This is a genomic window from Nocardioides panacisoli, from assembly GCF_039537325.1.
Lineage (GTDB): Bacteria > Actinomycetota > Actinomycetes > Propionibacteriales > Nocardioidaceae > Nocardioides > Nocardioides panacisoli.
In genome coordinates this window covers 113,239-164,214 of sequence record NZ_BAABAH010000009.1, presented here as the reverse complement: position 1 = coordinate 164,214, position 50,976 = coordinate 113,239, and the positions used below count along the sequence as shown (strand labels likewise).

Annotated in this window: 41 protein-coding genes and 1 riboswitch (1 of these 42 only partly in view); of the genes, 8 read left to right on the top strand and 33 right to left on the bottom strand. The window is 73.3% G+C overall.

The features are described from left to right. Nucleotides 1-123 precede the first annotated feature (123 nt). Nucleotides 124-2,040, bottom strand: a complete 1,917-nt coding sequence (locus ABD709_RS13730; RefSeq protein ID WP_344776312.1) for an aminotransferase class V-fold PLP-dependent enzyme — start codon at nt 2,038-2,040, stop codon at nt 124-126. Beyond that, complete coding sequence (locus ABD709_RS13725) at nt 2,037-3,656, bottom strand: cyclic nucleotide-binding domain-containing protein (protein WP_344776310.1); 1,620 nt, start codon at nt 3,654-3,656, stop codon at nt 2,037-2,039. The genes ABD709_RS13730 and ABD709_RS13725 overlap by 4 nt, the downstream gene beginning before the upstream one ends. A gap of 97 nt (nt 3,657-3,753) precedes the next feature. Beyond that, a riboswitch (glycine riboswitch) is annotated at nt 3,754-3,840 on the top strand. Nucleotides 3,841-3,910: 70 nt separating this feature from the next. On the opposite strand from ABD709_RS13725, the gene gcvP reads away from it, so the two are divergent. Further along, nucleotides 3,911-6,730, top strand: a complete 2,820-nt coding sequence (gcvP, locus tag ABD709_RS13720) for an aminomethyl-transferring glycine dehydrogenase (protein WP_344776308.1) — start codon at nt 3,911-3,913, stop codon at nt 6,728-6,730. Between the two features lie 12 nt (nt 6,731-6,742). Beyond that, nucleotides 6,743-8,023: a serine hydrolase domain-containing protein gene (locus ABD709_RS13715; RefSeq protein ID WP_344776306.1), complete on the top strand. Its 1,281-nt coding sequence runs from the start codon at nt 6,743-6,745 to the stop codon at nt 8,021-8,023. On the opposite strand, the gene ABD709_RS13710 is transcribed toward ABD709_RS13715, so the two are convergent. Then, nucleotides 7,977-9,311: a DNA recombination protein RmuC gene (locus ABD709_RS13710; RefSeq protein WP_344776304.1), complete on the bottom strand. Its 1,335-nt coding sequence runs from the start codon at nt 9,309-9,311 to the stop codon at nt 7,977-7,979. The genes ABD709_RS13715 and ABD709_RS13710 overlap by 47 nt on opposite strands. A 151-nt stretch (nt 9,312-9,462) precedes the next feature. Between ABD709_RS13710 and ABD709_RS13705 the strand changes: the two genes are divergently transcribed. After that, on the top strand, nt 9,463-11,280 hold the full coding sequence (locus ABD709_RS13705; protein WP_344776302.1) for a SpoIVB peptidase S55 domain-containing protein: 1,818 nt from the start codon (nt 9,463-9,465) through the stop codon (nt 11,278-11,280). Nucleotides 11,281-11,309: 29 nt separating this feature from the next. Further along, on the top strand, nt 11,310-12,200 hold the full coding sequence (locus ABD709_RS13700; RefSeq protein ID WP_344776300.1) for an oxidoreductase: 891 nt from the start codon (nt 11,310-11,312) through the stop codon (nt 12,198-12,200). Nucleotides 12,201-12,207: 7 nt separating this feature from the next. On the opposite strand, the gene ABD709_RS13695 is transcribed toward ABD709_RS13700, so the two are convergent. From ABD709_RS13695 to ABD709_RS13685, 3 genes are read right to left on the bottom strand one after another with little or no spacing between them, the layout of a single operon-like run. After that, the gene (locus tag ABD709_RS13695; RefSeq protein WP_344776298.1) at nt 12,208-12,927 is read right to left on the bottom strand and encodes a peptidylprolyl isomerase; all 720 of its coding nucleotides are present in this window, start codon (nt 12,925-12,927) and stop codon (nt 12,208-12,210) included. A gap of 37 nt (nt 12,928-12,964) precedes the next feature. Then, nucleotides 12,965-13,183, bottom strand: a complete 219-nt coding sequence (locus ABD709_RS13690) for a hypothetical protein (protein WP_344776296.1) — start codon at nt 13,181-13,183, stop codon at nt 12,965-12,967. Nucleotides 13,184-13,237: 54 nt separating this feature from the next. Further along, nucleotides 13,238-13,513, bottom strand: coding sequence for a Fe-S cluster assembly protein HesB (locus ABD709_RS13685; RefSeq protein WP_344776294.1), 276 nt, complete (start codon nt 13,511-13,513; stop codon nt 13,238-13,240). 155 nt (nt 13,514-13,668) lie between these two features. Between ABD709_RS13685 and ABD709_RS13680 the strand changes: the two genes are divergently transcribed. After that, nucleotides 13,669-14,301 carry a LysE family translocator gene (locus tag ABD709_RS13680; protein WP_344776292.1) on the top strand — a complete coding sequence of 211 codons (633 nt, stop codon included), beginning with the start codon at nt 13,669-13,671 and terminating at the stop codon, nt 14,299-14,301. Between the two features lie 15 nt (nt 14,302-14,316). Here ABD709_RS13680 and ABD709_RS13675 read toward each other — a convergent pair whose 3' ends face one another. Next, nucleotides 14,317-14,805, bottom strand: a complete 489-nt coding sequence (locus tag ABD709_RS13675) for a cupin domain-containing protein (protein WP_344776290.1) — start codon at nt 14,803-14,805, stop codon at nt 14,317-14,319. 59 nt (nt 14,806-14,864) lie between these two features. On the opposite strand from ABD709_RS13675, the gene ABD709_RS13670 reads away from it, so the two are divergent. After that, nucleotides 14,865-15,506: a TetR/AcrR family transcriptional regulator gene (locus tag ABD709_RS13670; RefSeq protein ID WP_344776288.1), complete on the top strand. Its 642-nt coding sequence runs from the start codon at nt 14,865-14,867 to the stop codon at nt 15,504-15,506. A gap of 60 nt (nt 15,507-15,566) precedes the next feature. Further along, a complete protein-coding gene (locus ABD709_RS13665) occupies nt 15,567-17,330 on the top strand; it encodes a hypothetical protein (RefSeq protein WP_344776286.1) in 1,764 nt (587 codons plus the stop codon). 152 nt (nt 17,331-17,482) lie between these two features. Here the strand turns inward: ABD709_RS13665 and ABD709_RS13660 are convergent, their stop codons facing one another. Together ABD709_RS13660 and ABD709_RS13655 are read right to left on the bottom strand one after the other, a co-directional pair. Beyond that, nucleotides 17,483-18,292 carry an SGNH/GDSL hydrolase family protein gene (locus ABD709_RS13660; RefSeq protein ID WP_344776284.1) on the bottom strand — a complete coding sequence of 270 codons (810 nt, stop codon included), beginning with the start codon at nt 18,290-18,292 and terminating at the stop codon, nt 17,483-17,485. Between the two features lie 7 nt (nt 18,293-18,299). Beyond that, on the bottom strand, nt 18,300-19,196 hold the full coding sequence (locus ABD709_RS13655) for an alpha/beta fold hydrolase (protein ID WP_344776282.1): 897 nt from the start codon (nt 19,194-19,196) through the stop codon (nt 18,300-18,302). A 52-nt stretch (nt 19,197-19,248) separates the two neighbouring features. Between ABD709_RS13655 and ABD709_RS13650 the strand changes: the two genes are divergently transcribed. Further along, nucleotides 19,249-19,830 carry a TetR/AcrR family transcriptional regulator gene (locus ABD709_RS13650; RefSeq protein ID WP_344776280.1) on the top strand — a complete coding sequence of 194 codons (582 nt, stop codon included), beginning with the start codon at nt 19,249-19,251 and terminating at the stop codon, nt 19,828-19,830. Nucleotides 19,831-19,947: 117 nt separating this feature from the next. Here ABD709_RS13650 and ABD709_RS13645 read toward each other — a convergent pair whose 3' ends face one another. The 24 genes from ABD709_RS13645 to ABD709_RS13530 all read right to left on the bottom strand — a co-directional run. Further along, nucleotides 19,948-20,748, bottom strand: coding sequence for an FkbM family methyltransferase (locus tag ABD709_RS13645; protein ID WP_344776278.1), 801 nt, complete (start codon nt 20,746-20,748; stop codon nt 19,948-19,950). A gap of 9 nt (nt 20,749-20,757) precedes the next feature. Continuing rightward, on the bottom strand, nt 20,758-22,518 hold the full coding sequence (treZ, locus tag ABD709_RS13640) for a malto-oligosyltrehalose trehalohydrolase (RefSeq protein WP_344776276.1): 1,761 nt from the start codon (nt 22,516-22,518) through the stop codon (nt 20,758-20,760). Then, the gene (gene treY, locus ABD709_RS13635; protein ID WP_344776274.1) at nt 22,515-24,848 is read right to left on the bottom strand and encodes a malto-oligosyltrehalose synthase; all 2,334 of its coding nucleotides are present in this window, start codon (nt 24,846-24,848) and stop codon (nt 22,515-22,517) included. The genes treZ and treY overlap by 4 nt, the downstream gene beginning before the upstream one ends. After that, nucleotides 24,845-26,983, bottom strand: a complete 2,139-nt coding sequence (gene glgX, locus ABD709_RS13630) for a glycogen debranching protein GlgX (RefSeq protein ID WP_425575134.1) — start codon at nt 26,981-26,983, stop codon at nt 24,845-24,847. The genes treY and glgX overlap by 4 nt, the downstream gene beginning before the upstream one ends. A gap of 137 nt (nt 26,984-27,120) precedes the next feature. Then, nucleotides 27,121-27,855, bottom strand: a complete 735-nt coding sequence (locus ABD709_RS13625; RefSeq protein ID WP_344776270.1) for a class I SAM-dependent methyltransferase — start codon at nt 27,853-27,855, stop codon at nt 27,121-27,123. 40 nt (nt 27,856-27,895) lie between these two features. Next, nucleotides 27,896-29,335, bottom strand: coding sequence for an oligosaccharide flippase family protein (locus tag ABD709_RS13620; protein WP_344776268.1), 1,440 nt, complete (start codon nt 29,333-29,335; stop codon nt 27,896-27,898). Beyond that, nucleotides 29,332-30,411 (bottom strand): GNAT family N-acetyltransferase, encoded by a 1,080-nt coding sequence (locus tag ABD709_RS13615; protein WP_344776266.1) that lies wholly within the window; start codon nt 30,409-30,411, stop codon nt 29,332-29,334. The genes ABD709_RS13620 and ABD709_RS13615 overlap by 4 nt, the downstream gene beginning before the upstream one ends. Beyond that, complete coding sequence (locus tag ABD709_RS13610) at nt 30,408-31,178, bottom strand: aminoglycoside phosphotransferase family protein (protein WP_344776264.1); 771 nt, start codon at nt 31,176-31,178, stop codon at nt 30,408-30,410. Before ABD709_RS13610 ends, ABD709_RS13615 begins: the two co-directional genes overlap by 4 nt. After that, nucleotides 31,175-32,167: a UDP-glucose 4-epimerase GalE gene (gene galE / locus ABD709_RS13605; RefSeq protein ID WP_344776263.1), complete on the bottom strand. Its 993-nt coding sequence runs from the start codon at nt 32,165-32,167 to the stop codon at nt 31,175-31,177. Before galE ends, ABD709_RS13610 begins: the two co-directional genes overlap by 4 nt. Further along, nucleotides 32,167-32,973, bottom strand: coding sequence for a hypothetical protein (locus tag ABD709_RS13600; RefSeq protein WP_344776261.1), 807 nt, complete (start codon nt 32,971-32,973; stop codon nt 32,167-32,169). The genes galE and ABD709_RS13600 overlap by 1 nt, the downstream gene beginning before the upstream one ends. Next, nucleotides 32,970-34,058, bottom strand: coding sequence for a glycosyltransferase (locus ABD709_RS13595; protein WP_344776259.1), 1,089 nt, complete (start codon nt 34,056-34,058; stop codon nt 32,970-32,972). The genes ABD709_RS13600 and ABD709_RS13595 overlap by 4 nt, the downstream gene beginning before the upstream one ends. After that, nucleotides 34,055-35,161 (bottom strand): glycosyltransferase family 4 protein, encoded by a 1,107-nt coding sequence (locus ABD709_RS13590; RefSeq protein WP_344776257.1) that lies wholly within the window; start codon nt 35,159-35,161, stop codon nt 34,055-34,057. The genes ABD709_RS13595 and ABD709_RS13590 overlap by 4 nt, the downstream gene beginning before the upstream one ends. Before the next feature lie 2 nt (nt 35,162-35,163). Further along, complete coding sequence (locus tag ABD709_RS13585; RefSeq protein WP_344776255.1) at nt 35,164-38,025, bottom strand: oligosaccharide flippase family protein; 2,862 nt, start codon at nt 38,023-38,025, stop codon at nt 35,164-35,166. Nucleotides 38,026-38,077: 52 nt separating this feature from the next. Further along, nucleotides 38,078-39,244 (bottom strand): cellulase family glycosylhydrolase, encoded by a 1,167-nt coding sequence (locus ABD709_RS13580; RefSeq protein ID WP_344776253.1) that lies wholly within the window; start codon nt 39,242-39,244, stop codon nt 38,078-38,080. Beyond that, nucleotides 39,241-40,050: a polysaccharide deacetylase family protein gene (locus ABD709_RS13575; RefSeq protein WP_344776251.1), complete on the bottom strand. Its 810-nt coding sequence runs from the start codon at nt 40,048-40,050 to the stop codon at nt 39,241-39,243. Before ABD709_RS13575 ends, ABD709_RS13580 begins: the two co-directional genes overlap by 4 nt. Beyond that, the gene (locus ABD709_RS13570) at nt 40,047-40,607 is read right to left on the bottom strand and encodes a YveK family protein (protein WP_344776249.1); all 561 of its coding nucleotides are present in this window, start codon (nt 40,605-40,607) and stop codon (nt 40,047-40,049) included. The genes ABD709_RS13575 and ABD709_RS13570 overlap by 4 nt, the downstream gene beginning before the upstream one ends. Continuing rightward, complete coding sequence (locus ABD709_RS13565; protein ID WP_344776247.1) at nt 40,607-41,908, bottom strand: O-antigen ligase family protein; 1,302 nt, start codon at nt 41,906-41,908, stop codon at nt 40,607-40,609. Before ABD709_RS13565 ends, ABD709_RS13570 begins: the two co-directional genes overlap by 1 nt. After that, nucleotides 41,905-43,998, bottom strand: coding sequence for a glycosyltransferase (locus ABD709_RS13560; RefSeq protein WP_344776245.1), 2,094 nt, complete (start codon nt 43,996-43,998; stop codon nt 41,905-41,907). The genes ABD709_RS13565 and ABD709_RS13560 overlap by 4 nt, the downstream gene beginning before the upstream one ends. A gap of 11 nt (nt 43,999-44,009) precedes the next feature. Next, nucleotides 44,010-45,356 (bottom strand): tyrosine-protein kinase domain-containing protein, encoded by a 1,347-nt coding sequence (locus ABD709_RS13555; RefSeq protein ID WP_344776243.1) that lies wholly within the window; start codon nt 45,354-45,356, stop codon nt 44,010-44,012. 8 nt (nt 45,357-45,364) lie between these two features. Continuing rightward, entirely contained in the window at nt 45,365-46,408 is a 1,044-nt protein-coding gene (locus tag ABD709_RS13550) for a glycosyltransferase (RefSeq protein WP_344776241.1), read from the bottom strand. Between the two features lie 23 nt (nt 46,409-46,431). Then, nucleotides 46,432-47,121, bottom strand: coding sequence for a sugar transferase (locus ABD709_RS13545; RefSeq protein ID WP_344776239.1), 690 nt, complete (start codon nt 47,119-47,121; stop codon nt 46,432-46,434). 96 nt (nt 47,122-47,217) lie between these two features. Further along, nucleotides 47,218-48,738 carry a GTPase gene (locus ABD709_RS13540; protein WP_344776237.1) on the bottom strand — a complete coding sequence of 507 codons (1,521 nt, stop codon included), beginning with the start codon at nt 48,736-48,738 and terminating at the stop codon, nt 47,218-47,220. 48 nt (nt 48,739-48,786) lie between these two features. Beyond that, entirely contained in the window at nt 48,787-50,496 is a 1,710-nt protein-coding gene (locus ABD709_RS13535; protein WP_344776235.1) for a dynamin family protein, read from the bottom strand. After that, a protein-coding gene (locus tag ABD709_RS13530; protein WP_344776233.1) for a hypothetical protein crosses the window boundary here: on the bottom strand, nt 50,477-50,976 show its 3' portion. Its footprint extends 388 nt past the window's final position; the window shows 500 of its 888 coding nt (coding positions 389-888); its start codon lies beyond the right edge, outside the window — the gene reads right to left on this strand; the stop codon is at nt 50,477-50,479. Before ABD709_RS13530 ends, ABD709_RS13535 begins: the two co-directional genes overlap by 20 nt.

Here is a 50,976-nt window from a genome sequence, read left to right as displayed (position 1 = left end):
TGGAGCGTTAGCGTGAGTCATTGAGGACCTTCGGTGAAGAGGTTGGTGTGGTAACCCCTCCGTACCGGAGGTCCTCGCTATTCGTCTACGCCTCGCCGTTCACAACCTGCCGGGGAACTACAGCTAGGCGTCCGCCTCCGCGTCGGCGAGGCGTTCCCGCACCACCGACCGCAGGCGCCGGTCGAGTTCGGGGCGTGCACCGATCAGCTCGGCGAGCGCGCCCGGTGACAGCGCCAGCAGCCGGCTCGGTTCCTCAGCGGTGACCGTCGCCTGGCGCGCGTAGCCGTAGCCCGCTCCCCAGTCGAGGGCGGCGAACTCGCCGAAGTGCGTGCCGGGACCGAACCGGGCGACCGGGCGGTCGCCCCGGGTGGCGACGACGGCACCGGCGAGCACGACGTACAGGTCTCGCGACGTCTCCCACCTGCGCACGACCGTGCCGCCCTCGGGCACGAGGACCTGGCGACCGAGCTCGACGACCCGCTCGAGCGCGGTCGGCTCGAGGTCGGCGAACAGCGGAACGTCAGCGACTGCGGCAAGGTCCACCGACGACCGCTCCCGGAGCCACGCCTCGCGGTCGATCGTGGCGTCCCGCGACGGAACCTCGGCGGCGACCCGTTGGTCCGGCAGCGCGGCCGTGGCGAAGAAGTCGAGGACCTCCCGGACGTGCTCGGCGGCGCTGGTGTGGTTCATCGCGCACAGCCGGACGGCGTACCGCCCGTGCAGCCGGGTCGAGGAGACCAGCCCCCGCCCGGTCCGCTCGAACTCGGCGACCAGGCGGGCGTTGACGGCGGCCGCGGTCGGCTCGTCCTCGGCGCGGCGCCGGAAGGCGATGATCCCGAGCGACGCCGGCGACATCAGCTCGAGCTCGGGTCGGCTCCGGACGTGTTCCTCGGCGAGGAGGGCGAGGTCGAGGGACCGGTCGACGGCCTCGCGGAACGCCGTGGCGCCGAAGAACCGGAGCGACATCCAGACCTTCAGCGCGCGGGAGCCTCGCGAGAGCTGCAGACCGCGGTCGGCGAAGTTGACCTCGCCACCCTCGACGACGGAGTCCTTCAGGTAGTCCGGTGCGATCTCGAACGCCCGGCGCAGCAGGTGACCGTCCCGGACCAGCACCGAGCCGCACTCCATGGGCTGGTAGAGCCACTTGTGGGGATCCAGCGTGACCGAGTCGGCGAGCTCGATGCCCGCCAGGGCGCGGCGGCCGCGGTCGGTCAGCGCCGCGAACCCGCCGTACGCTCCGTCGACGTGGAGCCACGCACCCCGGTCGTGGCACACCTGCGCGAGCTCGGGAAGGGGGTCGACCGCGCCGGTGTTGGTGGACCCGCCGGCAGCGGCCACGAACAGCGGTCGGCGTCCCGCGGCGACATCGGCGTCGATCGCGGCCGCGAGGTGCGCCGGAGACAGCTTCTGCCGCTCGTCGGTGAGCAGGACGCGGACCTGCTCCGGCCGGAAGCCCAGCAACCGGGCAGCCCGGGCCAGCGACGAATGAGCCTGATCGCCGACGTAGAGGACGGCATCGTCCGACATCGACCCCATCAGGGACTCGCGGGCACAAGCGAGGGCGGTCATGTTCGCGGCGGAGCCGCCGCTGACCAGGATGCCCGCGGCGGACGGGGGATATCCGATCCACTCCTTGAACCAGTCCAGGACCACGAGCTCGAGCCGGGTGGGACCCGCGGCCTCCATCCAGCTGCCCACGTAGGGGTTGAGCACGGCGCCGATGAAGTCGCCGAGGGCCGACGGGAACGTTCCGCAGGCCGGGATGAAGGCGAAGTAGCCCGGGTGGTCCAGCCGGCTCATGAACGGGAAGACGTCCTGGCGCAGGATGCCGAGCAGGTCCTCGAGAGGTGCACCTGACTCCGGCAGGTCACCCGGCAGCCGCTCGGCCATCTCCTCCGGCGTCGCTCTGCGCAGGCAGGGCGTGCTCGGGTCGACCAGCATGTCGACGACCGCGTCGACGGTGGCGTGTCCGAGCGCGCGCATCGTCTCGCGGTCGAGCGCGAGCGGATCTCCCTCGGGGTTGAACGGCGAACCGGTCACGGAACGGGCCTTTCTCTGTTGGACCAGCGGTGGTCGGCGACCTGGTCGATCGCGGAGCGGGCGTAGGCGTGGGTGCCGGCCGCCGCCAGGAAGGCTGACCCGTCGAGAACGACGACACGGCTCGGCTCGCGGGCCGTCACGGTCGCGGTTCGGCGCACGTCGTGGACCAGCGCAAGCTCTCCGAAGAAGTCGCCGGTCTCGAGCGGAGCCACGGGACCGGGGCAGTCGGTGACGTCGAGCGCGCCGCTCGCAACGACGAACATCTCGGTCCCGAGGTCTCCGCGGCTGACCACGACCTCGCCAGGCACGAGGTCGAGGATCCTGGAGCGGACGGCGAGGTCCTCGGTCAGCAGCGGCGGCAACGGTGCCAGCGCCGGGACTGCACGCAGGGCGGCGTACGCCGCCTCCGGCACGGCCACGTCCCGCTCGAACCGGCTGAACGCGCGCCAGACCAGGACCGTGACCGCGGGGACCACGGCACCGACGACCGCGACCGTCGTCCTGGTCCCGAGAAGGGCGACGGCCGGCGGCGCCAGCGCTGCTCCCGCGGCGGTCGACAGCCAGTAGCCGGACTCGAGCAGCCCGAAGGCGCGGCCGACGAGGTCGTCGGGTGCGAGCCGCTGGAGGAGAGAGCGCCCCCCGATCTCGACGAGTGCGTAGCCCGCCCCGAGAACGGCGAGCAGCGCGCACGTGGTGGCCGGGAACGGGACCGCGGCGATCGCGAGCAGGCTGGCTCCGATCAGGACGCCGCCGAGTGCGAGGCCGCGCGCCAGGTGTCCCCGGGCGAGGAGCCGGAGACAGAGGATGCCGCCGAGGACACCTCCGAGCCCCCACCCGGCGTTCAGCCAGCCGACGCCGCTGTCGCCGATCGCGAGCAGGTCGAGGGCGACCACCACGACCAGCACGTCGACCGCACCCTCGACGAGGGTCGTCACGGTCAGGAACGCCAGGACTCGCGTGATGTCGGCGTGGGCGAGGACCCGGCGGACACCGGGAGCAGCTGGGCCGCCACGGGCCTCTCGATGCTCCGGGACCGGCCTGCGGGGCAACCCGAGGGCCGGCAGCGCGGCCGTCAGGTGGCTGAGGGCGACGGCCGCGAACGCGACGGTGGGCGAGGCGACGGCCATCAACGCGCCACCGGCGAGTGCCCCGAGCAGGAACGCGCCGTTGCTCCCGGTCGTCTCCACGACGTTGACCGCCGCGAGCTGTCCGGGGCCGTCGGCGATCTCGAGCACGAGTGCGGCGTTGCCCGCTCGGTAGAGCGCGGTCGCGACGGTCGCGGCGGCAGCGGCGACATAGACGGCGGCGAGCGGCGCGGAGACGCTGACGACGACCGCGGCCGCGGCGACCGACGTCGCCTGGGCGAGCACCGCCGCGACCACCACGTCCCGGCGGCGGAACCGGTCGACCACGTGGCCCGCGGCGGGCGCGACCGCCCCGGCGGGGAGCATGCGGGCCAGCGCAGCGAGCCCGACGGCGGTGGCTCCGCCCTCGTCGTAGGCATAGACGGCGAGGACGAGGAACCAGACCCAGGTCGCCAGCTCACCGACGACGAAGCACGCCAGCAGCCGGCGGACGGGAGTGCTACCGAGGCTCGCACGGAGTGTTCGGAGCACCCCCGAACGCTAGGTCTGCCGAGGGTGGGAGGACCACGGTGGCAGCACGTGTCGGCGGGGTGTGGGCAACACCGATGGGCTATCGTTGCAACGCTGCTGATCCCGCGCGGGAGAGCAGGAGAACCTGCGCCGAAGGGGCAATTCCTCCCCGGAACCTCTCAGGCACCCGGACCGCGCGGACCAGGCGACTCTGGAGGCGTGCCGACAGAGGGGGAGGCTTTCATCTCCCGGACCCCGAGGAAGCCACCCCGCACATGAGCGCACCGTTCGCTGCCCGCCACATCGGACCCGACGACGAGCAGGTCGGCCTCCTGCTCGAGCGGCTCGGCTACGCGTCGCTCGACGCCCTGATGGACGCGGCCGTGCCCAAGGCGATCCGCTCCGGCGGCGCTCTCGGCCTCCCCGAGGCGGTCGACGAGGAGACCGCGGCGACCGAGCTGCGGGCGCTGGCCGACGCGAACTTCCCCGGCGAGCCGATGATCGGGCTGGGCTACCACGGCACGCTCACGCCTGCCGTGGTCCGCCGCAACGTCCTCGAGGACCCGAGCTGGTACACCGCCTACACGCCCTACCAGCCGGAGATCTCGCAGGGCCGGCTCGAGGCGCTCCTCAACTTCCAGACCATGGTGGCCGACCTGACCGGCCTCCCGACCGCAGGCTCGTCACTGCTCGACGAGGGAACGGCCGCGGCCGAGGCCCTGGCGCTCGTCCACCGCGCGAACCGGAAGGCCGAAGGCCCGTTCGTCATCGACGCGGACGCGCTGCCCCAGACCATCGACGTCGTCCGCACCCGGGCCGAGGCGCTGGGTCTGGCCGTGGTCGTGGCCAGCCCGCACGAGCTTCCGGAGGGCCCTGTCGCGGGCGTGCTCCTCCAGTACCCGGGCGCCTCCGGGCGGGTGCTCGACCCGCGGCCGGTGATCGACGAGGTGCACGAGCGGGGTGGCCTCGCCGTCGTCGCCGCCGACCTGCTCGCGCTGACCCTGCTCGAGGCGCCGGGCGCTCTCGGCGCCGACGTCGTCGTCGGGTCCGCCCAGCGGTTCGGCGTGCCCCTGTTCTACGGCGGCCCGCACGCCGGGTTCATGAGCGTGCGCGAGGGCCTCGAGCGGCAGCTGCCCGGCCGGCTGGTCGGAGTCTCGGTCGACGCCGAAGGTCGCCCCGCCTACCGGCTCGCCCTGCAGACCCGTGAGCAGCACATCCGCCGCGACAAGGCCACGTCCAACATCTGCACCGCGCAGGTGCTGCTCGCGGTGACCGCGGCGATGTACGCCGTGTACCACGGACCGCAGGGACTGACGGCGATCGCTCGGCGGACCCACGAGCTGGCGGCTCGCTCCGCCGCTTCGCTCCGCGCGGGCGGGCTCGAGGTCACCACCGACCGGTTCTTCGACACCTTCCAGGTGTCGGTCCGGGGGAGGGCCTCCGAGGTGCGCGACGCCGCGCGCGCGCAGGGCCTGCACCTGCGGCTGGTCGACGAGGACACCCTCGGCGTCTCGTTCTCGGAGCTGAGCTCGGCGGCGACGCTCCGGGGCCTGCACGCCGCCTTCGGGATCACCCCGCACGAGACCGAGCCGGTGCAGGCACTTCCGCCGGAGCTCGCCCGCGCGTCGGACTTCCTGACCCACCCGGTGTTCAACACCCACCACAACGAGACGTCGATGCTGCGCTACCTCGCGAAGCTCGCCAACCGTGACTACGCGCTCGACCGCGGCATGATCCCGCTCGGGTCGTGCACGATGAAGCTGAACGCGACGACCGAGATGGAGCCGATCTCGCTGGCCGGCTTCGCGGGCCTGCACCCGTTCGTGCTGCCCGACGACGCGATCGGCTACCGCGAGCTGATCGCCCAGCTGGAGTCGTGGCTGGCCGAGGTGACCGGTTACGACAAGGTGAGCGTCCAGCCGAACGCGGGCGCCCAGGGCGAGTTCGCCGGGATGCTCGCGATCCGCGACTACCACCGGGCGCGCGGGCAGGAGCAGCGCGACGTGTGCCTGATCCCGTCCTCGGCCCACGGCACCAACCCGGCGTCGGCGGTGATGGCGGGCATGCGCGTCGTGGTCGTCAAGGCGACCGAGGACGGCACCGTGGACCTCGAGGACCTGCGCGCGAAGTGCGAGCAGCACACCGAGACGCTCGCCGCGATCATGGTGACCTACCCGTCGACGCACGGGGTCTACGAGGAGACGATCACCGAGCTCTGCGACGTCGTCCACGAGCACGGCGGGCAGGTCTACATCGACGGTGCCAACTTCAACGCGCTGCTCGGCTATGCGAAGCCGGGCGAGTTCGGCGGCGACGTGTCCCACCTCAACCTGCACAAGACGTTCTGCATCCCGCACGGCGGGGGCGGTCCGGGCGTCGGCCCGGTCGCGGTGCGCGCGCACCTCGCGCCGTACCTCCCCAGCCACCCGCTGCACCCGGAGCCCGAGAAGCGATCCGGGGTCGGCGCGATCAGCGCCGCGCCCTACGGCTCGGCCGGCATCCTGCCGATCTCCTGGGCCTACATCCGGATGATGGGAGGCGAGGGCCTCACCCGCGCCACCGCCGTCGCGGTGCTCTCGGCGAACTACGTGGCCGCCCGGCTCGGAGAGCACTTCCCGGTGCTCTACCGCGGTGAGTCCGGGCTGGTGGCCCACGAGTGCATCCTCGACCTGCGCGACATCACGAGGACGACCGGCGTCAGCGTCGACGACGTGGCCAAGCGGCTGATCGACTACGGCTTCCACGCGCCGACGATGTCCTTCCCGGTCGCCGGCACGCTGATGGTCGAGCCCACCGAGTCGGAGGACCTCGGTGAGCTGGACCGGTTCTGCGACGCGATGATCGCGATCCGGGGCGAGATCGAGCGGGTCGCGGCAGGGGAGTGGGCCGTGGAGGAGTCGCCGCTGCGCAACGCTCCGCACACGGGGCGGGCGCTGGTCGGCGAGTGGGACCGTCCCTACAGCCGCGAGGTCGGGGTCTACCCGGCCGGGATCGACCCCGACAAGTACTGGCCCCCGGTGGCGCGCATCGACCAGGCGTACGGCGACCGCCACCTGGTCTGCGCGTGCCCGCCGGTGGACGCCTACGCCGACTGACCGGGTGACCGGGTGACGACGCGCTTCGACCGGGTCCTCGCCTACCTCCAGGCGGACGGACGGCTGCCGTCGGTGGTGGCCGCGGTCGCCCGGGGCGGCGAGCCGGCCTGGTGGGGAGCCGCCGGTCCGGACCCGACGCCGCCGCGCGCGACGGCGTACCGGATCGGGTCGATCACCAAGACCCTCACCGCGGTCCTGGTGCTGCAGGCGCGTGACGACGGCCTGCTGTCGCTCGACGACCCGATCGGCCGCCTGGTGCCCGGCACCGGGTACGGCGAGGCGACGGTCCGCGGGCTGCTCAGCCACACCGCCGGCCTGCAGAGCGAGCCGGTCGGGCCGTGGTGGGAGCGCTCCCCGGGCGTCGACGTGCCCACCCTGCTCGCCCGCAACGACGGCAGCGGCCGGGTCGCGGCGGCGGGGGAGATGTACCACTACTCGAACCTGGGCTACGCGCTGCTCGGCGAGGCGGTCGCCCGGCTGCGCGCAGCGCCGTGGTGGGAGCTGGTCGGGCAGCGGCTGCTCGCGCCGTTGGGGATGGCGGCGACGACGTACGACCCGCCCGCCGGCGCGGCGACCGGCTTCAGCGTCGACCACTTCCTGGGCACGCTGTCCGACGAGCCGGCGACCGACACCGGTGCGATGGCGCCGGCCGGTCAGCTGTGGAGCACCGTCGACGACCTCCTGACCTGGGGCGACTTCTTGGCGACCGGGCACCCGGACGTGCTCTCCGCGTCGACGCTGGAGGAGATGCGCCGGGACGTGGCGCCGGCCGACGGCTACGGCCTGGGCCTGCGCACGATCAGGGTGCGCACGGCGCGGACCGTCGGGCACGGTGGCACCATGCCGGGCTTCCAGGCCGGGCTCTTCGTCGACCCGGCCACGCGGGATGCCATTGCCGTGGTCACCAACGGGACGACCGGCCTCGCGTACGAGCGGCTGCCCCGCCTGTTCCTCGGTGACGCGCCGGTCGCGGCACCCACCCGGCCGTGGCTGCCGACCACGACCCTGCCCGATGAGCTGCACGGCCTCCCGGGCGTCTGGTTCTGGGGCAACACCGCGCTCGGGTTCGAGTGGCACGGCGAGGACCTGGCGGTCCGGGACCTGCGCACGGGGGTCGCCGAGCACCGGTTCGCGCTGCGGGGCGGACGCCTGGTCGGCACCGAGGGCTATCACCGCGGCGAGACGCTGCACGTCGCGCGCGAGGCGGACGGGACGGCTGCCTACGCCGAGTGCGCGACCTTCGTGTTCACGCGGACGCCGTACGACCCCCGGGCTCCGATCCCGGGTCCGTGAACAGGGCGTCGTCGAAGTCCAGCTCGGGCCGGTCGTCGATGTCGGCGATGGCCTCGAAGTCGCCGCTGGTGAGAGCCTTGGGCGCCAGGTCGATCGGTGCCGGCGCCGGGATCACCGCGGACTCGTCCATCCGGTCGAGCTTGCGCGCGGTGACCAGCACGCGGGTCTCGAGGGAGCCGGCGAAGCTGTTGTAGCTCTTGATCGTGCTCTCCAGCGACCGGCGCAGCTTCTCCGCGTGGTCGGCCATCGTGATGATCCGGCGGTAGAGCTCGCGGCCGAGGTCGAACAGCTCCTTGGCGTCCTCGGTCAGGACGTCCTGGCGCCAGGTGAACGCGACCGTCTTGAGGATCGCCCAGAGGTTGGTCGGCGTGGCCAGCACCACCCCGCGGCCGAAGGCGTACTCCATCAGCGAGGGGTCGGCCTCCAGGGCGACCGTCAGCAGCTGGTCGTTGGGGATGAAGGCGACGGTGAACTCGGGGCTGGCCGCGAGCCCGGTCCAGTAGCTCTTCGACGCGAGCGCGTCGACGTGGGAGCGCACCTTGCGCGCGTGGTCGACGCGCAGTCGCTGGCGGCGCTCCTCGTCGAGGTCCTCGCGGCTGGCCTCGATGAAGGCGGAGTAGGGCGCCTTGGCGTCGACGGCCATCTGCTTGCCGCCGGGCAGGTTGATCACCATGTCCGGCCGCCGCGCGCCGGTGTCCGCCTCGATCGACCGCTGCAGGTGGAAGTCGACGCGCTGCATGAGCCCGGCCGACTCGACCAGGGTGCGGAGCTGGGTCTCGCCCCACACGCCGCGCACCGCGTTGTTGGAGAGGGCCGAGGCGAGGGTGTCGGCGGCACGCTTGGACTCGGCGACCGTGCGCTGGGTGGATCGCAGCTGCTCGGCGAGCTCACCGTGCTGACGGGACCGCTGCTGCTCGAGGTCGTCGACGCGCTTGCGCATGGAGCGCAGCTGCTCGGCCACGGGGGTGAGGGTCTTGAGCACCTCGGTGTGCCCGGCCTGCGCGCGCTCGCGCTCGACCCGGGCGTCACGCTGCTGGTCGACGAGCTCGCGGTGCCGGGTGCGGGCGTCCTCCAGGGCCACCCGCAGCTCGTCGACCGACGCCAGCGCGGACGCCAGGTCGGCCTGCACCTCGGCGCGCAGCGCGGCCTCCTGCTCGCGAGCCCGCGCCAGCTCGGCATCGTGCCGTGCCGCGGCCACCTCGGCGGCGTGGCGGACCCGGGGGGCCAGCGTCAGCCAGGTCGCCGCGGCACCCACGACCAGTCCGAGGAGCAGCAGCACGATTTCCATGTCCGCAGTCAAACAGGGGTGCCCGACACAACCCCGGGGGCCACGCCGGGGAGAGGAATCCGATGTCGTGGCAACCGGCCGCGGGGGTGGGGCGTCGTACTGGCAGCGAGCCCTCAAGCACGCCGACACCAGCACCAGAGAGGAACCTTCGATGTCAGCATCCCCGTTCGCACGGCGCGGAGCGCGGTCCACCGCGTTCGCCGCCGTCGTCGGCCTCAGCGCGTCGCTCGGGCTCATCGCTCCCGGCCTCGCAGGGAGCCCTGCGCACGCCGCGGCCCCGACCCTGCCGCTCGCGGACTGCCCGACCGCGACCCCGATCGGCAGCATCGCAGCCGACCAGCCCGTCACCGGCTACACGGTCAGCAAGGGCACCACGCCCGAGCAGTTCACCGGCACCGTGCTGGGCGTGCTGCACGACGGCATCGGGCCCGGCCACGACATGATCATGATGGAGCTGACCTCGCCCGCCATCGACAAGGTCGGCGGCATCTGGCAGGGCATGTCGGGCTCGCCGGTGTACGCCGACGACGGCACCCTCATCGGCGCGGTGGCCTACGGCCTCGCCTACGGCGCCACGCCCATCGCCGGCATCACGCCCTACGAGTACATGGACGACTACCTCGGCTCCGCCACGTTCGCCGGCAAGGTGGACGTCGGCCCGAAGGCTGCCGAGAAGCTCGCTGCCACCGGCGAGGTCACCAGCCGGCAGGCGCAGCAGGGCTTCAGCGAGCTCGCCATCCCGCGGACCATGAGCGGGGTCCGGGCCAACCGGCTCGACGCCGGCAAGAACCGCGCCTACCTGGTCAAGGGCCAGGGCGTGCGCGCCGGAGCCGCGGCAGACGCCTCGGTCGCCGGTCCGGACACGCTGGTCGCCGGCGGCAGCATCGCCGCCGTGCAGTCGGCCGGCGACGTGACCTTCGGCGGCGTCGGCACGATCACCGCGATCTGCAACGGCCGCGTCGTCGCGTTCGGCCACCCGATGGCGGCGCTGGGCGACACGTCGTACGGCCTCGGCGCCGCCGACGTGATCACGGTCCAGCCCGACCCGCTCGGCGTGCCCTACAAGCTGTCGAACATCGGCGACATCGCCGGCACCATCGACTCCGACCGGCTCGAGGGCATCGCGGGCGACCTCGGTGACATCCCGTCGTCGGCCTCGGTCACGTCGACGCTGAGCTACCACGGTGACAGCCGCACCGGCGAGACCGACGTCTACGAGCCGGACGTGCTCCCCGACATCGCGTTCTACGAGCAGCTCGGCAACCACGACTCGGTGATCGACCACTACACCACGGGCTCGGAGAGCCAGACCTGGGTGATCGAGGGCACCGACGAGAACGGCCAGCCGTTCACGATCAACTACGGCGACCGCTACCAGTCGTCCTACGACATCGCCGTGGAGGGGTCCTACCCGCTGGCGGACACGCTGTACGCCCTGACCCAGGCCGGCGCGAAGGTCACCTCGGTGACCAGCACGGCCGACGTCTCCGACGACGACTCGGTCTACCGCGTCAAGCGGATCGAGCAGAAGGTCGACGGCTCGTGGGTGAACGTGACCAACCGCAAGGCGAAGGTCGCCTCGGGCGACACGCTGAAGCTGCGGGCACTGGTCGTCAAGGGCGAGACGTCGCAGTACATCGGCTACAGCGTCGACATCCCGAAGAAGGTCAGCGGCGGTAGCGGGTACGTGGAGATGTTCGGCGGCGGGTCGGAGTACCTCGACGTCTACGGCCTCCACAGCACCGCCGACGTGATCCAGGCGCTGCAGGACGACATCTCCAACGACTCGGTCGGCGCCGACGTGAAGATCCGGGCCAAGGGCGGCAGGTTCACCGACGCGTTCGAGAGCGCGCCGCTGGACCTCGTGGTCGACGGCCACAAGTTCGTGAACGTGGTCGTCGACGGCGGCAAGAGCGGCGGCTCCGCCGGCGGCTGCGGCCGGGTCGCGTCGCGAGGCTGCCGTTCCTGAGGCGAGACCCGCTGTGGCACGCTGACCGCGTGCAACCGTGGACCGAAGTGCCGCCCCAACCGGGGCGGCACTTCGTCGTCACCGGCTCCAACAGCGGCATCGGGCTCCAGGTGGCCCGGATCCTCGGGTCCCGGGGCGCGCGGGTCACGCTGGCCTGCCGCAGCGTCGAGCGCGGCGAGGCCGCCGCCCGGACCGTGCCCGGCCACGACAAGGGCCGGGTCGCCGTACGCCGACTCGACGTGGCGTCGCTGGCTTCGGTCCGCGAGCTCGCCGAGCAGCTGGTCGCCGAGGGCGGGCTCGACGTCCTCGTCAACAACGCGGGCGTCCTGGGTGCGCCGTTCTCGACGACCGAGGACGGCGTGGAGATGCACTTCGCGACCAACCATCTCGGCCACTTCGCGCTCACGAACCTGCTGCTGCCGCACCTGCGGGACCGGGTGGTGGTCACCGGATCGCGCGAGCACCGACGCGGCGACATCGACCTCGACGACCTGGGCTGGGAGCGTCGGAAGTACGGCGCGTTCGCGGCCTACGCGGCGTCGAAGCAGGCGAACCTGCTCTTCCTGCTCGAGCTCGACCGCCGGCTGCGGGCGGCCGACTCGCCCCTGCGAGCGGTGGGAGCCCACCCCGGGGCCTCGGCCACCCACATCACCCAGGGGAGCGGCAACCCGGTGTGGACGTGGATCGGCTACCACGGCCAGCGCCTGGTGAGCATGCCCGCGTGGCGCGGCGCGCTCTGCACCGTCTACGCCGCGACCATGGACGTCCCCGGCAACACCTACATCGGTCCGCACGGGCGGTTGGAGCTGCACGGCTGGCCGGCGCCGGGCCGGCGCTCGGTCGGAGCGGCCGATGCCGGGCTGGCCGCGCGACTGTGGGACGTGTCGGAGAAGCTCAGCGGGGTGAGCTTCCCGCTCTGAGGGCGCGTCAGTCGGTGGTGACGGTCTTGATGTCGACCGGCGTGTTGGGCGCGCCGTCCTGCGGCGGCGTCGTGCCGTCCTTGGCGACGTCCTCGATCAGGCTCACGGTGGCGTCGTCGACCGTGCCGAAGACGGTGTACTGCGGCGGGAGCGGGCTGTCGCCGTACACGATGAAGAACTGCGACCCGTTGGTGTTGGGGCCGGCGTTCGCCATCGCCAGGGTGCCGGGACCGTAGGTCTCCTTGCCCGACAGCTCGTCGGCGAAGGAGTAGCCGGGGCCGCCGGTGCCGGTGCCGGTCGGGTCGCCGCACTGGAGCACGTAGATGCCGCTGGTCGTCATCCGGTGGCAGGTGGTGCCGTCGAAGTAGCCCTGGTCGGCGAGGGAGACGAACGAGCTGACCGTGCAGGGCGTCTTGCCAGCGTCGAGGGTCGCGTGGAACTCGCCCACCGAGGTGTCCATCGTGACCTTGACGTCCCCGGTCACGCTCGGGTCCGCCGGGGGAGGGGTGACCTGCGCCTGGGTCCCGTCGGGCGTGTAGGTGCACGCGCCGGCGGCGTCGGTCGACGCCGGCGCCGACGACGAGGACGACGCCGAGGACGGCGGGGTCGAGGATCCGGCGTCGTCGGACGCCGAGCCGGAGTCGTCGCTGCCGCAGGCAGCGAGGCCGAGGGCCAGGACGAGGACCGGCGCAGCCAGCAGGGGCCGGGCGAAGGAGCGCGTGAGCATGCGGGCGATGCTAGCGGCCGCCCCTACCCGGGCCGGCCTAGTGGGTGCCGAGCACCTCTTCGGCCGAGACCGCGGCGTGCTCGTCCTCGATCACGTCGGCCAGTCGGCGGATCTCGTCGTCGGTCATGTCGACGCCGACCTCCTCGGCGCCCCGGCGCAGCTCCTGCTCCACGGTCCCCTCCGTGGCGCCGTCCTGCCACGAGGTGACGCGGTCGACGACGGCCTGGATTGCGGTCAGCCTGTCCTGATCGTTCATGAGCCGGTCAGTACCCACCGGCCGCCAGGGGATCCGGCGGCCGGCGGGAACCGGTCAGGCCTGCTGGCCGAGGGCGAACTGCAGGTTGCCCGACCCGTCGACACCGGCGTCGAGGATCTTGTCGTCGAGCTGCGTGGCCGCGTTCTGGTCGAGGTAGATCGTCGCGCCGTCCTGCTCGACGACCTGGTCGTCGGCCTCCGGGCCGGACGCCGTGGAGACACCGAAAGCGGACTCCGGACTTCCGTCGCTGGTGATCCGCAGGCCCGCGGTCTCGGGCTGCTCGGCGATCGACTTGACGATGGTCGCGGCGTTGTCGGTGAGGGTGAGCATGATTGCCTTTCCGAGAGACTGCGCTCCGTCGCCGGAGCGCTGGACCCCTCCACCAGAACACGTCGAGGCGCGCGGTTCAAGGACGGCAGGCCGCGCCGCGGGGTGCTCCGCGTTAATGACGTGCGCGCGGTCGGGCCCGCTGGGACACTCTCGATATGCCGTCGTCCAGCCAGCTGATCGCCTTCCTCGTGGCCTCGCTCCTGTTCATCCAGGTGCCAGGCCCGAGCCTGCTGTTCACGATCGGCCGCGCCCTGACCGTCGGCCGGCGCGGCGCGCTGCTGTCGGTGCTGGGGAACGCGCTCGGCCTGGTCGTGCAGGTGCTCTGCGTCGCGGTGGGTCTCGGCGCGGTGGTGGCCGCGAGCGCCACGGCCTACACGGTGCTCAAGCTCGTCGGCGCGGCGTACGTCGTCTGGCTCGGCGTGAGCGCGATCCGGCACCGCGGTGACGCCCGCCTCGCCCTGACCCGGCCGGCGGCGGTGGAGCGCAGCAACGCGCACGCCGTGCGCACCGGCCTGATCGTCGGCACGACGAACCCGAAGACCATCGTCTTCTTCGCCGCCTTCCTCCCGCAGTTCGTCAACCCGGACGGTCCGGCCGGGCTGCAGCTGGCGCTGCTCGGCGTCGTGTTCGGGGCGATGGCGGTCTGCTCGGACAGCCTGTGGGCCCTCGGGGCGGCCCGCGCCAGGGAGTGGTTCGCACGCAAGCCGCGTCGCCTCGACGCGCTGGGTGCGACCGGTGGCGGGATGATGATCGCCCTCGGCGTCACCCTGGTCGCCACCGACGCCTAGGCCTGCGCCCTCCGGTCAGGACCGGCTGAACGGCGGCGGTCCGAGCAGCTCGATGCCGCCGTTGCGCTCGGCGGACGCGCGCACCCGGTCGAAGTCGACGGCCCCCGTGGCGGGTCCGTCCCCGGCGACGGGCTCGCTCGCGTCCCAGTAGAAGGCCTCGCAGGTGCCCGGTGTGTGGAGGCAGAGCATCCGCGCGACCGGCGAGACGACCATGAACGCGTGGGGGACTCCGCGCGGCGCGAGCGCGACACCGCCGGCACCCACCGCGTGCTCGGCACCGTCGAGGTGCATGCGGATCTCGCCCTCGAGGACGTACATCGTCTCGTCGGCAGGATGGGTGTGCAGCGGCGTCATCTTGCCCTGCTCCATCCGGTCCTCGAACAGGAAGAAGGCATCGCGGGTCTCCTCGGCACGGACCTTCCACAGGTGCTCGCCGCCGCCGAAGAACCAGCGACGCTCGCCTTGCGTGCCGGTGCGGACCAGGGGAGCGGTGGTGGACGTCATGATGGCTTCTCTCTTGGGAGGATGATGAGACTTAGGTCTCATGATGAGAGTGAAGTATCATGACGCCCGTGTCAATGCCCTATGAAGCGAGCGGGAGAGCCGAGCAGAAGCTCCGCACCCGATCGGCCCTCGTCGCGGCGGCTCGCGCGCTGGTCGCGCAGGGAGCCACGCCGAGCGTGGCGGAGGTGGCCGACGCGGCGTCGATCTCGCGGGCGACGGCGTACCGGTACTTCCCGAGCCAACGGCAGCTGCTCGCAGCGGCGCACCCCGAGACCGCGGCCACCTCGATGCTGGGGGAGGACCCCCCGGAGGACCCCGCCGCCCGGCTCGACCGTGTGGTGCAGGCGTTCACCGCGCTGATCGTCCGGACCGAGCAGCAGCAACGGACCATGCTGCGGCTCTCGCTCGCCGAGGACGGCACGGAGCGGGTCGGCCTGCCGCTGCGGCAGGGTCGCGCGATCACGTGGATCACCGAGGCGTTCGAGCCGGTCCGCGAGCAGCTGACCGACGACGGGGTGCGGGCGTTGGCCCTGGCCGTGCGGAGCGCGATCGGCATCGAGGCCCTCGTGTGGCTGACCGACATCGGCGGCCTCACGCGCGAGCAGGCGGTGGAGTCGATGCGGTGGTCCGCGCAGGCGCTCCTCCAGGCTGCGCTCAGCCGGGGGGCGCCCGGCGTCGAGGTTGGCGCAAAAGCACGATGAGCCTCGCGCCGGGGGAGCGGAGCCTGGGACGCATCCCGCCTTCCGATCGGAGGATCCCCGATGCGCATCCGCCTGCTCGCGATGGCCGTCATGGCCGCGTTCGTCGCACTGCTCCCCGCTCCTGCTCACGCTGCCGGCGGCACGAGCTACACCTGGATCGGCAGCTCCCAGGACCCCGCCGCCGACAACCACTCGTGGACCGACGCCCGCAACTGGTCGCCGAACGGGGTTCCCGGCAACGGCGACTCGGTCTCGATCGCCCAGCCGAACGGCACCCACTGCACCGCGCACGTGGACGACGTCCCGACCGTGACCCTGGCCGGATTCCGCCTGCTCCAGACGCCCGACCTGTGCGGCACGAGCATCAACGGCGGCCAGATCACGGTCACCGGGACCTTCACGTGGGACGGGGGAGTCCTGAACACCGCGACGACCGTCGCGGCCGGGGCCGCCGGCACGATCGGTGGGACCAACGGCGAGCTCGACGTCCTGAGCCAGAACCTGGACGTCGGCGGCACGCTCGGACTGAGCGGCCTGCCGGGCACCTCCACCACGCCGGGTGACCCGGGCACTCCGGCGCTCCGGATCGTCAACCCCTTCGTCCTGCACGTGCTCCCCGGCGGGACCCTGACCTCCACCGGCGACAACAAGGTCAACTTCCTCTCCTGCTGCAACAACCCGGCCCGGATCACCAACGAGGGCACCGTCGCGGTCGACGGCGGCACCTTCGAGGTGGACGCCGTCGCGTTCGACCAGGACGGCACGATCTCGGCGAGCAACGGCGGCCGGCTGCTGTCCACCGCGGCACCGGTGACCGCGGGCGACGGGGCGTCGTACGAGGGAAGCGGGAGCTGGACCATCCACGACCACTCGCACGCGGTGCTCAGCGGCACCCAGATGCTCGGCCCCGACTTCCACCTCGAGCTCGGCACGCCGGAGGACCAGGCCGGCGGCACCCTCCAGGGGACGGCGGTGCTCGAGGGCACCGGGACCTTCGACTGGAGCGGCACGACGATCGAGGCGGCCCTGACCGTCGCGCACGGCGTGACGCTGCGCGCGTCGGGTGAGCCGCCGAACAACGGGCGCCGGATCCTCGCCGGGATGGACGGGTCGGTCCCGACCCCGCTGACCGTGCACGGCCGGTTCGTGGTCGACGACGGCGCGGTGATCGGGACCGGTGTGCACTCGCTCATCGAGATCGCCTCGGACGGGACGCTGTCCCTCGCGCCCGGGTCCTCGATCAACGGAGACTCCTGCTGCGTCTCGCCCGACCAGGTCGTGAACCACGGCACCCTGGTCGTGCCGTCGGGGACCGGCGTGGCCGACATCCACAACGAGGCCCTCGACAGCGACGGCACGATCTCCCTCGCCGACGACGCGGTCGTGCAGGCCAACCTGGGGGTGACCCTCAGCGGCGGCACGCTGCTCGGCGCCGGCACCGTCGCCGCCGACCTGGACAACGTCGCCGGGAAGGTCCGGCCGGCCGGCTCGGGCACGGGGACGCTCACCGTCGACGGAGGCTACGACCAGGGCAAGAGGGCCGAGCTCGACGTGGACCTCACCGCCGGTGCGGGCGACCGCCTCGCCGTGACGGGTACGGCGACCGTGGGCGGCCGGCTCGCTGCGCACGACGCCGGCGGCTACCACCCGAGGCTCAAGGACGTGCGGACCGTCCTGAGCGCGGCGTCGGTCGCCGGCAGCCTCCGCTGCGTCACGACGTCGGGCGCCGGCAGCACCGGCACGCACGCCGGCCACTGGCAGGCGAAGGCGTCGGGCAGGCACGTGAGGCTCACCTGGGTCGACGGGCGGCACACGTCGTGCTGAGCGGCTAGGGGAGCGGCACGTACTGTCCGATGAAGGCGCGGGACGCAGCGGTGTCGATCCGCTGCTCCCGCGTCCCGGACTCGCACTCGCCGCCGTCGAGGCTGGGCTCGAGGTCCCAGTCCTTCCTGGATGGTGCTTGCTTCTCGCTGACGCTACGCCCGATCCCCGGGTTCGGGGAGCCCCTTGTCGATCGCGGCAGCGGGGACGAAGACCGGGCCGAGCTCCGGCCGCTTGGCGAGCCGGTTGTCGCCGGTGGAGAGCCCGCGCAGGTGGCGATAGAGCCAGGGGAGCCAGTAGCGCGCGAGCCAGTCGGCGTCCTCTACGCGGCTGCGCCACCACGCGCGGGGGGAGAGGGGCGGCAGCGGGTCCTGCCACGATGGGTCGGGACGCACGCCGAGCACGTCGGCGAACGCCGTCGCCATCCGGGTGTGGCCCGCGGTGGTGAGGTGCAGCCGGTCGCGGCTCCACCAGCGTGGGTCCGCCACGGCCGGGTAAGCCTCGAAGTCGACCAGGATCACCCCGTGTCTCCGCGCGGCGTCGCGGATCGCCTCGTTGAGTGCCCGGACGCGTGGCGTCAGGTGGCGGGCGATCGAGAAGGTCGCGCCGGGATCGGGGAAGGTGCAGCCCAGCACCGTGGCGCCCGCCGCCCGGAGCTCGGCGTACATCGCCTCGAGGTCGGTCATCGTCTCCTCGAGGACGAAGCGGCCGAGCACGTCGTTGGCGCCGGCCATCACGCTGGCCAGGTCGGGTTGCAGGGCGAGCGCGGGCTCGAGCTGGTCGGCGCGGATCCGGACCGTACGACGACCTCTGATCGCGAGGTTGGCGTAGAGCAGGTCCGGGTTCGTCTCCGCCAGGTAGGCGGCGAAGCGGTCCGCCCAGCCGCGGATGCCGCCGTGCCCGTCGAGATCGTTCAGGCCCTCGGTCTGGCTGTCTCCGAGAGCGACGTACCGGTGGAAGCGCACGCTCACATCATGGCGCGCCGTCCGAGGCGCTGCTGCCGGATCGCGGGGTGAGGCCAGGCCGCACCAGGAACTCGCCGAGGTGCCGGGCGACCTCGGCGGGGGCGTCGAGCATGGACAGCACGCGGGCGCCCGGGACCTCGGCGTAGCGGGCGCGGGGGAGCAGGTCGGCGAGCCTCCGTCCGTGCTCGGGCGGCATGACCTTCTGGTCGGGGGACCAGAGGACAAGGGCGTCCCCGGTGAAGGCCGCGAGCGCCTCGGTGTCGCGGACCAGCGCCGTCCGGTCGAAGCGGGTCCGTGCGTAGCGGACGAAGTCCCGCCGGATCGCCCGGTCCCGCACGAGCGGCTCGGTCCACCCCCGGACGAGCTCGTCGGGGAGCGGTCGCGCCGCCATCTGGCCGAGGAGGAGCGGGAGCCGCCGGACCCAGCCGACCCGCAGCTGGCGCGCCGCGAGGTAGGCGCCGCCGGGGAGCCGCGCCGCCAGAGCGGCCATCCGGCCGGGCAGCCCGGGCGGGAAGTTGTCGAAGGCCTCGCTCGGCAGCACGACGAGACGGGACACCCGCTCGTCGCGGCCGCGGGCGGTGAGGAAGAGGGCGCCGCCCCAGTCGCTGTGCACGAGCGTGACGTCGGTCAGGTCGAGGGCGTCGAGGAAGTCGGCCACCAGAGCCACCTGGCCGTCGAGCGTCAGGTCCGCGTCCGGCTTCATCGGCAGCCGGTGGGCGCCGAGCGGGAGGACCGGGCGGAGGTAACGGTGTCCCGCCGGCAGCAGGGGAAGCACCTCGTCCCAGACGGTGTGGTCCATCACCAGGCCGTGCAGCAGCACGACCGGCGGCCCGGAGCCCGTCTCGTCGTACTCGACCGGCCCCGCGGGCAGCTCGACCCGCCGCATCTCGACGTCGTACCGCATCGTCGCCTCCACTAGAATGATCCCTCTAGAAGGAACGTTCTATCATGGCCGGATGCGGACCGACCAGCGGATCACGACGGCGATGACCGAGCTGCTCCGCCGGCAGGGCTATGCGGCCACCGGCATCCAGCAGCTGGCCGAGGCGTCCGGCGCGCCGGTCGGCTCGATCTACCACCACTTCAAGGGCGGCAAGCGGGCGGTCGCCCACCGGGCGCTGGAGGAGTCGGGAGCCGCCTACCTCGAGCTGCTGGTCCTGCTGCTGGGCCGGTACGACGACCCGGTCGCCGGCATCGAGGGCGTGTTCGCCGACGCCGCCGAGACCATCGAATCCACCGGCTGGGCCAACCTGTGCCCGGTCGGCACCGTGCTGGGGGAGGTCGCCGACGTCGAACCGGAGCTCCGGGCGGCCGGCGATCGGGTCATCGCGTCGTGGATCGAGGCAGGCACCGAGCACTACGAACGGTGCGGACTGAGCGGACCGGACGCCCGTTCGTTCGTCTACGCGCTGGTCGCCGGCCTCGAGGGCGCGTTCATCCTCGCGCGCGCCCAGCGCTCCCGCGAGCCGTTGCTCGCGGCGGGACGCGTCCTCGCCGGGTCGCTCGCGGCGCTGCTCGCCACGGCGCGTCCAGGCTGAGAGCGCGAGCGCGGAGGAGGGCCAGGCGGTCCATAAGATGACATAATGTCACTTATCGGCGTTGCCCCCGCGCGCCGGCCGGAGACAACGAGACCCGGGTTGGGGATCTGCTCCCGCTCAGTGGTCCTTGCGCCGCTTGAACGGGCGGAACACGTCGGCGGCAAGCCGCAGCACCTCGGGATCCTCGGCGAGGTCGGTGGAGACCAGCAGCAGGTTGTACTGGTGGGGCTGCTGTGCGTCGCGGGCCAGCGGCACCAGGCCGATCCGGCGGAACCAGCGCGCGACGTCGACGTCGATCCACTGCCCTTCGACGACGGCCGTGTTCTCGACCTCCACGAGGACCACCGACGAACGCGCCAGCGTCGCGCGACTGCCGTCGAGCACCATCCTCAGCGCGTGCTCCACGTCGATCCACGCGACCACGCGGTCGTCCGGCGTCAGCTCGACGGCGTCGTCGAGCCGCACGCTCGGCACGTCGACCTCGTGGTAGCTCTCGGTCCAGATGTGGGCGTCGCTGAGGCTGGCGATCTTGTTGACGCGGTCCTTCGACGAGCCCTTGCGGTCCTCCGGGATGTGCAGGGTCACGGTGCCGGTCTCGGGGCCGATGCACGAGTTGACATAATCGACCCCACTGCCGGCGAGCTCGCCGCGGAAGTGCTCGTAGACGTAGGGGTTCGCCTCGAACGCGACGACCCGGCGCGCGGAGAGCTCCGCCGCGGCCCAGCGGCTGAAGCCGGCCTCGTAGGCCCCCACCTCGATGGTCACGGTGGCGTCGACGTGGCGGGCCAGCCTCCGGAACAGCCCGGTCACCCGGCGGCCGAGCACCTTCTGCGGGACGCGGGCCGCCGCGGCGGTCTGGGCGAGGAGCCGCGACTGAGAGCGGAACCAGGCGTCGGCGAGCTGATCCGGATCGTCCACGGCGTCAATCTAGTGAAGGGGCCCGCGGCCGCCGGCAGCCGTCCGGGCACGGACCAGCACGCCCGACCGCGCCGGCACCGTGACGCCGCCGTCCACCGGGCCCGTGGGGACGCCGTCCGTGGTGCTGAACAGCACCTCGTCGGCCAGCACCTCCCAGCCGTCCTCCCCCAGGTTCAGGTGGACGGCGACCGCGCCCCGGTCGAGCGTCAGCCGCCGGCGGTCCTCGTCCGCCGTGGCCCGGCCGAACCGCGGATCGGTCAGGTCGGGCAGCTCGCGCCGCAGTGCGGCGAGCCGCCGGTAGCCCGCCAGCACGACCGCGTGCCGACCCTCGGCGAGCTCGTCCCAGCGCAGCCGGCTGCGCTCGAACGTCTCGGGGTCCTGGGGGTCGAGGACCTCCTCGGGGTCCCAGCCCATCTGCTCGAACTCGGCCAGCCGGCCCTCGGCCGTGGCCCGGGCCAGCTCGGGCTCCGGGTGGGACGTGAAGAACGCGAACGGCGTGCTCGCTGCCCATTCCTCGCCCTGGAAGAGCATCGGGGTGAACGGGGCCGCGAGCGTCAGCAGGGCCGCGCAGAGCAGCAGGCTGGTGTCCAGGTGCTCGGCCGTGCGGTCGCCGCGGGCCCGGTTGCCGACCTGGTCGTGGTTCTGCGCGCACACGACGAGCCGCCACGTCGGCATCCGCTCGGTGTCGACGGGCCGGCCGTGGTCGCGGCCCCGGAAGCTCGAGAAAGTGCCGTCGTGGAAGAACCCGCGGTCGAGCACCTTGGCCAGCGCCCCGAGCGGGGCGAAGTCGGCGTAGTAGCCGTCGGTCTCCCCCGTCAGCGCGACGTGCACGGCGTGGTGGAAGTCGTCGCTCCACTGCGCGTCGAGCCCGTGCCCGCCGGCCTCGCGCGGCGTCACCATGCCGGGGTCGTTGAGGTCGGACTCGGCGATCAGGGTCAACGGCCGGTTCAGGTGGGCCGACAGGCCGGCCACCTCGACCGACATCTGCTCGAGCAGGTGCGCCTCGGACTCGTCGAGCAGCGCGTGGACCGCATCGAGCCGCAGCCCGTCGACGTGGAAGTCGCGCAGCCACATCAGCGCGTTGTCCAGGATCAGGCGGCGCACCTCCTCCGAGCCCTCGCCGTCGAGGTTCACCAGGTCGCCCCAGGTGTTGCGGCCCTCCTTGAGGTACGGCCCGAACCGCGGGAGGTAGTTGCCGGACGGCCCGAAGTGGTTGTAGACGACGTCCTGGATGACGCCGATCCCGGCGCGATGACAGGCGTCGACCAACCGCTGGTAGGCAGCAGGGCCGCCGTACGGCTCGTGCACCGCGGACCACAGCACGCCGTCGTAGCCCCAGTTGTAGGTGCCGTTGAACGCGTTCACCGGCATCAGCTCGACGAAGCCGACGCCGATCGAGGCCAGGTGCTCGAGCCGTTCCGCCACGGCGTCGAGCGTTCCCTCGGGGGTGAACGTCCCGACGTGCAGCTCGTAGATCGTCGCGCCGGCGAGCTGACGGCCGGTCCAGGCCTGGTCGGACCACTCGAACGCGCCCGGGTCGAAGGTCGCGGACCGCTCGTGCACGCCGTCGGGCTGGCGCAGTGAGCGCGGGTCCGGCAGCGGCCTGTCGTCCTCGTCGAGGAGGAAGCCGTACGGCGTCCCGTCGGCGACCGCGCCCGGGTCCTCCTCCGGTAGCCACCAGCCGCCCTCCCCCGGCGCCATCGGCACGACGTCGTCGCCGAGGCTGAGCCGGACGCGACGGGCACGCGGCGCCCACACCTCGAACGTCATCGGTCCTCCCGCACGAGCAGCGCCACCGGAAGGGTGTCGAGCAGCCGGCCGACCTCGGCGGCGGCGGGGCGCTCGGTCAGCAGGTCGCGCCACTCCCCCTCCGGCAGGGCGAGCCGGGTGTCGCGCCAGCCGCCCGCCTCGGCGAGGCCGAGCGGCAGACGGGTCGCCACCGCCACCACTCCCCCGCGATCGAACGCCAGCAGGTGCCCGGCAGCCGCTCCCCCGGCACCGACCGGCTCGTAGCGCGTGAACAGCTCGGGCCGCCCGCGGCGCAGCCGCAGCGCGGTGCGCACCACGTGCAGCTTGGCGGCGCCCTGGTCGTCGGGTCCGGTCGGGGCCGACGGCGCCGCGCCGGCCGCCAGCAGCTTCCGGCGCAGGTCGAAGTCCACCGGCCTACGGTTGTCAGGATCAACCAAGCTCTGGTCCCAGAGCTCCGTGCCCTGGTAGACGTCGGGCACGCCCGGGATCGTCAGGCTCAGCAGCTTGGCCGACAGCGCGTTGCTCCAGCCCGGCGCGGCGAGGCGCTCGGCGGCGCCGTCGAGGATCGCGCGCGTCGCGCCGTCGTCGTACGCCGCGTCGACGACCGCGTGCACTGCGTCCTCGTAGGCAGCGTCGGGCTCGGTCCAGGTCGTCCGGTCCGCGGCCTCCCGCATCGCCTTCTCGGCATAGGCGTGCAGCCGGTCGCGCGCGATCGGCCAGGCCCCGACCGCCGCCTGCCAGAGCAGGTTCGCGAAGCCCGGGTCCGGTAGTGGCGCCGCATCGAGCAGGTCCTCCAGGGTCCGACGCCACCACCCCGGGTCCTCGGCGAGCACGGCGATCCGCGCGCGGACGTCCTCGCTCCGCTTGGTGTCGTGGGTGCTCAGGGCGGTCATCGCCGCAGGGCCCGTCTCCTGACGGCGGACCATCGCCTCGTGGAAGCCAGCGGGCGTCAGCGAGAAGTCGTCGGGGTCGGCGCCCACCTCGTTGAGCGACGTCAGCCGGCTCCACCGGTAGAACGACCGGTCCTCCACGCCCTTTGCCATCACCATGCCGCTCGTCTGCTGGAAGCGCAGCGCCGGCGCGGTCAGCCGGTCCTGCAGCAACGGGACGACGGTGTCCAGGGCGGTCGCGAGGTCGGGCCGTTCGGCGCGGACCGTCTCGACGGCGAGGTCGAGGTGCTCGCGCCCGTCGGGGAGGTAGCTCCGGTAGACCGGGAACGCCGCGAGCAGCTCGACGAGCACGGACTCCACGTCGGTCCGTCTCTCGGCGGGGTCCTCGTCCAGCTCACGAGCGACCTCGCGCGCGATCCTGCGCACCTCCGCGTTCAGGCTGGTCTCGGCGACCTCCCTCTTGTTGGCGCGGACCATCTCCGCCCACGGCGGGACTCCCCCACGTGCCTCGTCGTCCAGGGCGCCGAGGTCGGCCTCGCCCGCGGGGTCGACCAGGACCCGGTCGATGAGGGCCAGCGCGTCGTAGCCGGTGGTCCCTGCCGTGCGCCAGCGCACCGGGAGCTCCTCCCCCGGCTCGAGGATCTTCTCGACGACGACCCAGGCCTCGTCGGTGAGGTCGGCCAAGTCCTCGAGGTAGGCCGCCGGGTGCCGCAGCCCGTCGGGGTGGTCGATCCGCAGCCCGTCCACGAGCCCCTCGCGGAACCAGCGCCCGACCTCGGCGTGCGTCGCCTCGAACACGTCGCGGTCCTCGATCCGCACGCCGGCGAGAGTGTTGACGGAGAAGAAGCGGCGGTAGTTGAGGTCGTGGTCCGCCGCGCGCCAGCTGACCAGCCGGTAGTGCTGGCGGTCGTGCACGGCCGACGGGTCGCCGTCGGGGTCGGCGCTGCCCGGAGCGAGGGGGAAACGGTGGTCGTGGTAGCCGAGCATCCCGTCGACCACCTCGAGGTGGCCGATCGCGCCCTCCGGCCCGCCGAGGTCGTCGTCTCCCAGCACAGGGACGAGCACACGTCCGTCGCCGGCGTCCCAGTCGATGTCGAAGTAGTGCGCGAACCGGGACTCCCGGCCGTTCCGCAGCACGTCCCACCACCACCCGTTCGTGACAGGGGTCTCGATGCCGACGTGGTTGGGCACGACGTCGACCACGATCCCCATCCCGCGGCGGTGCGCCTCCGCCGACACGCGGGCGAGAGCCTCGGGCCCGCCGCGCGCAGGATCGATCCGGCCGGGGTCCACCACGTCGTAGCCGTGCGTGCTGCCGGGATGCGCCTCGAGCAGCGGCGAGAGGTAGAGCCAGCCGACGCCGAGGTCGTCGAGGTAGGGCAGCACCTCCAGCACGGCGTCGAGGTCGAAGTCGGCGGTGACCTGGAGACGGTAGGTGCTCGTGGGGACCGGACCGGTCATGCTTCGGCGGCCATGGACGCGACGGACGCGGCCGGGCTGGAGTCGATCTCCGGCTCCTCGCTCCGCGAGTCACGGAGTACGACGACCGCGCGGTGCGGCAGCTGGATGACGTCACTCGCGTCGAGGGAGTCGGTGGCGCACTCGCCGGTCGTGTCCAGCACGACCTGCCAGCGGGCGGCGTACTCCTTGTCGGGGAGCGTCACGGGCCGTTCGTCCCCGCCGTTGAAGAGGATCAGGAAGTGGTCGTCCCGGATCGGCTGCCCGCGCGGGTCGCGGCCGGCGATGCCGTCGCCGTTGAGGTACATGCCGAGGGCCCGCAGGTCGCTGTGCCAGTCGGCGTCCTCCATCGGCCGCCCGTCGGGGTGCAGCCAGACGATGTCGTTGAGGCGGCCGCCCTCAGCAGTGCGGACCGACCTCCCGGTGAAGAACCGCTGGCGCCGCAGCGACGGGTGCTCGCGACGCAGCGCGACGAGGTCGGCAGTGAACTCGAGCAGCGGCCGGTCGACCCGCTCCCAGTCGATCCAGCTGATCGCGGAGTCCTGGGCGTAGGTGTTGTTGTTGCCGTCCTGGGTGCGCCCCACCTCGTCGCCGTGCAGCACCATCGGGACGCCCTGGCTCAGCAGCAGCGTCGCCAGCAGGTTGCGCTGGTCGCGCGCCCGTGCGGAGTTGACGTCCTCCTTGTCGGTCGGGCCCTCCACGCCGTGGTTCCACGACCTGTTGTCGTCGGACCCGTCGCGGCCGTCCTCGCCGTTGGCCTCGTTGTGCTTGTGCTCGTAGGACACCAGGTCGCGCAGGGTGAACCCGTCGTGGGCGGTCACGAAGTTGATGCTCGCGACCGGACGGCGGCCGGAGTGCTCGTAGAGGTCGGAGGACCCGGAGATCCGGCTCGCGAACTGGCCGAGGTCGGTCGTGCCGCGCCAGAAGTCGCGCACGGTGTCGCGGTAGGCGCCGTTCCACTCCGTCCACTGCGGCGGGAAGTTGCCGACCTGGTAGCCGCCCGGTCCGACGTCCCACGGCTCCGCGATCAGCTTGACCTGGCTCACGACCGGGTCCTGCTGCACGAGCTCGAAGAACGCGGCGAGGCGGTCGACGTCGTAGAACTCCCGGGCGAGGGCCGACGCGAGGTCGAAGCGGAAGCCGTCGACGTGCATCTCGGTGACCCAGTAGCGCAGCGAGTCCATGATCAGCTGCAGCGAGTGGGGGTGGCCGACGTTGAGCGAGTTCCCGGTGCCCGTGTAGTCCATGTAGTACTTGCGGTCGTCGTCGACCAGCCGGTAGTAGGCCGGGTTGTCGATGCCCTTGAAGCTGATCGTCGGCCCGAGGTGGTTGCCCTCCGCGGTGTGGTTGTAGACGACGTCGAGGATCACCTCGATGTCGGCGTCGTGCAGGGCGCGCACCATCGCCTTGAACTCCTGCACCTGCTGGCCGGGGCTGGCAGCGGCCGCGTAGCCGTCGTGCGGGGCGAGGAAGCCGATCGTGTTGTAGCCCCAGTAGTTGCGCAGCCCACGCTGGAGCAGCACGTCGTCGTGGACGAACTGGTGGACCGGCATCAGCTCGACGGCGGTCACGCCGAGCTTGCGCAGGTGCTCGACCACCGCGTCGTGGGCGATGCCGGCGTAGGTGCCGCGCAGGTTCTCCGGGACGTCGGGGTGGGTAGCGGTGAGGCCCTTGACGTGCGCCTCGTAGATGACGCTCTCGGCGTACGGCGTCCGCGGCGCCCGGTCACCCTCCCAGTCGAAGTAGGGGTTGACGACGACACCGAGCATCGTGTGCGGCAGCGAGTCGTCGTCGTTGCGCGAGTCCTCCTCGCCGAAGTCGTAGCCGAAGAGCGACTGCTGCCAGTCGATCTCGCCGAACGTCGCCTTGGCGTAGGGGTCGAGCAGCAGCTTCGACGGGTTGCAGCGCAGACCCTGGGCGGGGTCCCACGGCCCGTGCACGCGGTAGCCGTAGCGCTGCCCCGGCTGGACCTCGGGCAGGTAGGCGTGCCAGACGTAGGCGTCGACCTCGGTGAGGTCCACCCTCGTCTCGGTCCGCGTCCCGTCGTCGGCGACGTCGACCAGGCACAGCTCGACCCTTTCGGCGATCTCGCTGAACAGGGCGAAGTTGGTGCCGCTGCCGTCGAACGTCGCACCCAAGGGGTACGCCGATCCTGGCCAGGTCTCTACCACAATCCGGAGCCCTCCCGTCCGAGCCGGGCGACCGCCCGACGCACGGACCCCTGGTACCCACAATCCAACAGGGCTACCTCCGCCGGGACAAGAAGCGGCGCGGATCACTCCGGTTTGCGGAGGACCACCACCGCGAAGCTGGTCAGGTAGGGCGACGGGTGCTGGTGGAGCAGCCGGGTCTTCGCCAGCTCGGCCCTGTGCAACGGGGCGACCGGCCGGTAGTAGGTGTGCCCGAAGGTCGCGTGCCAGCACTCGACCTCGAAGCCGACGCTCTCGAACCGCCGGGTCGCCCGCGACGTGGGTCCGGTGCACCACCGGTAGTAGGCGGGGAACTTCTCCTGCCGCGGGTCGCTGATCCGGTGCGGCTGCACCTTGCCCAGCACCGACCGCGCCAGCTCCTCGGGGATCAGCCGGTTGATCACGAACGGCACCGTCATCAACGTCGGGAAGAAGTGCACCGCGTGACCGCCCGGACGGAGCAGGTCGAAGCAGTTGCGGTGGAACGTGCGCGGGTCGCCGATGTGCTCGCACAGCATCTTGGAGAAGACGAGGTCGTAGGCACCGTGACCGTCCGGCAGCGGCCGGCAGAGGTCGGCGACGCGGGTGCGGACGTTCCCCGGCGCCTTGCCGAGCTCGTCGGCGGAGATGTCGAGGACGACCCGCTCGGGGGCGAAGCCCCACCGCGCCTCGTCCGCGACCAGTGGGTTGGCACCGCCACCGAGCTCGGCCACCGTCGTGGCCCCCGTACGGCGGCCGAGCCCGATCAGCAGGTCCTCGTACCCCGACCAGAGCTGGTCGAGATCGGTGTAGAGCGGACCGCTCTCCAAGGTGGGTGACATGTCGGTGACTCCTGGTGGCAGTGAGAGGGCAGCATCCGGCTCAGGCATCGGCACCCCGCAGCAGCGACCGCAGGCCCGGGGCGCCCGGGTCCAGCACCCTTCCCGCCACGGCCCAGACGACGAGGAAGGTGACCGCGCTCGCCGGCACCGCGAGCACGACGTCGGCGACGGCGTGCGCGACCGCGCCGGCACACACCGAGCCGACGAGGACGGCGCCGATCGCGCGTGGCGAGGCGATGCTCCCCGTGATCCGGGTCAGCGCGCGCATCAGGATCGTCGCCTGCACGAGGAACGCGGCGCAGGTGGCGATCGCGGCGGCCGTGATGCCCCACACCGGGATGAGGACGAGGTTCATCGCGATGTTCAGGGTCAGGGCGACCACGCTGGCGAGCAGCACGACCGGGTCGGGCCGCAACGCGAGGAGCACGCAGGATCCGAGGTGCGTGATGCCGAAGAGCAGCGGGGCGGCTGCCAGGCCGAGCAGCACGCCGTGGTGCACGTACTCGGGGCCGAACAGCAGGCGCACCACGTCGTCGCCGCGCAGGGCGATGACGACGCCGTACGGCAGGTAGACCGCGCAGACGACCACGAGCGCGCGGCGCGCCCACGTGCGGACGTGCTCGGGATCGTCCGGTCGCCGGGCGATCACGGGCATGTAGGCGCGTGACAGCGTCCAGCTGACGAAGACGATCGTCTCGAAGAGCCGGTAGCCGGCGCCGTACACGCCGACGGCGACGGTGCCGATCAGGACGCCGATGAGTGCGGAGTCGATGCGGAAGACCCCCATCGCGGCGACGGCGCCCGCGCCCATCACCGGGGCGGCCTCGAGCAGCAGCTTCGCCTCGGCGCGACTGCCGTGGACGACCAGGCGCGCACCTGCCCGGCGCGCGGCCACGTGCATGCCCAGCACGCCGACGGAGGTGCCCACCAGGTACGCCAGCGCCGCGAGGGCCACCGATCGCGTGGTGAGCACGGCGGCGGCAGTCAGGGCCAGCGTCGCGAACCGCTGCACGACGAGCACCACTGCGGCGAACTGCTGCCGCTGGAGGGCGCCGCAGGCGGCGCGCGAGGCGTCGGTGACCGTGTCGACCAGGCCGCTCGCGACGAGCAGGACGACCGTGGCGCCACTGCGTGCGCCCATGGTCGGCACGACCACCGCACAGGTGGCTGCGATCACCGCTGCCGACAGGAGGACGCGGATCGCGACCAGCGCGCCGTAGGACCGGTCGAGCAGGTCGGGGCGGGAGCTGCCGAGCTGGACCAGTCGTGAGTCCAGGCCGAGGGAGGGCGCCACGGCGAGCAGCAGGCCGAGGCTCAGCCCGAACGAGACGACGCCGAACTCCGCCACGCCCAGCACGCGCGCCAGGATCAGGAACATCAGCAGGGTCGCGACCTTGCCGAGGAGCTCTGACGCACCGAGCGCGAGAACGGCCGCGCCCGTGCGACGCAGCGTGTCGGCCCGTTCAACGACGTCGGTCATCTGGCGACGAGCCTCCGCACCGCAGCCGCGGGCAGCACGGCCTTGACCCGCTGCCGGGTCGCCTGCTCCCACTCGTCGATCGCCACGACCGAGCGGTGCGACGACGCCGTGACCCTCACCCGGAAGAGCTCGTCGTTCCCGAACTTCGCCTCGGTCCGGCCCCGTAGCCAGTCGAAACCGGTGACGTCCTCGGCGTCCCTGGCGCGGGTGACCGCCATGAGCTCGCAGACCGATCCGCCGCGGTAGCGCTGGTGGTCGTCTGCGACCCGGCAGTCGAAGAACCGGTGCGTGGCTCCGTCGAACATCACGACCGAGTACCCCGCGAGCAGGTCGTCGTCGACCAGGAAGAGGTTCATCGCGGCCCGGCCCCGGGCGACGGCCTCCCGGACGACCGCGGTGTAGAACGAGCGCGCGGCCGGGTCGTCGAGGTGGCTTCGCCGGCCCACGCCGTGGTCGCGGCCACGGCGCAGCTCGACCACGCGGGGCAGCCACCGGTCCACGACCTCGGCGTCCTCGATCGTGAGCCTCGCCCACGTGCGTCCGTCGGCCTCGACCCGGTTGATCGCCTTCTGCGCGTTGCGGACCCGGTTCCGGCTGATCCTGTAGTCGGTCCCGAGGCCGGCGATCTGCGGCATCGGCGGTCCTTCCCCGAGGCTGGCGCCGAGGCGGTCGACGAGGACGCCGGCGACCGGGTCCCCGGGCGGGAGCTGATCGAGGTCCAGCGACCAGCGGCCCTGCTCGGCCGTCCACGCCGCGATCGCCTCGCCGAGAGCGACGGCGGCCGGCTCGTCGTCGTGGAAGAGCTGCCCGTAGTCGTTGAGCTCACCGCCGAGGAGGCTGATCCGGCGTGCGCCACGCTTCTTCGTGACGCCGAGCGCAGCGACCGCGACCGGCGCGGGCCCGGCCCGCACCGTGATGACGACGGGCTCTGCCGGAAGCAGCCTGGCGGCGGCCTCGAGCCACCAGGAGGACGTGCAGAACGCGACGCTGTGCCGGTCGACGTAGGTCACCAGCCGTCCGAGCTCGGCCCGTGCGGCGTCGCCTGTCGCGACGGTCGAGAGCAGGTCCGCGGTCATCGTGCCGCCCCGTCGGGAGCGAGCTCTGCCGCCCACTCTCGTGCCAGGTGCCACCGCGCCCGGCGGTGCTCGCCCTGTGCCTGGTCGAGCGCGTGGCGGGCGACGGCGATCTCGCTGGCGTAGGTGCGCAGGGTGAGCCAGCGGAGCTGGGTCGCGAGCGCGGGACGCTCGTGAGGGCGGACCGAGGCGACGAGCATCTGCCAGGCCGCCTCGGCGACCGCGGGCTCGTGCAGGGTCACCACCAGCCGCACCATGTCGTGGTGGCGCGGACCGGTCCCGGCGTGCTCCCAGTCGATCACGGTGACGCCGGGCCCGGCCGTGTTGAGCACGTTGTGGCGGTGGTAGTCGTGGTGCACGGTCGCGTCCCGGGGCAGCTGGTCGTAGGCGCGCCGGACGGCGAGGAACATCCGCAGGTCGAGCCCCGCCCGCACCAGGCGGGTCGCGCGCAGGGGAACCGTCCGTCTCGGTGCCCGCCACGTCGCCGCAGGCGTGACGAAGCGCGGGTGAGGCAGTGCCTGGATCCGTTGGGCGACGTCGAGGGCCGCGACGGCGTACGCCGTCGTCTCCTCCGGCTCGTCGTGCACGCGGCGGCTCACCAGCCAGCGGCAGTCGCGGTCCATCGCCACGATCTCCGCCGTCGGGATCCCGTGCCGCGCGGCCCACTGGCGGCCTTCGACCTCCCTGCGGACGCGGAGCACGTCACCCGATGACGCGGCCCGGAAGACGACCAGGTCGGGGTTCTCGACGAAGGTGGCGAGATCGGTCACGCCGTCACCGCCAGCCCCGCTCGAGCCTCGTCCCACGCGAGGGTGTCCGCGATCGCGGCGGACAAGTCGAGCTCGGCGCCCCAGTCCAGGACGCGTGCGGCCTTGAGGATGCGGGCGACGGCTCCGACGGTGTCTCCCGGGCGCGGCGGGGCGTCGACCACGGGGAGCCGGTCGCCGGTGACCGCCTCGAAGGCGGCCACCAGCTCCCGCACGGTCGTGCCCCGCCCGGTCCCGATGTTGATCGCGGAGTGGCGCGACCCGTCCAGCGCGCGGTCGAAGTCCTCGATCGCGGCGACGTGCGCGCGGGCGAGGTCCCAGACGTGGACGTAGTCGCGGAGGCCGGTGCCGTCGACGGTCGGGTAGCCCACCCCGGTGACGGCGAACGGCTTCCCGGTGCGATGTGCCTCGACCAGCCGGCCGAGCACGCTCGGCGACTGCTCCCGCGGGCCGGTGCGCAGCCAGGGGTCGGCGCCGATCGGGTTGAAGTAGCGCAGCGAGACCACCCGCAGGTCGCTCGCGTCCGCGAGGTCGGCCAGCACCTGCTCCGCGACCGCCTTGGTCCGCGCGTAGGGGCTGAGCGGGTTCCAGCACGAATGCTCGTGCACGGTGAGGTCCGGCTCCGGCTGGTAGATCGACGCCGAGCTGCTGAACACCAGGTCGGTCACGCCGCCCTCGGTCAGCGTCTCCGCGAGCTCGAGGGTGCCGAGCACGTTCGTCCGGTAGTAGCGACCCGGCTCGCTGACGGAGTCGGGCACCACGACCTGCGCGGCGCAGTGCACCGCGGAGGTGATCCCGGGGTTCTCGTGCAGGATCCTCCTGACGAGGGCGCGGTCGGCGACGTCGCCGACGTACGCCGACCTGCCCACCAGGAACTCGGCGCGGCCGGTCGACAGGTCGTCCAGCAGGACGGGGCGGTGCCCGGCGTCGGACAGTGCGGAGGAGACGGTGCTGCCGATGTAGCCGGCGCCACCGGTGACGAGGACGTCCATCAGCGACACTCCCCCGGGACGTGCGGCGGGACGCCGTCGGGGATCGCATAGGCGACGATCCGGTCGAGTCGGACGCCGTCCGGCACCGGGTGGAACAGGCGGAGCCGGATCTCGTGGGTGGTACCGGGCCGGAAGCAGTAGAAGCGTCCCGAGATCACCTGCACCACCCGGCCGTCCTTGCCCACGAGGAACGCCTGGGCGGCCACGTATCCGGACAGGTCCTCCCCCCGGGTCGTCAGGTTCGCGGTGACGACGGTGTCGTCGGGCAACCGCTGCAGCCTGGTCCGGGTGACCGTGATCCTCGCCTCCGGTCCGGCCTTCGCCGGCGTGGTGGCGTAGGCCGGCCTGACCTGGACCGCCGTGGTCCTGCCGGCCACTGCCGGGTCGATGTCCGCGAACAGACCGAAGTACTTGCCGGGCGGCAGTCCGACGACGGTGCAGCAGACGTCGCGGCCGGTACCGGTCGTCGACATCACCACGTCGCCCGCCGTGTCCAGGGCGGAGATCCGGACCCGCAGGTGCTTGATCGGCTGGTCGGAGTCGTTCCGTACGACGACCGCCAGCTGGCCGCTCGTCTCGCCCCAGGAGACCACCTTCAGCGGCTGCTGCTGCTGCGGGTGGACGGTGCCGCCGGAGCCGCCGGTCGGCGGGACCAGGCCGGGGGTGGGCCGGTCGCTGCCGGCGTCGCTGCCGGCTCCGACGACACCAGTCATGAGGAGGTAGCCGATGACCAGCCCGGCGATGATCACGCCCATGCCGGTGTAGATCGGCCACATCGGGCGCTTGTTCTCGCTCCAGGGACTCATCGACGCCCTCCGGTCGGGGTGAGGCCTTTTCCCGTGGACGCCAGGCGGGCGTACAGGTCGGCGTACTGCTGCACCATCGCGTCGGCGCTGAACCGCTCGGCGGTGCGCGCCCGACCGGCGTGCGCGAGCTGGGCACGCAGCGCGGGCCGGGCGATGACGTCGTCAAGGGCTCCGACGAGCTCGGAGAGCGACCCGGGCTCGACCAGCCGGGCCGCTCCGGCGAAGTGCTCGGCGAGCCCGCCGACCCGGGAGGCGACGACCGGCAGACCGGCCTCCATGGCCTCGAGAACGGAGATCGGGAGCCCCTCCCAGTCGGTCGGGAGCACCAGGAAGTCGCTGGCCGCCACGAGCCGTGGGACGTCGGTGCGCTCGCCGAGCTGGCGGACGGTTCCGCCGAGCCGGTAGTAGTCCACCTCGGCAGCGACCCGCGTCCGGTTGGGCCCGTCCCCGGCGAGCAGCAGGAGCGCCCGCTGGCCGATGTAGGACCATGCGTCCAGGAGGAGGTCGTGGCGCTTCTGGTCGACCATCCGGGCGAGGCACAACCCCACGACCGCGGTGGGCGGGATGCCCAGCTCGGCCCGGGCCTGCGCGCGGGGGTAGGACGGCAGGGGCTGCACGGCGTTCGGGACGACCTCGATGCGGTGCTCGGGACAGCCGGCCAGCGCGAGCTGCCGGCCGACGTGGGACGACACCACGACCACGCGGTCGCTGGCCCAGGAGAGGATCCGGGCGGCGTGCGCGGCCTCGGCGTCCGCCACGCCGTGCAGCGTGGTCACGATGGGGACGTCGCGTCCGAACGCCAGCCGGGCGACCAGCGTCGCCTTGGGGTTGTGCGCGTGCACGAGGTCCGGACGACCGGCGGCGCGCAGCCGCAGCACCGAGCGGGCGAGCTGGACCGGGTTGCGGCCGACCATCGTGATCGGGACGTGACCGACGCCGGCGGCCCGGACCTGCGGGATCCGGAAGCCCGGCCCGCTGGCGATCGTGACCTCGTGACCGCCGGCGACCGCGGCGGTCGCGAGGGTTACCGCGACCACCTCGGCGCCGCCGACGCCGAGCTCGGAGATGACGGTCAGGATCCTCATCCGGCCAGCTCCTCGTAGATGGTGAGCAGGGACCTCACGGTGTGCTCGATTCCGAAGTGGGACGCGACGCGAGCCCTGCCCGCGTCACCGAGCCGCTGCCGGAGACGCACGTCCTCGGCGAGCAGGGCGAGCGCCGCGACGAGCTGGTCGTCGGCGCCGGGGTCGACGAGCAGGCCGTCGACGCCGCTGCGCACGATCTCGGGAACCCCGCCCACGCGCGACGCGATGACCGGCACCCCGCACGCCATCGCCTGCAGCATCGCCATCGGGCACGCCTCGGCGGCGGAGGGCAGCACGAACATGTCCGTGTCGCGCAGGTACGGCGCCGGGTCGCTCCGGTAGCCGGCGAGCCGGACCGTGCGGCCGGTCCCGGTCGCCGCGACGGCCTGCTCGACCAGGCCCCGCTCGGGGCCGTCGCCGACGAGCTGGAGCTGCAGGCCGGGGACCCGCGCCGCGGCGCGCACCAGCTCCGGCACCCGCTTCACCGGCTGCATCACCCCCAGCCAGGTCGCGCGCGGGTGCGGGTGCTCGGGCCGGGCGGGTCCGGTCGCGAGCCAGGCCGGGCCGACCCCGTTGGGGACGGCGCGCACGCGGTCGCCGGGGATCCGCACGTGGTCCCGGGCATAGACCGCGAGAGCCGCGCACGGTGTGACGACGACCGACCTGGGCGCCCGGGCGAGCAGGCGCTCGAGGAACAGGTAGGCCCAGCGGTGCCGGATGCGTCCCGGGGCGATCGCAAGGTTGCCCGACACCAGCGGCGCCAGCTCGTCCGGGACGCCGTGCAGCGTGTAGACCGACGGGATCCGTCGGCCCGTGGCGAGGACCCGCCCGACCAGCCCGGCCCGGCGGTCCTGCAGGTGGACGACGTCGGGGCGGACGGCCGCGACCACTGCGGCGACGGCCCGCGCCCCGGCGACGTCGCCCTTGCCGTTCATCGCGGCAGGGTGGGTGCTGACGCCGAGGCGAGCGGCGTGGGCCAGGTAGGCACCGGGCGGCCCGACGAGGTGGCTGTCGTGCCCGAGGCGCGCGAGCTCCGCCGCGACCTCCGCCGCATGGTCGACGGGGCCGCCCCGGTCCTGGGTGACGAGCTGGAGCACGCGCACGGTCAGGTCCTCCTCGGCCGGAGCGCCGGCTCGAGCGCGATGCCGAGGGCGACCAGCAGCCAGACCGGCAGGTAGAGCTGCTCGCTCAGGAAGCAGGCCGCCACCAGCACGCCCGCGAACGCGATCAGCGTCGCGTTCGCGAGAGGGCGGCGCTCGGGTGCGGTCCGCGCACGCAGGGCCCCGCGGACGCCGTACGCGAGGATCGCGAGGAAGGCGCCCAGGCCGAGCAGCCCGAGCTCCGAGCTGACGTCGAGGTACATCTGGTGGGCGACCGTCTGGTCGACGTGGGAGGTGCCGGCCGGCGCGAACTCCGCGCGGCTCGCCGCGAAGCCGCCCGGCCCCTGGCCGACGAGGGGGCTCGCGACCGTCATCTCCGCGGCCATGGTCGCGGTCGTGAGCCGGGTGTCGACGTTGGCGGCGGCGATGTGGTCCTTCTCCTCGAGGCTGCGGGAGACGACGTCGCCATGGGTGAGCCACAGCGCTCCGAGCACGACGGCGGCCACCACGCCGAGGCTGACGGCGGTGGTCAGCCGCACGGCCCCGAGCAGCACCGCGACCACCGCCATGACGGCAAGGCCGAGGAGGGCGCCACGCGAGAAGGTCGCGAACGTGGTGACCACGAGGACGGCCGCACAGCCCATCAGCAGGACGGTCGTGGCGACCGAGCGGCGACGGACCACCAGGAGCATCGGCAGCGCCGCGATCATGAAGAACGCGAGGTCGTTGGGGTCCGAGAGCGGGCCGCCTGCGCGACCGCCGTGGGCGAGGAAGCCGACCGAGGCGATCACCCCGGCAGCGGTGCAGGAGAGCGCGAACGCCACCGCGAGACACCGGCCGAACGCGAGCGGGTCGGGGCGGCCGCGGCGGATCGTGTCGACCAGGACCACCACGACGAGGGCGTACGACGCGTAGGTGACGGTGTGGTCGAGGCCGACGGCCAGGTCGGCGCCGTGCAGCACGAAGGAGGCGAGCACCGCGAGGACCAGGGCGCCGACCGCGTGGAGCCCGTGGTGGCTCAGGGAGAGCCGCGGGTCCTGCACGACGCGCACCAGCCAGGACACGAACAGCAGGGCGCCCATGACCTTGATCGCGTCAGGGTGCACGTCGCGCAGCAGGTCGCCGAACGGCTCGGCAGCGACGTAGGCCATCGCCGCCCACTCGACCCGGAGGATCGCAGCACCGACCGCGGCGACGGCCACCAGGCCGAGCAGGGTCGCGTACGGCGACCCCACGGCCAGTGCCCCGGCACCGGCGCAGGCCACCGCCACGGCGCCGTAGACGGCCACGCGTCGCGCGTCGCCCGGGATCCGCGGCGCCCGGCCGCGTCCGGAACGCCGGACCTCGGGAACGTGGACGCTGGGCAGGTGGACGCTGGGCACCCGGAGCGGGCGGACCTGTGCGGTCTGCGGTCGGCGACCGCGCTCGAGCAGGAACAGGGTGGAGGCGTAGGTCGCCGCGGAGAACAGCGCGACCAGCACCAGGCCCGGAGCGGACACCTGCGCCCACGGGAGCACCCGCTGCAGCGCCAGCCCGGCGGCAGCCATGGCGGCGGCTGCCGCGGCGACCGGTGCGAGCCGGCGGAGCAGGCTGCCCCACTCGGTTCCCGGGAGGCGGCTGGTGGTGACCACGACGGCCGCAGCGAGGGTCGCCACCCCGGCGGCGAACTGCACGACCGCGACGGCGGTCACCCCGCTGTCGACGTAGATGCCGAGCAGGACCAGGAGCATCCCGACGTGGAGCGCGCCCAGCCCGAGCACGTCGGACGTGCGGCCGACCGCCTTGAGTGCGACGAGCAGCAGCTCCAGAGCGCTGAGGGCGAGCCCGTAGGCGGCCAGCCACCGCAGCGCCGGCACCGCGGCCGCCCACCGCTCCCCCAGCAGCTGGAGCTGCGGGGCGAGGACGATGACGCCCACGTACGCGGGCACGACGAACGCGTGCAGGACCCGAGCGGCGTCGACGGTCGCGCGCCACACCGCCGTCCCCCGCAGCCGGCACAGGTGCGCGAAGACCGCGCCCCCGACGACCATGGCGATCAGCAGGTAGGGCATGTAGGCGACCCGGAACGCCATCGAGTAGGCGCCGAGGTCGTGAACGCCGAGCCGGTTGGCCACCAGCACGTAGTCGACGTTGAGCATCAGCAGCGTGAGCAGGCCGCTGCCCGCGAGACCGGCGCCGTACCCGACCAGGGTGGTCGCGTCGGCACGCGACCAGCCGGGCCGCACGGGCCGGCGGACCGCCCAGAACAGCAGCAGCACGACGATCGCCTGGACGACCTGGCCGTAGACCAGGGAGAACGCGCCCTCGCCGACGGCGAGGGCGCCGATCGTCACGGCCGCGCCGACCACGTTGCCGGCGATGTCGGGCAGCACGCGGCGCCGGAAGTCCAGTGCCCGCCGGAGCAGCTCGCCGCTGACGCCGGCCACGGCGGCGAACGGGACGCAGAGCACGATGCCCCGGAAGACACCGGTGCCGAGGTCGCCCGCCTGCAGGGCGTCGGCGAAGCCGGGCGCCGCGAGCCACACCAGCAGCACCAGGACGCACCCCACCGTGAGCGCGATCGTGAGCGCCGTGCGGGCGGCGCGCTCTGCGTCGCCCCGGAAGTGGACCAGGGCGGTGCTCGTGCCGAGGTCGGCGAGCACCGTCGTGACGTTGAGCAGCACGGCGCCGAGGGAGATCACGCCGAACGCGTCCGGGGAGAGCACCGCGGCGAAGACGAGGAGGACCAGGGTCTGCGCGCCCTTGGAGGCGACGGCGCCGATCGCGAGCCAGGCCGCGCCGGACACGGCCTCGGGCGGCTGCGGGTCGCTCGTGGCTCGCGCTGCCGCCAGCGGCGCGCGAGCCACCTCGGGCACGACCATGGTCATGCCTCTCCAGTGCGGGGGCAGGCTGTGCTTGATCCGGGGCGGAGCGGAAATCTCAGGAGCGGCCGGCGCGCCGGGTCCCCCGACCGCGGACCGCCGCCTCGAACGCACCGAGGGCAGGTTTGGGCGTCAGGTCGGGATGGAACAGGCCGAAACCGTCCTGGTAGCTCCTGGATCGCCCGTCGACGTCGCGGTACCAGATGATCGGCCCGACGTAGGGGTAGCGGGTGCGGACGAGCTCCACGGCCTGCCGGAGGAACTTCGCCTGCGTCTGCGGCGACACCGGGATGTCCCACGGGTTGCCCTTGCTGTCCGGCCCGGACGACCAGCCGAGCTCGGTGATCCAGATCTGCTTCCGCGCGTCGCCGTACTCCTTCATCACGTCGCGGACGGCAGGCGTGGCGGTGAGCCGCCACTTCGCGCCGACGGCCGGCGTGTCCGGCGGCGCGTTGCTCGGGCCCACGTAGGGATGGGTGGCGACACCGTCGAAGCAGTCCTTCGCGCCGGCCTCGTAGGCCTCCCGCAGCCAGTCGTCGTCGTTGTACATCAGTCCGCCGAGCAGGACCGGTGACTGGTCGTAGTGCTTGACCGCCGGATAGGCGGCACACAGGAGGCGCGTGTAGGTCGCCGGGTCGGCGCCCTCGAAGAAGGCGTCGAAGTTCGGCTCGTTCCAGACCTCCCACGCGTCGACGTCGTCCCCCCAGCGCTGGGCGGCCGTGCCGATCGCCTCGGCGAAGTCGGAGTCGTGGGTCGGCGGGGCGTAGGGGCTGCCCGACGTCGAGGCCCACGCGGGTGTCTGCCAGAGGGCCAGGATGACCTTCAGGCCGAGGCGGTGCGCGCGGGCGAGCACGTCGTCGAGCAGGTCGGTGTACCAGCCGGCGAACGGGCCGGGTCCGTCCGGCTGCAGCGTCGCCCAGCCGACGTCCACCCGCAGCCAGCTCGCGCCCGCGGCGGCGAGGTGGTCCATCACGACGAGTGCCCGCTTCGACGTCGCCGCGTGGTGGGCGGACAGCTGGACGCCGAGCTCGTGGTCGCGCTCGGGCCCGGTCGGCGCCTGGTGCCCGTGGCGGTGGCGGTGGTCGGGTCCGCCGGTCGCGTGCTGGTGGTCGCCCGAGGAGTCCGGGAGCGCCTCGATCCGGGGCGGCAGCGTCGAGCCGAGCATCCAGACGCCCGCCGCCGTGGCGACGACCAGGATCACGAGGCGGACCACGAGCTTGCTCATCGCGTCCTCACCGTGACCGTCCCGCCGTCGTGCTGGTCGCGGACGGCCCGACCGAGGAGGTCGTGCGCGAGTCGCCGAGCGGCAGGGAACCGCTCCGACGCGCTCCTGACGGACGGGTAGAGCGGCCGCAGCTTCAGCCGGAACGTGCGCATGGTGTCGAACGCGTTGACGTCGACTCGCCGGATCGCGAAGTCGTCCTCCCGGTCGTGCACGGCGAAGGCCGCGCGGTAGCCGGCGGCGCGCACGGCAGCGCGGACCCGCGCGTCGTGGCTTCCGTAGGGGAAGGCGAACGACCTGACGTCGTCGCCGACGACGGACTCGAGCACCTCCCGGGTGTCGACCGTCTGCCGCCGCAGCTCCGCATCGGAGAGCGTCGTCAGGTCGGTGTGGTCGAGGCCGTGCACGCCGACTGCCATGCCCTGGCCGTGCACGGCGCGGAGGTCGGCGTCCGACATCAGCCGGTGCCGGTGCCGGGGCTCGAGCCACTCCGACCAGCCCCCGAGCAGCCCCGCGGGCACGTAGAGCACGCTGGGAACACCGAAGGACGCAAGGACGGGCGCCGCGTGCTCACCGACGCCGAGGTAGCCGTCGTCGAAGGTGATGAGCACCGCCTTCTGGGGCAGGGGTACGCCGTCCAGGCCGGCGAGGTAGTCCTGCACCGTGATCGGCACGAAGCCGGACTCGAGGACGTGCTCGACCTGGGCGCGGAACGCCTCGGGCGTCACGAACATCGCGTGCGGGTCCCGGACGGCACCGACGCGGTCGACGCCGTGGTACATCAGCACCAGCGCGGACGGTCGCCTCATGAGGTCCGCTCCCGGATCTTGTAGAGCCCGCCGGCGAGCAGCAGCACCGCGAGGGTCAGCAGGGCGGCGATGTAGAGGTTGCGCGGCGGCTCGGAGGTCACGCCCGACGGGCCGGCTTCGACGACCACGACCACCTGTGCGGTCTCGTCGCCCTGACCCAGGTGCTGGGCCTTGTCCGCAAGCCCGTTGGCGACCGCGATGGCCGTGTCCCGGGTCGTCGAGGTCACCTCGATCCGGACCGTCGAGGTGCCGGGGTCCATCGTCGCGGTCACGCCGACGTCGGGGCGGTGGTCGGTCGTCCCCAGCGAGTCCACGACGGCCGCCGCGGTCTCCTTCGCGCCCAGCAGCACGCTGTACTCGTGCGCCTGCATCTCGATGGTGTCGGCCGCCTGGTCGGCGGTGAGGGGCCGTAGCGCGATCGCGCTGGTCGCCGTGTAGGTCGTCGGGATCAGCAGGATCAGCTGGCAGCCGAGCGCGACGAGGAGCGCGACCCCGCCGACGAGGACGCCGATGTAGCGCCAGCGCTCGCGGTTGCGCTGGTCCTCGACAGCTGTCATCACCATCTCGGGTGCTCCCCTCGGTTCGACTCGACCACGATGGCCGCGCCGAGCAGCGTCCAGACGAGGCCGGACACGATCGGATTGCGGAGGGGCATGTCGAACGCCCCGTGGGCCAGGACCGCCGCGAGCGCGGCGATCACGGCAAGGCTGCGGGCGCGGAGGGCTCTGGGGGCGCTGCCCGGGCGCGGCGCCGCGAACAGCTGGGCGCGGGTGGCGAGCAGGCACCCGGCCACCACGACCGCACCGAGCGCGACGCCGATGACGCCCCGCTCGGCGAGCACCGTGAGCAGCAGGTCGTGCGGGTGGTCGGGCGGGTCCGCGGAGACGGCGCTCGCCGAGCGAGCGGCGACACCGGGGAACCCGCCGGGCCCCACGCCGAGCCAGGGGTGCTCGGTCGCCTGGCGCCAGGCCTCCGCCCAGATCAGCGGACGGTCGTCGTACTGGTTCTGGGTGGGGTCGCCGAGGGTCCGGATCCGGGAGCCGAGCACCCCGAGCAGCGGGGTGGTCGTCGGCAGCACCATCGCGGCGCAGATCGTCCCGACGATCGCGAGCCCGACGGCAGCGAGGACGCGGCGGGTGGCCGGCTCGCAGACCGCGAGGAACGCCAGGCCGGTCAGCGCCCCGATCCACGATCCGCGGGACATGCTCAGGACGCACGCGGTGGCCAGCAGGGCGGCGGCGAGCCCCAGCGCGGCGGTACGGCGCCGCGACCCGCTGGTGACCACGCACGCCACGGCGACCGGCAGCAGCGCCGCGCAGAACTGACCGAGCTCGTTGGGCTGCGAGAAGGGACCGGTGAGACGCCCGGTCACGACGTTGCCGGCGTCCACCGCCTGCAGCGACCCGGCCGAGACCAGCGCCATCGCGGCGACGATCCCCCCGACGAGCACCAGGAGGTCGAGTCCGTCGATCTCGAGCCCGGGCCGGTAGGCCTGGGCGACCGCCAGCCCGTAGCCGAACGTGAGCAGCGAGATGACCACGAGCTTGACGGAGTCGCCCGGGTCGACGCCGACGGCCGCCGAGACCACGCAGGCCGCCAGCCCCAGGGAGAGGCCCGAGAGGATCAGCGAGGACGGGAGCCGCGCCTCGTCCCGCGCGAGGGCTCGCAGCGCCAGCGCCGCCGGGACCGCCATGGCCGCGTCGACCACGCTCATGCCGACGACCGGCACCGAGATGCCGCCGAACGGCAGGAGGACGATCACGCCGCCGACGGCGAGCGGGAGCACCCGCCCGGACCTGACGCGGGCCGGCGCGGCGACGGGCGCCGAGGCCCGGGTACCGACGATGGTCTGGGTCACGTCGACCCTCCGAGCCGGCGACCGGCCGCGGTCACGGCGCCGTGGGCCTTGACGAGGTCCCGGGCAGCCGCGATCGCGGGGACCAGAGCTGCGGTGGCGATCGGTCGCGGACCCCGCAGCGCGCGGGCCGTCGGGACCGAGAGGTAGGCGATCGTGGTGCCGGCGACCAGCGCCTGGGTACGGCGACCGCCGCGCGCGGCCAGCACGGAGCCGCCCGCGTACGCCGCCACCCGGGCCAGGTCGCGGCCCATCAGCCGTCGGTCGAGCGAGTAGCCGCTGCCCTCGCCGTACCGGCGGAGCATCCGGAGGTTCGCGACGAGGGTCGGACGCTGTGCCCAGCTGACCTCCGCGTCGCGCACCAGCTCGGCGCGATGGCCGCCCTCGACGATCCGGCGGCCGAAGAGCACGTCCTCGCCGGTGGCGAGGTGCTCCGGGAAGCGGCCCGCGGCTTGCCAGCTGCGGCGGGTGAACCCGACCGAGCGGCCGGTCGGCATGGAGGGATCGAAGCTGCGGCCGAGGAAGCGGCCGTAGGTCCGCACGAAGGGAGTACGTCGACCGAGCTCGTCGATCGACGGGTAGCCCACGGCCGCCAGGGCGAGCTCCCACGGCTTCTCGGCGAGCACCCGGTAGGTGCCGGTCCACAGGTCGACCTCCGGGTGCCGGTCGAACGCGCGGCGAAGTGCGGCGAGCCAGCCCTTGGCCGGGACGCAGCCGGCGTCCGTGCACGCGATCGCGTCGTGCCGGGCGAGGTCGATGCCGAGGTTCCGGCCGCGGGAGATCCCGGCACCAGGCTCGACGACGACCCGGACCCGGGGGTCGGCCTCGGCGGCCCGCAGCGCGACGGCGACGGTGCCGTCGACGGAGCCGCCGTCGACGACGACCATCTCGTCGTCGGGCCCGAGCTGCGGGACCAGGCCGGTGAGCAGGTCGGTGAGGCCGTCCTCGTCGTCCAGGACCGTGGTCACGACGCTGATCGGCGGACCCTCGGCGGGGTGCCCGGCGCCGGGGCGGCCGGCGGCGAGCGCGAGGTGGTCGACGAGACGACCGGCGGCCTCGGCTGCGGCGGGGTACTCCTGGGCGCGGTCGCGCCCGGCTCGGGCGGCCTTGCCCCGGAGGGCGTCGTCCTCGAGCAGCGCGAGGGAGGTCGCGACCGACGCCGGGTCGCGTGGCGGCACCGCGAGGCCGCCAGCGCCGGCGACCAGGTCGACCGGCGGGGTGGCGATCACGGGCACTCCCCCGGTCATCGCCTCGAGCGCCGTCATGCCGAAGGCCTCGCGGTACCAGGGCTGGTCGGGGCTCGGCCTCGTGAGCACGGCGACGGCGTCGAACGCCGACACCACGCGGTGGAAGTCCGGCACCTCGCCGAGGAACCGCACCCGCTCGGCCACGCCGAGCTCCGCGGCCAGCTTGACGAGCCGCTCGTGCTCGTCCGGCTCCGCAGGGTCGTCGAGCCCCGCCACCGCCAGCGACCACGACCCGGCTACCGGCTCGGCGAGGGCGCGGATCGCGTCCTCGATGCCCTTGTTGCGCACGATCCGGGTCGCCATGCCCAGCAGCAGCTCGCCGTCGGCGCCGTGCAGCCCGAGCCGGTCCCGGGCGGCGTCCCGAGGCAGCGGTGCGCCCATCCGGGGCGGGTTGAGCACGATGCCGTTGCACGTCGAGCGCCCGTCGGTGAGCCACGAGCTGCTCGAGACCTGTCCGTCGGTCAGCCGGTCGAGCAGGGCGACGAGCCGGCCGGAGAAGGAGGCGTCGTGCCGGACCCAGACGACCGGGATCCCGAGGGCGCGAGCCGCCGGCGCCGCGACCAGCGCGGCCTTGACGCCGTGGGCGACGACCACGTCGGGACGACTGCGGCGCAGCGCCGAGAGGACCCGCGCGGACACCACCGCCAGCCGCGGCGCCGTGCGCTCGCTCGGCAGGACGGTCACCGGCCAGCCGCGGTGCCGCCACTCCGCCGCGGTCGCGCCGGCGCCCAGGGCGATCCCGGTCACCTCCAAGCGGCCGGTCGCGTCGGCGAGCTGGAGCCACCAGCGCTCGGCGCCCCCGAGGACGCCGCCCTGCTGGACGACCGTCACCCGCAGTCGCGCCACGTCGCGCTGCCTCACGCCGTACGGGCGCGCCGCGGCCGGCGGGACGGCCGGACCCCGAGGAACACGCTGCCGAGGATCCGCAACCGGATGCTGCGCAGGTGATCGGCGGCCCGCCGCACGTAGCGCGGGTGCACGGCGCCCGACGGGACCGTCAGCAGCAGTGCTCCGTGGATCGCCATGATCCGCGCGTCCTCGGAGTTCGACACCGGGGCGGCGTGCGCGATCACCACGTCGTAGGCGTCCTCGGTGTCGTCGAGGAGACCGCGGAAGCGCATCTCCAGCAGGCTGGGCGCAGCGAGGTGCGCGTCGCCGAGCGGGAGCACGTCGACGCCCTCGGCCGGGCCCTCGCGGACGGCGTCCTCGAGCGCGGTCTCGCCGCTCAGCACGTCGTACAGGCCCGGCTCGCCGGGGGCCTCGAGCGCCGGGTGGACCCCGCCGTCGTCGCGGCTGGTGTTGACCACCAGCACCCGGTGACCGGCCTCCGCCAGCGCAGCGGCGAGGTTGACCTCGGTCCAGCCGGCCCAGGGGTCCGACGAGCTCGCGGACGTGACCACCAGCAGCCGGGTCGGATCCTCGGCGCTCGCGAACTCGATGGCGATCCGCAGCGCGCGGATGGCTTGGAACTCCTCGGCCCAGAAGTCGATCGCGGGCATGCCCTGGGGGTCGGCGGGCTTCGGGATCACGCCGAGGACGGCTGTCTCGGAGACCTCGCCCATCTCGTCGGGGTCGGTCACCGTGCGGAACACCCGGTCGGCGACGGCCGCTGCGGCGACGGCGAGCAGCAGGGCCAGCACCAGTCCGGCGAGCAGCGTCACCGGGATGTTCGGCGAGCTCGGGTGGGCGGGGACGACCGCGTCCTCGGTCACGTGGTACTGGAACAGCCCGTTGCTCGGGTCGTGCTCGGGCAGCAGGGCGACGATCGTGTTCGCGATCGCGGCAGCCTTCTCGGGGTCGGTGTCGGTGACCGAGACCTCGACGATCACGGTGCCCGGCACGACGTGGGCGTCGACCTCGTCGCTGAGCTGGTCGGCGGTGCGGCCGGACACGCGGGAGGCGACCTCCTCGAGCACCGGGCGTGACTCCGCGACGTCGGCGACCGTGCCGAGCAGGTCGTCGTAGCTGGCGGCCGTGGAGGAGAGGTCCTGCTGCGGCGTGGCAGCGATCTCGGCCGGCGCGGTGTAGTGACGGTCGGCGACGACGAGCCCGGCCGCGATCGCGTTCGCGACGAGCACGAAGACGAGCGCGACGGTCCACCTGCGGCGCCACAGCAGGCCGCTGAGGACACGGAACCCTCCGCGTACGGCCGTCGGAGCCGAGCCGTCCTGCTGCTCGGGACTGGCAACGAGTGTCGTGGACATGTGCATTCCTATCTGAGTGCGAGCTCTGCGGGAACGTGGCCGTACGCGGCGTACAGCCGGTCCCGCTGCAGGTCGGCCGAGTGGACCGAGGAGAAGACCAGGGAGCGGTGCTGCTCGGCTGCCCAGGTGTTCGGGTCGCCGAGGCCGACGATCCGGGCCGCCAGGTCCGCGGCGGTGGCCACAGTCCCGGGGACCTCGAGGCTGACCAGGGTCGTGATGCCCCTGGCCGCGATCGGCAGACCGACCGCGGACGCCTCGAGGATGCTGATGGGTGCGGCCTCCCACGCCGCGGTGTGGACGTAGACCTGTGCGTCGGCGAGGCGCCTCACCACGTCACCGCGCGGCAGCCAGCCGGTGACGTGGATGCCGTGCTCGCGCAGGGCGTCCTCCCCCGCCTCGTCGCCGCCGCCGAGCCACTCCCACTCGACCCGGCCGCCGAGCACCTCCTCGAGGTACCCCTTGACCGTGAGCAGGTAGCGCCAGTCCTTCTGCCGGCCGACGCGGCCCGCGGTGACCACCCGCAGCGGGGTGGCGAACCGAGCTCGGACGTCGGGCAGGTCGAGGGCTCGGTTGGGGACCGTGACGACCTCGCGGTGCCCGAGCTCCGCGGCGAGGGTGGCCTCGAACGGCGAGCAGGCCACGAGGACCGAGGTGCGGCCGACCAGCGAGCGCTCGACCCGGCGCACCAGACGGCGGGTCGTCGACCCGAGGTCGGCGCGCTCGAACGCGAAGCAGTGGGGGCTGTAGACGACGCCGGTGCTCGGCCGCACGACGCGGGCCAGCAGGCCGGCGTACGACGAGTGCGCGTGGACCTCGGCGGGCCGGAGCCTGCCGACCAGCTCGCGCAGGTCGACCACGGCCCGCACGGCGTGGTGGGACAGCGTGCTGACGCTCGCGAAGGCGGCCAGGTCGTCGCCGGTGTCGGCGTGCGAGCGGCGCGGCCAGACGGCCAGGTGGTGCTCCAGCCCCGGCGTCGCGTCCACCATGGCGAGCACGGACGTGAGCACTCCCCCGCCGAGGGACTCGACGACGTGCAGGACACGGAACGGCATCAGGGTCTCCATGGACGTGGCGGTCAGTAGGCACCGCGGCCACGGAGGACCGCCGGGAGGGTGCAGAGGATGATCCAGAGGTCGAGTCGCAGCGTGCGGTGCTCGACGTAGTGCAGGTCGAGACCGATCGCGTCCTCCCACGGGAGGTCGCTGCGGCCGCGCACCTGGGCGACGCCGGTGATCCCGGGACGGACCAGGTGCCGTCCGTGGTCCCGCGCGCTGAACTGCGCGACCTCTTCGGGGGTCGCGGGGCGCGGACCGACGATCGCCATCGTCCCGTTGAGGACGTTCCACAGCTGGGGCAGCTCGTCCAGGGAGTAGCGGCGCAGCCACCGGCCGACGGTGGTGACCCGCGGGTCGTCGTACCGCTTGTGCAGGGGGCCGGACGCGTCGTTCCGCTCGGCGAAGACCTCCGCCGCCCGGCGGTCGGCATCGACGCACATCGTGCGGAACTTCACCATCTCGAACGGCCGGCCGGCGACGCCGACGCGGCGTTGGCGGAAGAGCACCGGGCCTTCGCTCGTCACGGCCACGGCGAGAGCGATCAGGAGCAGGAGCGGGAGCAGTGCCACCAGTGCGACGGCGGCGACGGTGACCTCGAGAGCTCGCCTCAGCCGGCCGTGGCGTCCTGCGTCGATGACCGGGAGGACCGTGAGCTGCGGCGTCGCGGCGGTGAGGTCCTGCGGGTCCATGGGCACCCGTGCGACGCTCATCGGCGGCTCCGTTCCTCGAACGGTGAGGGCTGTTCCTTCACGGACAACAGGTGCCGACGCGGAGCGCGGTTGATCCACCGGAAAGCGGGAAATCCCTCACTGCTTGGCGGCTGCGACGCCGCGGTTGAACCGCGCGTACGGCGCCAGCTCGCCCCTCACGGGCGCGACGACGTGCGCGCGCACGACGCGGGCGATCACCTGGTGGCAGGCGTCCTCGACGGTGCGGGCCTGCTCGGCGCCGACGCGCTCGGCAACCGTCCGGCCGGCGAGCACGACGCCCGCTCCGGCCAGCGTCGTCACGCCCAGCGCGACGACGGGAAGAGTCGTCGACGCGCCGCCCATGACGGAGGCGGCGACGTAGAGCAGCCCGGCGAGCACGCAGACGCCGACGAGGGCGCGGGCGACGCCGAGCGCGGTGAGCCATCCGGGCAGCCGCAGCTGAAAGCGGAGCGACGACAGCTCCCCGTCGAGTCGGTCGTCGGTCTCCCTCAGCCCCTCGGTGGCGGCTGCCCGGATGGGGTCTGCCCAGGCAGGAGCGAGATCGCGGCAGACGCTGTCGGCGAACGCCCGCACGGCGTTGTCGACGGCCGGTCGGTCGACCGGTCCCAGTCGTCGGATCCCCGGCTCGCTGCCGGTCGTCTCGGTTCGGTTCCTGCGGAGTGGCGCCATCCGGCGCAGGGCCTCGGCGCGCGCGGTCCGCTCGGCGGAGGCGGCCAGGCCGTTCACACCGGCGGCCGCGGCCACCCGGCGCTCGAGGTCGGAGACCCACACGTCGGGGATCGTCAGCGGTGCGTCGCCGCCCGCGTCCTGGAGGCGGACCGCCGCGGAGCGGATGTCGGCCTCCACGCGCAGGGCGGCGTTCTGCTTCTCCTCGACCCGACGCCGGATCGCGGTGCGCAGCTCCTTGATGCCGGTGCCGTGGCGCGCACTCGTCGCGAGGATCCGCGGGTCGCGGATGCCGTCGGCCACGAGCAGCTTGCGCAGGTCGCGCAGCATGCCCGGCCTGCGCTCCTCCGGGACGTTGTCGACGTGGTTGAGCACGACCATGGTCACGGCGCGGTGGCCCGCGAGCGGCTGGAGGAAGCGGCGGTGGATCGCCGCGTCGGCGTACTTCTGGGGATCGACGACCCAGATCAACAGGTCGGCCAGCTCGACGACGCGCTGCGCCTCCTCGTGGTGGGCCACCTCGAGCGAGTCGTGGTCGGGCAGGTCGAGCAGGATGACGCCCTCGGGGAGTCGCGAGCGGGTGGGCGCGGGCGACAGGTCCGCGCGCCGGTGCTGGTCGGCGGCAGGCACCCCGAGCCACTCGAGCATGTCCTCGACGTCGTCGTCGGTCCAGACCAGAGCCTTGGCCTTCGAGGTCGTCGGGCGCTGGGCACCCGAGGCGGAGAGCTCGACACCCGCGAGGGTGTTGAACAGCGTCGACTTGCCCGATCCTGTGGACCCGGCGATCGCCACGATCGTGTGCGCGGCCGACATCTGCAGACGTCCGGTCGACCGGGCGACCGAGGCCTCCACGGAGTCGAGGAGCTCGTCGTCCAGCCGGCCGCGTGCTGCGTCGACGGCGGCGTCGAGGCCGTCGAGACGCGGCTGCAGGCTGCTCCCCCGGGTCCGCACCCGGGGCGGCGTTGCCAGCGATGAGCCCAAACCTCGACCGAGCATGTCTCAGACCTCTCGTCTCTCGTGACGGTCCAGCGTTCGTGCGGCGGCGCGCGCGGCTGCGCGCAGGCGCCCCGGCGCGTCCGGGGCGAGGTTCCAGGCCAGGACCGGTTGGAGGTACCGGTCGCGGTCCTCCGCGAGCACGGCCGTCAGGGTCTTGGCGACCCCGTCGCGGGCCTCGGCGACGAGAGCACCCGCCCCTTCCTGCTCCTGGCCGCCGGCACCAGGAGGCGTCGAGACGGCATGGATCACCAGCGCGAGCGCCAGCGCGTCCCGGCCCTCGCGGCCCGGCCCGGCGGCGTCGTCGCCGAGCACCTCGGCGACGCGGTCGGCGAACCGGTGCCGCCATCCACGGATGGTCTTGCGAGCCCGTGAGCCGAGGCCGCGGCCGGGACGGGACAGGTCCTCGGTGCTCCAGTCGAGCAGCGCCCGGCCGTGCGTGGTCGCACGCAGGCGCCGGCTCGCGTCCGCCGAGGCCCGCTCGGCGTGGTCGACGAGAAGCGTCTCGAGCGCGAGGTCGAGTGCCTGGCCCAGCTGCTGCAGCCGGGTGCCGAGACCGGGGTCGTGGCCGGCGAGCTGCTTGCGGACCGTGGCCAGGGTGTCGTCGGGCCGTTCGAGGTCGTGGTTGCCGACCAGGTCCATCCAGCGGACCATCAGGTCGCCCCGGACCAGGGTGCTGTCGTGCAGCGCCCCGCGGAGGGACTCGGCCGTGCCGGCGTAGACCTTGTCGGCGACGGTGAGCAGCTCGCTGACCGCCTCGACCTGGAGCGCAGCGGCGTCCGCCACCGGCGCGGCGACGCGGACGGCTCGGCGTACGGCACCTCCGAGGGTCTGGCGGACCGCGGACCGGCGGGCCGCTGCGTCGGCGCCGAACGCGTCGAGCCAGGCCCTGAGGTGCGACACCGACTCCGCGGGGAGCCGGTCGCCGTCACCGATCGCTCCCTCCTCGACGAAGAAGACGGCGTCCGCGGCGACACCGCTGTCGCGGAGCATCCTGGTCAGGTGGGGTGAGACGGTGGCCATGTCCTCGGCAGGGACGCGGTTCATGACCACGGTGACGGCGGTCTGGCGCTCGAGCGCCAGCGACAGCTGGAGCCAGGGCACCTGGTCGGAGTAGCGCGCCGCCGACGTCACGAACAGGAGCAGGTCGGCGGCGGCGAGCAGCGTGGTGGCCAGCTCGCGGTTGCGGTCGTCGATCGAGTCGAAGTCGGGCGCGTCGAGCACCGCGACGCCGCGGGGCACGGTGGGGCTCGCGACGAGCTGCAGCGACTCGTGGTCGGTGGTCGGGCGGTCCACGCGGTCCAGCGTCGGCAGCACCCGCTCCGGGCCGAACCACTCGCGGTCCGCGGGATGGTGGACCAGGACGGGCGACCGGGTCGTCGGGCGCAGCAGCCCGGGCGTCGTCACGGCGCGCCCGGCGAGGCTGTTCACCAGCGTGGACTTGCCGGCGCCGGTGGGGCCGCCGACCACGATGAGCGCCGGCCCGTCGAGCCCGGCGAGCCGGGGCAGCAGGTAGTCGTCGATCTGCGCGACGACACGGTCCCGCTCCTCGCGGACCGGAGCGACCCCGGAGAGGTCCAGCGGCAGGCCGGCCGCGTCGAACGCGGCCTGCAGGCCCGCAACGGCGGAGCGGAGCTCGGGCGTCGCCCGCGTGCTCGGCGCCGGTCCGGCCCCGGTCACGTCGCGGACGCGCTCCTCAGTCGCCACGCTGGCCATGACGACGGAACATCGAGCCGAGCTGGCGGTCGCGCGGTTGGTCCGAGCCGTCCTCGTCGGCCTCTCCTGCCGGGGTGCTCGTCTCGTCGACGTCGTCGTAGGCCGCCTCCCAGATCGACTCGTCCTCGGTCCCGCCGTCCCCGGTCCCGACCTCGGATGTGTCGTCGGCGGCGTCGGAGGTCAGCTCGTCGAGATCGTCCGGGTCGTCGGCCTCGGCGTCGATGCCGACCTCGCCGGCGTCGGTCAGGCCCAGGTCGGTATCGATGTCGTCGAGCTCCTCGTCGAGGGACACGGGCGGCGGATTCTCCGAGAGCAGCTGGTCCATGGAGTCCCGCGCCGCCAGCAGTCGCTCGAGGATGTCGGCGACCGCGGTGGTGAGGTCGGTGATCGTGTCGGCGACCTGCTCGCCGAGCTCGGTCGCGCGGTTGAGCACGTTGCGCGCCTCACCGCGGATCTCCTCGCCGTCGCGACGCGCGCTCT

Coding starts and splice junctions, on each gene's coding strand:
- ABD709_RS13570 (WP_344776249.1), bottom strand. CDS start 40,607: ATGACAGCTGTCGAGGACCAGCGCAACCGCGAGCGCTGGCGCTACATC.
- ABD709_RS13655 (WP_344776282.1), bottom strand. CDS start 19,196: ATGCGGTACGACGTCGAGATGCGGCGGGTCGAGCTGCCCGCGGGGCCG.
- ABD709_RS13650 (WP_344776280.1), top strand. CDS start 19,249: ATGCGGACCGACCAGCGGATCACGACGGCGATGACCGAGCTGCTCCGC.
- ABD709_RS13535 (WP_344776235.1), bottom strand. CDS start 50,496: ATGGCCAGCGTGGCGACTGAGGAGCGCGTCCGCGACGTGACCGGGGCC.
- ABD709_RS13595 (WP_344776259.1), bottom strand. CDS start 34,058: ATGAGGATCCTGACCGTCATCTCCGAGCTCGGCGTCGGCGGCGCCGAG.
- ABD709_RS13670 (WP_344776288.1), top strand. CDS start 14,865: ATGACGCCCGTGTCAATGCCCTATGAAGCGAGCGGGAGAGCCGAGCAG.
- ABD709_RS13665 (WP_344776286.1), top strand. CDS start 15,567: ATGCGCATCCGCCTGCTCGCGATGGCCGTCATGGCCGCGTTCGTCGCA.
- gcvP (WP_344776308.1), top strand. CDS start 3,911: ATGAGCGCACCGTTCGCTGCCCGCCACATCGGACCCGACGACGAGCAG.
- ABD709_RS13555 (WP_344776243.1), bottom strand. CDS start 45,356: ATGTCCACGACACTCGTTGCCAGTCCCGAGCAGCAGGACGGCTCGGCT.
- ABD709_RS13620 (WP_344776268.1), bottom strand. CDS start 29,335: ATGACCGACGTCGTTGAACGGGCCGACACGCTGCGTCGCACGGGCGCG.
- ABD709_RS13600 (WP_344776261.1), bottom strand. CDS start 32,973: ATGAGTCCCTGGAGCGAGAACAAGCGCCCGATGTGGCCGATCTACACC.
- ABD709_RS13690 (WP_344776296.1), bottom strand. CDS start 13,183: ATGAACGATCAGGACAGGCTGACCGCAATCCAGGCCGTCGTCGACCGC.
- treZ (WP_344776276.1), bottom strand. CDS start 22,518: ATGACGTTCGAGGTGTGGGCGCCGCGTGCCCGTCGCGTCCGGCTCAGC.
- ABD709_RS13680 (WP_344776292.1), top strand. CDS start 13,669: ATGCCGTCGTCCAGCCAGCTGATCGCCTTCCTCGTGGCCTCGCTCCTG.
- ABD709_RS13685 (WP_344776294.1), bottom strand. CDS start 13,513: ATGCTCACCCTCACCGACAACGCCGCGACCATCGTCAAGTCGATCGCC.
- ABD709_RS13545 (WP_344776239.1), bottom strand. CDS start 47,121: ATGAGCGTCGCACGGGTGCCCATGGACCCGCAGGACCTCACCGCCGCG.
- treY (WP_344776274.1), bottom strand. CDS start 24,848: ATGACCGGTCCGGTCCCCACGAGCACCTACCGTCTCCAGGTCACCGCC.
- ABD709_RS13675 (WP_344776290.1), bottom strand. CDS start 14,805: ATGACGTCCACCACCGCTCCCCTGGTCCGCACCGGCACGCAAGGCGAG.
- galE (WP_344776263.1), bottom strand. CDS start 32,167: ATGGACGTCCTCGTCACCGGTGGCGCCGGCTACATCGGCAGCACCGTC.
- ABD709_RS13615 (WP_344776266.1), bottom strand. CDS start 30,411: ATGACCGCGGACCTGCTCTCGACCGTCGCGACAGGCGACGCCGCACGG.
- ABD709_RS13580 (WP_344776253.1), bottom strand. CDS start 39,244: ATGAGCAAGCTCGTGGTCCGCCTCGTGATCCTGGTCGTCGCCACGGCG.
- ABD709_RS13550 (WP_344776241.1), bottom strand. CDS start 46,408: ATGCCGTTCCGTGTCCTGCACGTCGTCGAGTCCCTCGGCGGGGGAGTG.
- ABD709_RS13585 (WP_344776255.1), bottom strand. CDS start 38,025: ATGACCATGGTCGTGCCCGAGGTGGCTCGCGCGCCGCTGGCGGCAGCG.
- ABD709_RS13575 (WP_344776251.1), bottom strand. CDS start 40,050: ATGAGGCGACCGTCCGCGCTGGTGCTGATGTACCACGGCGTCGACCGC.
- ABD709_RS13710 (WP_344776304.1), bottom strand. CDS start 9,311: ATGGAAATCGTGCTGCTGCTCCTCGGACTGGTCGTGGGTGCCGCGGCG.
- ABD709_RS13705 (WP_344776302.1), top strand. CDS start 9,463: ATGTCAGCATCCCCGTTCGCACGGCGCGGAGCGCGGTCCACCGCGTTC.
- ABD709_RS13695 (WP_344776298.1), bottom strand. CDS start 12,927: ATGCTCACGCGCTCCTTCGCCCGGCCCCTGCTGGCTGCGCCGGTCCTC.
- ABD709_RS13625 (WP_344776270.1), bottom strand. CDS start 27,855: ATGTCACCCACCTTGGAGAGCGGTCCGCTCTACACCGATCTCGACCAG.